The 55,908-nt window shown below is 67.1% G+C and carries 51 protein-coding genes (1 of these 51 running past the window's edge); 21 read left to right on the top strand and 30 right to left on the bottom strand.

Annotated features, from left to right (window positions below; all coding sequences use genetic code 11):
- Positions 1 to 275 carry the 5' portion of a hydrogenase maturation nickel metallochaperone HypA gene (hypA, locus tag A6A40_RS15335; RefSeq protein ID WP_108546800.1) on the bottom strand. It extends 67 nt beyond the left edge of the window, so 275 of the gene's 342 nt are visible here — the first part of the coding sequence; its start codon is at positions 273 to 275; its stop codon lies beyond the left edge, outside the window.
- A gap of 560 nt (positions 276 to 835) precedes the next feature.
- Here hypA and A6A40_RS15330 point away from each other — a divergent pair.
- The 10 genes from A6A40_RS15330 (at position 836) to A6A40_RS15285 (ending at position 10,043) form a co-directional block, all read left to right on the top strand.
- Positions 836 to 1,312: a 4Fe-4S dicluster domain-containing protein gene (locus A6A40_RS15330; protein ID WP_108546799.1), complete on the top strand. Its 477-nt coding sequence runs from the start codon at positions 836 to 838 to the stop codon at positions 1,310 to 1,312.
- Between the two features lie 2 nt (positions 1,313 to 1,314).
- Positions 1,315 to 3,120 (top strand): aldehyde ferredoxin oxidoreductase family protein, encoded by a 1,806-nt coding sequence (locus tag A6A40_RS15325; RefSeq protein ID WP_108546798.1) that lies wholly within the window; start codon positions 1,315 to 1,317, stop codon positions 3,118 to 3,120.
- 72 nt (positions 3,121 to 3,192) lie between these two features.
- Positions 3,193 to 3,465: a MoaD/ThiS family protein gene (locus A6A40_RS15320; protein ID WP_108546797.1), complete on the top strand. Its 273-nt coding sequence runs from the start codon at positions 3,193 to 3,195 to the stop codon at positions 3,463 to 3,465.
- 14 nt (positions 3,466 to 3,479) lie between these two features.
- Positions 3,480 to 5,330, top strand: a complete 1,851-nt coding sequence (locus A6A40_RS15315; protein WP_108546796.1) for an NADH-quinone oxidoreductase subunit 5 family protein — start codon at positions 3,480 to 3,482, stop codon at positions 5,328 to 5,330.
- A gap of 21 nt (positions 5,331 to 5,351) precedes the next feature.
- Positions 5,352 to 6,545 carry a proton-conducting transporter transmembrane domain-containing protein gene (locus A6A40_RS15310; protein WP_108546795.1) on the top strand — a complete coding sequence of 398 codons (1,194 nt, stop codon included), beginning with the start codon at positions 5,352 to 5,354 and terminating at the stop codon, positions 6,543 to 6,545.
- Positions 6,542 to 7,021: an NADH-quinone oxidoreductase subunit B family protein gene (locus A6A40_RS15305; RefSeq protein WP_108546794.1), complete on the top strand. Its 480-nt coding sequence runs from the start codon at positions 6,542 to 6,544 to the stop codon at positions 7,019 to 7,021. Before A6A40_RS15310 ends, A6A40_RS15305 begins: the two co-directional genes overlap by 4 nt.
- Positions 7,018 to 7,926: a respiratory chain complex I subunit 1 family protein gene (locus tag A6A40_RS15300; protein ID WP_108546793.1), complete on the top strand. Its 909-nt coding sequence runs from the start codon at positions 7,018 to 7,020 to the stop codon at positions 7,924 to 7,926. The genes A6A40_RS15305 and A6A40_RS15300 overlap by 4 nt, the downstream gene beginning before the upstream one ends.
- 13 nt (positions 7,927 to 7,939) lie before the next feature.
- Positions 7,940 to 8,464 (top strand): 4Fe-4S dicluster domain-containing protein, encoded by a 525-nt coding sequence (locus A6A40_RS15295; protein ID WP_108546792.1) that lies wholly within the window; start codon positions 7,940 to 7,942, stop codon positions 8,462 to 8,464.
- Entirely contained in the window at positions 8,454 to 8,951 is a 498-nt protein-coding gene (locus A6A40_RS15290; protein ID WP_108546791.1) for an NADH-quinone oxidoreductase subunit C, read from the top strand. The genes A6A40_RS15295 and A6A40_RS15290 overlap by 11 nt, the downstream gene beginning before the upstream one ends.
- Positions 8,952 to 8,963: 12 nt before the next feature.
- Positions 8,964 to 10,043: a hydrogenase large subunit gene (locus A6A40_RS15285; RefSeq protein ID WP_108546790.1), complete on the top strand. Its 1,080-nt coding sequence runs from the start codon at positions 8,964 to 8,966 to the stop codon at positions 10,041 to 10,043.
- A gap of 25 nt (positions 10,044 to 10,068) precedes the next feature.
- On the opposite strand, the gene A6A40_RS15280 is transcribed toward A6A40_RS15285, so the two are convergent.
- From A6A40_RS15280 to A6A40_RS31345, 3 genes are all read right to left on the bottom strand, one after another.
- Complete coding sequence (locus tag A6A40_RS15280; protein WP_108546789.1) at positions 10,069 to 11,565, bottom strand: aminotransferase-like domain-containing protein; 1,497 nt, start codon at positions 11,563 to 11,565, stop codon at positions 10,069 to 10,071.
- A 60-nt stretch (positions 11,566 to 11,625) separates the two neighbouring features.
- Positions 11,626 to 12,003: a FixG Ig-like domain-containing protein gene (locus A6A40_RS31350; RefSeq protein ID WP_236783864.1), complete on the bottom strand. Its 378-nt coding sequence runs from the start codon at positions 12,001 to 12,003 to the stop codon at positions 11,626 to 11,628.
- Positions 12,004 to 12,176: 173 nt separating this feature from the next.
- On the bottom strand, positions 12,177 to 12,723 hold a 547-nt coding region (locus A6A40_RS31345; protein WP_236783863.1), incomplete at its 3' end, for a 4Fe-4S dicluster domain-containing protein.
- A 642-nt stretch (positions 12,724 to 13,365) separates the two neighbouring features.
- Between A6A40_RS31345 and A6A40_RS15270 the strand changes: the two genes are divergently transcribed.
- Positions 13,366 to 13,692, top strand: a complete 327-nt coding sequence (locus tag A6A40_RS15270; RefSeq protein WP_236783815.1) for a DUF1289 domain-containing protein — start codon at positions 13,366 to 13,368, stop codon at positions 13,690 to 13,692.
- Positions 13,693 to 13,793: 101 nt separating this feature from the next.
- Here the strand turns inward: A6A40_RS15270 and A6A40_RS15265 are convergent, their stop codons facing one another.
- Entirely contained in the window at positions 13,794 to 14,648 is an 855-nt protein-coding gene (locus tag A6A40_RS15265; protein WP_108546787.1) for a transporter substrate-binding domain-containing protein, read from the bottom strand.
- Positions 14,649 to 14,826: 178 nt separating this feature from the next.
- Positions 14,827 to 15,264: an Lrp/AsnC family transcriptional regulator gene (locus tag A6A40_RS15260; RefSeq protein ID WP_108547245.1), complete on the bottom strand. Its 438-nt coding sequence runs from the start codon at positions 15,262 to 15,264 to the stop codon at positions 14,827 to 14,829.
- 144 nt (positions 15,265 to 15,408) lie between these two features.
- On the opposite strand from A6A40_RS15260, the gene rocF reads away from it, so the two are divergent.
- Positions 15,409 to 16,359 (top strand): arginase, encoded by a 951-nt coding sequence (gene rocF / locus A6A40_RS15255; protein WP_108546786.1) that lies wholly within the window; start codon positions 15,409 to 15,411, stop codon positions 16,357 to 16,359.
- A gap of 13 nt (positions 16,360 to 16,372) precedes the next feature.
- Complete coding sequence (locus A6A40_RS15250) at positions 16,373 to 17,443, top strand: ornithine cyclodeaminase (protein WP_236783814.1); 1,071 nt, start codon at positions 16,373 to 16,375, stop codon at positions 17,441 to 17,443.
- A gap of 92 nt (positions 17,444 to 17,535) precedes the next feature.
- Here A6A40_RS15250 and A6A40_RS15245 read toward each other — a convergent pair whose 3' ends face one another.
- The 7 genes from A6A40_RS15245 to A6A40_RS15215 all read right to left on the bottom strand — a co-directional run bounded on the left by A6A40_RS15245 (position 17,536) and on the right by A6A40_RS15215 (position 28,419).
- Positions 17,536 to 19,518: a BCCT family transporter gene (locus tag A6A40_RS15245; protein ID WP_108546784.1), complete on the bottom strand. Its 1,983-nt coding sequence runs from the start codon at positions 19,516 to 19,518 to the stop codon at positions 17,536 to 17,538.
- A gap of 265 nt (positions 19,519 to 19,783) precedes the next feature.
- Entirely contained in the window at positions 19,784 to 21,460 is a 1,677-nt protein-coding gene (locus A6A40_RS15240) for an ABC transporter ATP-binding protein (protein WP_108546783.1), read from the bottom strand.
- A gap of 56 nt (positions 21,461 to 21,516) precedes the next feature.
- A complete protein-coding gene (fhuB, locus tag A6A40_RS15235) occupies positions 21,517 to 23,511 on the bottom strand; it encodes a Fe(3+)-hydroxamate ABC transporter permease FhuB (RefSeq protein ID WP_236783813.1) in 1,995 nt (664 codons plus the stop codon).
- The gene (locus A6A40_RS15230; protein WP_108546781.1) at positions 23,504 to 24,394 is read right to left on the bottom strand and encodes an ABC transporter substrate-binding protein; all 891 of its coding nucleotides are present in this window, start codon (positions 24,392 to 24,394) and stop codon (positions 23,504 to 23,506) included. Before A6A40_RS15230 ends, fhuB begins: the two co-directional genes overlap by 8 nt.
- Positions 24,394 to 25,188, bottom strand: coding sequence for an ABC transporter ATP-binding protein (locus tag A6A40_RS15225; protein ID WP_108546780.1), 795 nt, complete (start codon positions 25,186 to 25,188; stop codon positions 24,394 to 24,396). Before A6A40_RS15225 ends, A6A40_RS15230 begins: the two co-directional genes overlap by 1 nt.
- 14 nt (positions 25,189 to 25,202) lie before the next feature.
- Positions 25,203 to 27,341, bottom strand: coding sequence for a TonB-dependent siderophore receptor (locus tag A6A40_RS15220; RefSeq protein ID WP_108547244.1), 2,139 nt, complete (start codon positions 27,339 to 27,341; stop codon positions 25,203 to 25,205).
- Positions 27,342 to 27,534: 193 nt separating this feature from the next.
- A complete protein-coding gene (locus tag A6A40_RS15215) occupies positions 27,535 to 28,419 on the bottom strand; it encodes an AraC family transcriptional regulator (protein WP_167562478.1) in 885 nt (294 codons plus the stop codon).
- Between the two features lie 142 nt (positions 28,420 to 28,561).
- On the opposite strand from A6A40_RS15215, the gene A6A40_RS15210 reads away from it, so the two are divergent.
- Complete coding sequence (locus A6A40_RS15210) at positions 28,562 to 29,299, top strand: siderophore-interacting protein (RefSeq protein ID WP_236783812.1); 738 nt, start codon at positions 28,562 to 28,564, stop codon at positions 29,297 to 29,299.
- A 29-nt stretch (positions 29,300 to 29,328) separates the two neighbouring features.
- Here the strand turns inward: A6A40_RS15210 and A6A40_RS15205 are convergent, their stop codons facing one another.
- From A6A40_RS15205 to A6A40_RS15160, 10 genes are all read right to left on the bottom strand, one after another.
- A complete protein-coding gene (locus tag A6A40_RS15205) occupies positions 29,329 to 30,036 on the bottom strand; it encodes an ABC transporter ATP-binding protein (RefSeq protein WP_108546778.1) in 708 nt (235 codons plus the stop codon).
- Positions 30,029 to 30,814, bottom strand: coding sequence for an ABC transporter ATP-binding protein (locus A6A40_RS15200; RefSeq protein ID WP_108546777.1), 786 nt, complete (start codon positions 30,812 to 30,814; stop codon positions 30,029 to 30,031). Before A6A40_RS15200 ends, A6A40_RS15205 begins: the two co-directional genes overlap by 8 nt.
- Positions 30,811 to 31,842 carry a branched-chain amino acid ABC transporter permease gene (locus A6A40_RS15195; RefSeq protein ID WP_108546776.1) on the bottom strand — a complete coding sequence of 344 codons (1,032 nt, stop codon included), beginning with the start codon at positions 31,840 to 31,842 and terminating at the stop codon, positions 30,811 to 30,813. Before A6A40_RS15195 ends, A6A40_RS15200 begins: the two co-directional genes overlap by 4 nt.
- Complete coding sequence (locus tag A6A40_RS15190) at positions 31,839 to 32,678, bottom strand: branched-chain amino acid ABC transporter permease (RefSeq protein ID WP_257792295.1); 840 nt, start codon at positions 32,676 to 32,678, stop codon at positions 31,839 to 31,841. Before A6A40_RS15190 ends, A6A40_RS15195 begins: the two co-directional genes overlap by 4 nt.
- A gap of 74 nt (positions 32,679 to 32,752) precedes the next feature.
- Positions 32,753 to 33,886 (bottom strand): ABC transporter substrate-binding protein, encoded by a 1,134-nt coding sequence (locus A6A40_RS15185; protein WP_108546774.1) that lies wholly within the window; start codon positions 33,884 to 33,886, stop codon positions 32,753 to 32,755.
- A 75-nt stretch (positions 33,887 to 33,961) separates the two neighbouring features.
- The gene (locus tag A6A40_RS15180) at positions 33,962 to 34,822 is read right to left on the bottom strand and encodes an isocitrate lyase/PEP mutase family protein (protein ID WP_236783811.1); all 861 of its coding nucleotides are present in this window, start codon (positions 34,820 to 34,822) and stop codon (positions 33,962 to 33,964) included.
- The gene (locus A6A40_RS15175) at positions 34,806 to 35,369 is read right to left on the bottom strand and encodes a 3-isopropylmalate dehydratase small subunit (protein WP_236783810.1); all 564 of its coding nucleotides are present in this window, start codon (positions 35,367 to 35,369) and stop codon (positions 34,806 to 34,808) included. The genes A6A40_RS15180 and A6A40_RS15175 overlap by 17 nt, the downstream gene beginning before the upstream one ends.
- An 8-nt stretch (positions 35,370 to 35,377) precedes the next feature.
- Positions 35,378 to 36,634 (bottom strand): 3-isopropylmalate dehydratase large subunit, encoded by a 1,257-nt coding sequence (locus A6A40_RS15170; RefSeq protein ID WP_108546772.1) that lies wholly within the window; start codon positions 36,632 to 36,634, stop codon positions 35,378 to 35,380.
- Positions 36,635 to 36,660: 26 nt separating this feature from the next.
- On the bottom strand, positions 36,661 to 38,250 hold the full coding sequence (locus tag A6A40_RS15165) for an FAD-binding oxidoreductase (protein ID WP_108546771.1): 1,590 nt from the start codon (positions 38,248 to 38,250) through the stop codon (positions 36,661 to 36,663).
- Between the two features lie 22 nt (positions 38,251 to 38,272).
- Positions 38,273 to 39,163: an MBL fold metallo-hydrolase gene (locus tag A6A40_RS15160; RefSeq protein WP_108546770.1), complete on the bottom strand. Its 891-nt coding sequence runs from the start codon at positions 39,161 to 39,163 to the stop codon at positions 38,273 to 38,275.
- 369 nt (positions 39,164 to 39,532) lie between these two features.
- On the opposite strand from A6A40_RS15160, the gene A6A40_RS15155 reads away from it, so the two are divergent.
- Complete coding sequence (locus A6A40_RS15155) at positions 39,533 to 40,381, top strand: IclR family transcriptional regulator (RefSeq protein ID WP_108546769.1); 849 nt, start codon at positions 39,533 to 39,535, stop codon at positions 40,379 to 40,381.
- An 18-nt stretch (positions 40,382 to 40,399) separates the two neighbouring features.
- Here the strand turns inward: A6A40_RS15155 and A6A40_RS15150 are convergent, their stop codons facing one another.
- Complete coding sequence (locus A6A40_RS15150) at positions 40,400 to 42,016, bottom strand: alpha/beta fold hydrolase (RefSeq protein ID WP_108546768.1); 1,617 nt, start codon at positions 42,014 to 42,016, stop codon at positions 40,400 to 40,402.
- 248 nt (positions 42,017 to 42,264) lie between these two features.
- Here A6A40_RS15150 and A6A40_RS15145 point away from each other — a divergent pair, with 248 nt between their 5' ends.
- Entirely contained in the window at positions 42,265 to 43,872 is a 1,608-nt protein-coding gene (locus A6A40_RS15145) for a class I adenylate-forming enzyme family protein (protein WP_108546767.1), read from the top strand.
- Between the two features lie 78 nt (positions 43,873 to 43,950).
- Here A6A40_RS15145 and A6A40_RS15140 read toward each other — a convergent pair whose 3' ends face one another.
- Positions 43,951 to 44,388, bottom strand: a complete 438-nt coding sequence (locus A6A40_RS15140; RefSeq protein ID WP_108546766.1) for an EamA family transporter — start codon at positions 44,386 to 44,388, stop codon at positions 43,951 to 43,953.
- Between the two features lie 328 nt (positions 44,389 to 44,716).
- Between A6A40_RS15140 and A6A40_RS15135 the strand changes: the two genes are divergently transcribed.
- Positions 44,717 to 45,670 (top strand): siderophore ABC transporter substrate-binding protein, encoded by a 954-nt coding sequence (locus A6A40_RS15135; protein WP_108546765.1) that lies wholly within the window; start codon positions 44,717 to 44,719, stop codon positions 45,668 to 45,670.
- Between the two features lie 124 nt (positions 45,671 to 45,794).
- On the opposite strand, the gene A6A40_RS15130 is transcribed toward A6A40_RS15135, so the two are convergent.
- Together A6A40_RS15130 and A6A40_RS15125 are read right to left on the bottom strand one after the other, a co-directional pair.
- Positions 45,795 to 46,373: a hypothetical protein gene (locus A6A40_RS15130; protein WP_108546764.1), complete on the bottom strand. Its 579-nt coding sequence runs from the start codon at positions 46,371 to 46,373 to the stop codon at positions 45,795 to 45,797.
- Positions 46,374 to 46,404: 31 nt separating this feature from the next.
- Positions 46,405 to 48,237, bottom strand: coding sequence for a hypothetical protein (locus A6A40_RS15125; protein WP_146191566.1), 1,833 nt, complete (start codon positions 48,235 to 48,237; stop codon positions 46,405 to 46,407).
- Between the two features lie 770 nt (positions 48,238 to 49,007).
- Between A6A40_RS15125 and A6A40_RS15115 the strand changes: the two genes are divergently transcribed.
- From A6A40_RS15115 to A6A40_RS15105, 3 genes are read left to right on the top strand one after another with little or no spacing between them, the layout of a single operon-like run.
- Complete coding sequence (locus A6A40_RS15115; RefSeq protein ID WP_108546761.1) at positions 49,008 to 49,967, top strand: ABC transporter permease; 960 nt, start codon at positions 49,008 to 49,010, stop codon at positions 49,965 to 49,967.
- Positions 49,957 to 50,925, top strand: coding sequence for an iron chelate uptake ABC transporter family permease subunit (locus A6A40_RS15110; protein ID WP_108546760.1), 969 nt, complete (start codon positions 49,957 to 49,959; stop codon positions 50,923 to 50,925). Before A6A40_RS15115 ends, A6A40_RS15110 begins: the two co-directional genes overlap by 11 nt.
- Entirely contained in the window at positions 50,922 to 51,680 is a 759-nt protein-coding gene (locus tag A6A40_RS15105; RefSeq protein WP_108546759.1) for an iron ABC transporter ATP-binding protein, read from the top strand. Before A6A40_RS15110 ends, A6A40_RS15105 begins: the two co-directional genes overlap by 4 nt.
- 53 nt (positions 51,681 to 51,733) lie before the next feature.
- On the opposite strand, the gene A6A40_RS15100 is transcribed toward A6A40_RS15105, so the two are convergent.
- Positions 51,734 to 52,285, bottom strand: a complete 552-nt coding sequence (locus tag A6A40_RS15100; protein WP_108547241.1) for a histidine phosphatase family protein — start codon at positions 52,283 to 52,285, stop codon at positions 51,734 to 51,736.
- Between the two features lie 159 nt (positions 52,286 to 52,444).
- Complete coding sequence (locus tag A6A40_RS15095; RefSeq protein WP_418208618.1) at positions 52,445 to 53,497, bottom strand: type II asparaginase; 1,053 nt, start codon at positions 53,495 to 53,497, stop codon at positions 52,445 to 52,447.
- A 363-nt stretch (positions 53,498 to 53,860) separates the two neighbouring features.
- Between A6A40_RS15095 and A6A40_RS15090 the strand changes: the two genes are divergently transcribed.
- Positions 53,861 to 55,429 carry a caspase family protein gene (locus A6A40_RS15090; protein ID WP_236783809.1) on the top strand — a complete coding sequence of 523 codons (1,569 nt, stop codon included), beginning with the start codon at positions 53,861 to 53,863 and terminating at the stop codon, positions 55,427 to 55,429.
- Between the two features lie 134 nt (positions 55,430 to 55,563).
- On the opposite strand, the gene A6A40_RS15085 is transcribed toward A6A40_RS15090, so the two are convergent.
- The gene (locus tag A6A40_RS15085) at positions 55,564 to 55,809 is read right to left on the bottom strand and encodes a hypothetical protein (protein WP_014189010.1); all 246 of its coding nucleotides are present in this window, start codon (positions 55,807 to 55,809) and stop codon (positions 55,564 to 55,566) included.
- Between the last annotated feature and the right edge of the window lie 99 nt (positions 55,810 to 55,908).

Raw genomic sequence — 55,908 nt, 5'->3', positions numbered from 1 at the left:
CAGGCGGGGCAGGGAGAGATCAGCGTTTCCGGCGAGAAGTCGGTGCCGCAGCCGGTGCAGCGTGCCTTCAACGCGATGCGGTTGACGATCAGGTCGGCCCCTGCCGCCGCCGTATCCTCCGTAACGATGGGAAAGCAGAACAGCAGGGCGTCCGGATCGATGGCGGAGGCAGCGCCGATGTCGACCGTCACGCGGGTGACCCGGTGCAATCCCTCACGGCGGGCGCTTTCCGCCACCATGGCGACGATGCTTTCGCACAGCGACAGTTCATGCATCGGCAATTTCCCTTTCAGAATCCTGAATTACTTCCGAATAATGACCAGCTGCCAATGGTATCAAGTCTTCACCGCAAACTCTGTGTGCGCTTTGATGTAAATCATATCGGAGCATGCAAGGCCGTGATAAAGCTGGCTCGTCTCTTCCAAGGATTGCCAGACCCGCCTTCCAGACCAAGTCTCCAGACGGGCCCTATGTTTTCCAGATCATAGCGGGCCAAGATTATGAACGACAAGACAGCGCAGAGTCTTCTCTTCTCCGCCCCCTCCCTCCGCGGGATGGGGCCGGTCGCCGCCGGTTACCACCCACCCTGAGCCGGACTCCGTCCTGAAGGACCGGCGTCGTCCCCGGACCGGTCCCCGACGGACTCCAATCGCGCATCCCGTTTGCCGCAAGCCGGCACCCTCCCTGTCGACGCGATAGGATCGCCCGTCTTCGGGGGGATCCGCATTGCGTGCGGGGTACGGGACCATCCGGGGTCATCCCAGAGCCGGACGCTCAAGAACGGCCGCCCATTGCAGGCGGCGCCCGCGTCACGGTATCGAGGAGGTCATCGACCATGAGCATGATGCTAATGATCCATCCGGACAAATGCACCGGATGCCGTAACTGCGAATTGGCCTGTTCCATGGAGCATGAGGGGAGCTTTCGCCCGAAGGCGTCCCGTGTCCATGTCTATACGTGGGAGCGCGAAGGCTTCTCCGTTCCCATGATGTGCCAGCAGTGCAAGGATCCCGCCTGCGTCGCCGTCTGCATGCCCAAGGCCATGCACCGCAACCCGGCGAACGGGCAGGTGGAGCTTGATGCAGACAAGTGCATCGGCTGCAAGATGTGCGTCCAGGCCTGTCCGTTCGGCTGCGCGTCGTGGGATTTCCAGGGCCTGCAGATCCTGAAATGCGACACCTGCGACGGTTCGCCGTCCTGCGCGGCAATCTGCCCCACCCATGCGCTCGAATGGGTCGAGGACACCGTTTCGGCGCAGGCGCGCAAGCGCTCCTTCGCCACCAAGCTCAAGAACGCGTTCTCGGAGGTCTGATCATGCATGGCTGGATTGGAAAAATCCTTCGGGTCGATCTCGGCACCGGCAAGATCACGACCGAAGCGCTGAAGCCGGAGCTTGCGCGCGATTATATCGGCGCCCGCGGGCTGGGCACGAAGTACATGTATGACGAGGTCGATCCCACCGTGGATCCGCTGTCGCCGGCGAACAAGCTGATCTTCGCGTCCGGCCCGATGACCGGCACCTTCGCGCCGTCGGCCGGGCGTTACGACGTCGTGACCAAGGGGCCGCTGACCGGCACCATCGCCGCCTCCAACTCTGGCGGCGCCTGGGGGCCGGAGCTGAAATATGCCGGCTACGACATGCTGATCCTGGAAGGCCGTGCGGAAAAGCCGGTCTACCTGTGGATCCAGGACGACAAGGTCGAAATCCGCGACGCCGCCCATCTTTGGGGTAAGGATGTGCCGGAGACCACCGAGGCGCTGAACGAGGAGACGGCGGTCGACGCCAAGATCGCCTGCATCGGACCGGCGGGTGAAAAGCTGTCCTACATCGCCGCCATCATGAACGACATGCAGCGCGCGGCCGGCCGCACCGGCGTCGGCGCGGTGATGGGGTCGAAGAACCTGAAGGCTGTGGTGGTGCGCGGCACCGGTTCCGTGACCGTTGCCGACAAGGAGGCCTTCCTGGCCGCGGTTGCCAAGGCCAGCACCATGATCAAGGAGCATCCGGTCGGCGGCACCGGCCTGCGCCTCTACGGCACCAACGTGCTCGTGAACATCCTGAACTCGATCGGCGGCCTGCCGACCAACAATTTCCAGGACGGCCACTTCCCGACCGCCGACAAGGTGGGCGGTGAGACGCTGGCGGCCAACCAGTTGCAGCGGCCCAAGGGCTGTTTCTCCTGCATCATCTCCTGCGGCCGGGCCACCAAGGTGACCAACCCCAAATACAAGGGCGAGGGCGAGGGGCCGGAGTACGAGACCGCCTGGGGCTTCGGCCCGGACTGCCAGATCGACGATCTGGATGCGGTGCTCAAGGCCAACTATTACTGCAACGAATACGGCCTCGACACCATTTCCATGGGCGGCACGGTCGCCTGCGCCATGGAGCTGTTCAATCGCGGCATCATCACGCTGGACGATACCGAAGGGCTGGAACTGGACTTCGGCAACGCCGAGGCGATGGTGGAGGCGGTGCGGCTGACCGGCCTGGGGCAAGGCTTCGGCAAGAAGCTGGCGCTGGGCTCCTACCGGCTGGCGAGCCTCTACGGTCATCCGGAACTGTCGATGACGGTCAAGAAGCAGGAAATGCCGGCCTACGATCCGCGCGCGGTGCAGGGCATCGGCCTGAACTATGCCACCAACAACCGCGGCGGCTGCCATGTCCGCGGCTATTCGATCAGCCCGGAGGTTTTGGGCGTGCCGTTCAAGGTCGACAAGGACAGCATCGACGGCAAGGCCGAACTGGTGGCCCTGTTCCAGAACCTGACGGCGGCGTTGGATTCCTCCGGCTCCTGCCTGTTCACCACCTTCGGCATCGGCGCGCCCGAATTCGGCGAGCTGATGACGGCGCTGACCGGCTTCGCCTATAGCGGCGACAGCTTCGTCGAGGCGGGCGAGCGGATCTGGAACCTGGAGCGGCTGTGGAACCTGAAGTCGGGGCTGACCGCCGCCGACGACACGTTGCCGCCGCGCCTGCTCAACGAGCCGATCGTGACCGGCGCATCGAAGGGGTCGGTCAGCCGCCTGCCGGAAATGCTGCCGCTCTACTACGGAGTCCGCGGCTGGGACGCCCAGGGCGTTCCGACCAAGGAGAAGCTGAGCGCCCTGGCGCTGGCCTGATCCCGCCGGGCCGCCGCCGCACCTTGTGGCGGCGGCCCAAGGCGGTGATTCGGGCAGGAAGGCAGCTGTGCCATGAAAGTCTCCTATTTCGCGCTTCTGCGCGAAGCCACAAAGAAACGCAGCGAGATCCGGGAGCGGCCGGCGGCCACCGTCCGCGATCTGCTGAACGATCTGGTCGCCGAATACGGTCCCAACTTCGCCCGTTGGATCATGAAGGACGGTGAACTGGCCGGCTTCGCCATCGTCCTGGTCAACGGCCAGGACATACGCGGCCTTCAGGGACTGGACACGCCGCTGACCCCGGATTCCGACGTCTTCATCTTTCCGCCGCTGGCTGGCGGCTGAGAAAGGGGCGGGCCATGACCCTGATAACGCTTCCCATTCTTCTTTTGCTTGGCGGCTTCGTCCTGCAACTGCTTTTTGCCCGGATGCTGACGCCGGTCGGCAAGGGCGTCCTTGCGACCGCAGCGGTCTTCGCCTCCTTCCTCGCCACGCTGCCGCTGGTGCCGGCCGGTATGGCCGGCATCGCGATGGAGGCGCCGCTGCTGCCGGTGTGGGACGGGCCGTTTTCCCTCGCTCTGCACATCGACGGGCTCGGCATCCTGTTCATGCTGATGGGCACCGGCATCGGCGCCGCCATCCTGCTGTTCTCCGTCCGCTACATGGAGCATGAGGAGCAGGGCACGACACGCTTCTATGCGATCATGCTGGTCTTCATCGCCGGGCTGCTGCTGCTGGCGAGTGCGGCCGACATGCTGGGCGCCTATATGGCGTGGGAGGTGATCGGGCTGTGCTCCTACAGTCTGGTCGGCTTCTGGTACCGGCAAAGGGCGGCGACCGACGGCGCCCGCAAGGTGCTGGTCATCACCCATCTGGCGGGTTACGGCTTCCTGATCGGGCTGGTGTTGGTCTATTCCCGCGCCGGCACGCTGGTCTGGACCGATCCGGCGGTTGGTTCGGCCTTCACCTCCGGCGTCGCAGCTCTGTTCATCGTCGCGGCGATGGCGAAGTCGGTGATGTTCCCCCTGCACACCTGGATCCCTGAGGCGATGAACGCCCCGACCCCGGTGTCGGCGCTGCTGCATTCGGCCTGCTACGTCAAGGCAGGCGTCTATCTGATCGCCCGCATGTATGTGATCGGCGACGGGCAATGGCAGGCCGCGCTGGAGGTGCCGCTGCTGGCGGTCGGCTGCGTCACCATCCTGGTCGGCGTCATCTTCGCCATGGCGCAGACCGACCTGAAGCGGCTGCTGGCCTTCCACACCGTCAGCCAGCTCGGCTACATCGTCGTCGGGCTTGCGCTCGGCACCGATCTCGGGCTGGCGGCCGGACTGTTCTATTGCCTCAGCCATGCGCTGTTCAAGGGCACGCTGTTCATGTGCGCCGGCGCCATCCAGCATGCCACCGGCACCCGCGACCTGCGGGAGTTGGGCGGGCTTGCCACCGCGATGCCGGGGACGGCGAAGGTGTGGATCGTCGCCGCCGCCTCCATCGCCGGCGTGCCGCTGACCAACGGTTTCGTCGCCAAATGGCTGCTGTTCGGCGCAGCACTCGACAAAGGGCTGGTGGTGGTGGTGCTGGTCGGCTGGATCGGCAGCATCCTGACCGCCTTCTCCTTCCTGAAGGCCACCGTCAACGCCTTCTATGGCGTGCCGTCCAAGGCGCTGCTCGGCAAGCACATCCACGAGGCCTCGCCCAGCATGCTGACCGGCATGGGCTCCATGGCCGGACTGTGCCTGCTGTTCGGGCTGGCGCCGCAATTGCTGATGGTGCCGGTGGTGGCGCCGGCCGTGCGGTCTCTGGGCTTCGACTGGGCGGTGCAGATGAGCTGGCTCGGCATCCTGACCGACCGCGGCAGCATCGCGATGACCGTCGGCGGTGCCGTGGTGTTGGCCTCGGCCATGCTGGGGCTGCTGGTCTACCGGCTGGCCCAGGCGCCGGCTCCCGGACTGGTCTCGGTCTATTCCGGCGGCGAGCCGCTGCCGGCCGGCGACCGGCCCGGCGCGGTCGACTTCGCCGAGATGGCCGAACACGCCTTCCATCCCGTCTATTCGCTCGATCCCGATCCCGCTTACCTGCGGATCTGGCGCAGCCTGACCCGTGTGGCCGGTGCGGCGCAGACCGCGGCAGGTGCCGTTCTCGAGGATCGTCCGCTCCTGGCCATCGGTCTCGTCGCGGTCGCGGCGCTGGCCGGCGTGTGGCTGGTCTGAGCGCAGCCGGAGGCATCCATCATGGATATGGTGCTGATACCCCTCTTTCTGGCGATCGCGCTCGGCGTGGCTCTCTATGCCCGCGCGATCCCGCAGGGAAACGGTGGATGGTGGCGATTTGCCGCCGCTGCCGTCGCCCTGGCGGTCGCCGCCCGGCTGGTCGGCCATGGTTGGGCCGCCACCCTGCTGGCGTCGGCCGCCGAATTCCTGGCGGTGGGCATGGTGTGGAGCGGCGGGACGGCGGAAGCCCGCGCCGCCGCCCGCAAATATCTGACCGCGGTCGCTCTCGCCGCCCTGTGCGGCTGGACGGCGCTGGCGTTGCTCCAACTCGGCGCGTCGCGCCCGGCCGCGCCGTGGGACAGGCTGGCGGTGGCGTTGCTGCTGGTCAGCGTGGCGCTGAAGCTCGGCCTGGTGCCGGTCTATTTCTGGCTGCCGGCGGTGGCCCGCGCCTCTTCGGCGATGACGACGGCTTTGATCGTTGCGGTGGTCGATGTCGGCGCCTTCTGCGAACTGCTGGCCCTGCGCGACGCGGCTCCGTGGATCTTCGTGGATTTCGCGCCGCTGTGGATCGGGCTGGCGGTGCTGTCGCTGTTGGGGGCGGCACTGCTGGCGCTGGCCCAGCGCGAACTGAAGCCGATGCTGGCCTTCTCATCGATCGACGACATGGGCTATCTGCTGCTTGGACTGGTGGCCGGCGGGGCCGACGGCATGGCCGGGGCGTGGTTCGGCATCCTCGGTCATGCGATGGGCAAGATCGTGCTGTTCGGTGCGGTCGGTGCGGCGGAGTGGCATCTCGGCCGGGCGGTGACGCTGAACGACCGCGGCCTGTCCACCCCGCTGCCGGTTGCCAGCGCCGCCTTCATGCTGGGGGCGCTGGGCTTCATCGGCATCCCGCCGACGTTGGGCTTCATCGGGCACTGGCGGCTTTATCTGGCGGGGGCGGAGCTGGGCGGGCCGCTGCTGCTGGCCGTGCTCTACGCGTCGTCCGCCATGGCCCTGCTCTGCTATATCCGCGCCATCCACCGGGTGTGGCTGGGGCCGGTGGAGTCTCCCGTCGCCGGTCGGCCGCTGCCGCGTGCAGCCGCCCTGGTGCTGTTGGCCTTTGCCATCGCTCCGGTGCTGTTCGGGCTGGCTCCCAACGGGCTTCGTCCTGCGGCCGAGCCGCATCCCCATGTTGCCGCACTGCCGACTGAAACGGCGGAAGGTGTGAAATGAACCTGATCGAACGGGTCATCGCGATCTCGCGCCGGCGGTCGCCCTGGATCTGCCGTCTGAATGCCGGATCCTGCAACGGCTGCGACATCGAGATCACGCCCCTGCTGAGTCCGCGCTACGACGCCGAACAGCTGGGGGTCGAACTGCACGGCACGCCAAAGCATGCGGACATCGTCCTGATCTCCGGCACGCTGACGCTGCGGTCGCGCCAGGCGATCCTCGACATCTACGCGCAGGTGCCCAATCCGAAGGCGGTGGTGGCGCTGGGGTCCTGCCCGGCATCCGGCAACGTCTTCGCCGGCAGTCCGCTGGTGCTGAGCGAGTCCTTGGACAGCATCGTTCCGGTCGACGTCTGGGTGCCCGGTTGCCCGCCGCGGCCGCAGGCCATCCTGGACGGTGTCGCCCGCGCCGCCAAGCTGCTGGAGGAGGGCGCCACCAAGAGCCAGCTGGAGAGCCGGCGGGGGAGGCTGTCATGAACGCCGTCTGGTCCTATCTGGTCGCCTTCGTCGTCTGGCCGGGGCTGCTGCTCGCCGCCCCGTTGGGATGGCTGGAGCTGTGGTTCATGCGCAAGCTGGTGGCCCGCCTGCAGGGACGCCAGGGTCCGCCCTTCTTCCAGCCCTTCTTCGATTTCATGAAGCTGCTGGGCAAGGAGACGGTGATCCCGCGCGGCGTCAACCGCGGCATCTTCCTGGCTCTGCCGGTGGTGTCGCTGGCTTCGGTAACGGCCGCGCTCGCCATCGTGCCGCTGCCCGGCAACCCGGCGCCGTCGCTGCCCGGCGACGTCGTGCTGCTGCTGTACCTGATGGAGGTGCCGATCCTGTGCGAGGTGCTGGCCGGCTATGTCAGCCGTTCCATCTACGGGCAGGTCGCGGCGATGCGCGAAGCACTGCTGTCGCTCGCCTACAATCTTCCCTTCCTGGTCGCCATCATCGCCATGGCGCAGGAGGCCGGAAGCTTCCAGATGAGCGCGCTGCAGGCCGCCCCCTATGGTGTTGTCCATCTGCTGGCGGCGCTGACCTTCCTGCTGGCGCTGCCGGCGCGGATGAAGCTGAACCCCTTCTCCATCGCCAATGCCGAGCATGAGATCGTCGCCGACAGTCACATCGAATACAGCGGCCCGCCACTGGCCCTGTTCAAGCTGTCGCATGCCGTCGAGCTGGTTTTGCTGACCGAGCTGTTCGCCGTGGTCTTCATTCCGGCCACACCCTGGCCGCTGGTGAATCTGCTGGTCTATCTGGCGGCGGGCGTCGCGGTGCTGGGCGGGGTGACGCTGCTTGCAACGGCCACGGCGCGGCTGCGGCTGACCCAGGCCTTCCGCTTCTACTGGGTCTGGGGTGGGCTGGCGTCGGCGGTCACCCTGGCCGCGACGCTGGTCCGCTGAGGAGGACTCCACCATGGCCATGCTGAAAACCATCCTCGGCAACCTGCTGCGCCCCCCGCGCACCCGGGGTCCTGCCGACATGCCGGACGTGCCGCCGGTCTACCGCGGCGCGCTGGCCCATGACGCCGCCCGCTGCACCGCCTGCGGGACCTGCGCCTTCGTCTGCGCGCCGAAGGCCATCACCTTCACCCAGGATCCCGGCGTGTCGGTGTCCTGGCATTTCTTCATCGGTCAATGCTCCTTCTGCGGGCTGTGTGCGCAGAACTGTCCGACGCAGGCCATCGGGCTGCAGGCCGACGCGCCCGGTGCGACGAACAGCGCGGCCGGCGATGGGCTGCGGCTGGAAAGCGTCGTCCGGCTGCAGCCCTGCACCCGCTGCGGTGCCGCCCATGTGCCGCTGCCGGATGCCGTCATGGAAGCGCTTTGGGGCGTGGGGGAGGCCGAGCGCGGCTATTGCCCGGAATGCCGGCGCCGGGCGGCGAGCGAGAAGCTGCGCGCCGCCTTCGTTCCGGTGCAGGAGGCCCATCATGACCGCTGACCGCACTCCCAACCGACTGGCCGATGCACTGCAGGCCATCCCCGGCGTCCGCAGCGTCGTCGAGCGCGACGGCGCCCTGTGGGCCGATGCCCCGCTGCTGGAGGTCGAGGCGATGGCCGAGGCTATGGCGGAGCTCGGCATCCGGCTCGGCACCGTCACCGCCATCCCGCATGCCGGGGACGCCGAATCGACGGTGATCTATCACTATATCGACGAGCATCGCGTCATCAACATCAAGACCTGCACCCGCAACGGCGCGCTCGCGTCGCTGGCGCCGACCGTGCGGGCGGCGTCCTGGGCGGAGCGGGAAATCCGCGACCTGTTCGCCGTGGAGTTTCCCGGCCATCCCAACCCGGTGCCGCTGATCCGGCCCGACGGCATCGACACCGCCACCCTGCGCGAAGCGATGTGCCGCCCGGCGGAGGTCGCGCGCAAGCCCGTTTCGCCGCTGGCCTCGCCTTTGGCTGCCAACCCGGCCCGTTCCTAGGAGTTTCCGGCCATGCCCTACAGCTTTCCGCTCGGTCCTTATCACCCGGCGCTGGAGGAACCCTTCAAGGTCAAGGTCCAGTGCCGCGGCGAAGTCATCGACAGCGCCACCGTCGAGGTCGGTTTCAGCTTCCGCGGCATCGAGTTGCTGGCGCAGAAGCGCAATTGGGTGGAGGTCATCACCCTGATCGAGCGTGTCTGCGGCATCTGTTCCAACACCCATGCCATGACCTTCTGCATGGCGGCGGAGACCATCGCCGGGATCGAGATACCCAAGCGCGCCACCCACATCCGCACCATCATTGCAGAGCTGGAGCGGTTGCACTCCCATCTGCTGTGGGCCGGGGTGGGGGCGGAGGACATCGGTTTCCATTCCCTGTTCATGGAGGTGTTCACGCTTCGCGAACTGGTGATGGACACGCTGGAGGCGATCAGCGGCAACCGTGTCAATTACGGCATGAACTGCATCGGCGGCGTCCTTCGCGACATCCCCGATCCGAAGCGGTATCTGCCGGCGCTCGACACGCTGTCGAAGGGGCTGGCGGAGATCGTCATCCCGACCTTCACCGAGAATCCGACGGCACTCGCCCGCACCCGCGGTGTCGGCCAGCTGACGCAGCAGCAAGCGGTGGAATGGGCGGTGGTCGGACCGGTCGCCCGCGCCTCCGGCCTCGACATCGACGTGCGCAAGGACCAGCCCTACCTGTCCTATGCCGATCTCGGGTTCGAAAGCGTCGTACGGCCGGAGGGCGACGTGCTGGCGCGGGTCGTGGTGCGGGCGCTGGAGATGGTCGAGAGCATCCGCCTGATCCGCGAGGCGCTGCTGTCCCTGCCCGTCGGGCCATTGCGGGCAACGGAGGGTTTGCCGGAGATTCCCATCGGCGAGGCCACCATCCGCACCGAGGCGCCGCGTGGCGAGGCCTTCTATTATGTTGCGTCGGAAGGCGGGGCCACCCCGGCGCGGGTGAAGATCCGCACGCCGTCCTTCGTCAACATCCCGGCCATCGAGGCGATGGTGGTTGGGCAGCCGCTGGCCGACCTGTCGATCATCCAGGCCTCCGTGGATCCTTGCATCTCCTGCACCGACAGATAGGGGATCTTTTCGCCCTCGCCACGGTTCAGATCACGATGCCTGCCAGGGCCGGGCTCTGCTCCAGCGTGTCGGCCAGAATGTCCAGCATGTGGCGGCAGTCCGCGCGGGCGATGGGAGCGCCCAGGCAGATGCGCAGGGCTTCCGGGGCGGGGCCGGCGGTCAGGAAGATGTCGCTGACGGCTGCGGCGATGCCGCGGCCGCGCAGATGGGCGGCGAATTCCCCGCGCGTCCAGACCGGCGGCAGGGCGAGCCACAGGTGGAAGCCCTGCGGGTGGGCGGTCATCGCGGAGGACGGCAGCAGGTCGCGCGCCATGCGCTGGCGGATCGTCGCCTCTGCCCGAATGGCGGCGAGAAGCGCGTCGGCGGTGCCGTCGCCGATCCACCGGGTGGCGACGGCGGCGGGGATCGGCGGGGTGCCGAGCATGGTCGCCCGCTGGGCGGCGGCCAGCCGCATCGCCTGACGGGCATCCGGCGCCGCGACATAGGCGATGCGCAGGCCAGGCGCGACGCATTTGGCCAGACCGGTGACATGAAAGGTCAGGTCAGGCGCCAGCGTTGCGATGGGCGGCGGCGCATCCTGCGGCAGCACGCCGTAGATGTCGTCCTCGACGATGGGGATGCCGTGCTCGCGGGCGATGGCGGCGATGGCGGCGCGGCGCTCCACCGGCAAGGTCGCCGTCGTCGGGTTGTGCAGGGTGGGGGTGCAGTAGAGCGCCTTCGGCGCATGGGTCGCGACGGCGGCGCGCAGGGCGTCGGGGTCGATACCGTCGCCGTCCATCGCCACGCCGACCACCCGCAACCCCAACTGGCCGGCGATGGTCCTGAAGCCGGGATAGGTCAGCGCCTCGGTACAGACGGTGTCGCCGGGGCGGGCCAGCATGCAGAGCAGGGCCAGCAGGGCGCTTTGCGTGCCGGGACAGACGACGATCCGGCCGGGATCCGGGGCGGCGTCACGGAAACCCAGCCGCCGGGACAGCCAGTGCGCGCCCGCGATGCGGTCCTCCTCCAACCCGCCGGCCGCGGTTGCGGCGTCGGGATAGCGCAGCAGGGATTGCGGATCAATCCGGTGCATCGCCTGGGCCAGACCCTGGCACACGCGGTCCAGCAGCTCCGGCGCGTCGGGCAGGGGCGGCTGATTCATCGTCATGTCGATGATCGCGGACGGTGCCATGGTCGCGCGGCGGGCGGTGGCGGGGAGAGGAGCGGGCGGGGTGTTGCCGGCCCCGGCACTGATGAAGGTGCCCTGGCCGACGCGGGCGTCGAGCAGCCCCCGGCGGCGCGCCTCGCCATAGGCCCGGCTGACCGTGGTCAGGTCCAGCCCCAACCGGTCGGCAAGCGCGCGCTGCGGCGGCATCCGGTATCCTGCCGCAAGCCGGCCGCCGCGAACATCGTCGGCGATGGCGTCGGCGATGGCGAGATAGACCGGCTTGTTCCGGTTCGCCAGATCGGGCTGCCAGATGCCGGTGCCGGACTGCTCGGCCGGGACGGAGCCTTCGGCATAGGCCGGGATATCGGATTGCATGGACTGTCCTGACCGTTCTCTTCGCCCGCACCCTGCGGCGTCGTCCGCATCATAAGCGGGTCACGGGGCGAGGAACACGCTGTCGTGGCGGACCGGCTCGCCGGCCGGATCGGGCGTCAGCGTGAAGGCGAGCGGGGTGGAGGCGCCGGCCAGGGTGGATTGCGGCACGCGGACCTGGATGCGGTAGGTGTCCACCGCGTTGGCGCGGGCCGACAACGCCAACTCGCCGGACTCGCCGTTCTCGCCCGACAGGCCGAGGCTGGCCTGCGGCAGGCCGGACAGGGTCAGGCGGTACTGCCGGTCGGTCAGCGACATGTTGGCGATCTTGATGGTGTAGGCGTTCTGGATGCGTCCGTCGCTGAGCGTCACGAACAGCGGCGCCCGGTCGCGCAGGACGGCGATGTCGTTGCTGGGCTTCAGCGCCAGGGCGATGGCCATGGCGCCGCCGACCACCACAAGCATCAGGCCGTAGACGATGGTTCGCGGGCGCAGCAGGCGGAAGCGGGGCGGCGGTGCGGCCGTGGCCTTCGCCGCCTGCGCGGTGAGGGTGTCGAAGCGGATCAGGTCGCCGGGTCGGCCGATGCGCGCCATCACGTCGTTGCAGGCGTCGNGGCCGCAATCGATGCAGTCGCCCAAGCCCTTGTGGGCGCGGGTGTCCCACCCCTCGCTCTTGCGCAGGGGCGCGCGTCCCTCGCCGCGCCAGTCCTGATAGGTGACGACCAGGCTGTCCTCGTCCAGCATGGCGGCCTGGATGCGCGGCCAGGGACAGACATAGAAGCACATCTGCTCGCGCATGAAGCCGGCCATCAGATAGGTGCAGGCGGCCATGAACAGGACGGAGCCGGCGGCGAGCGCGGGGGCGTCGAAGCGCAGCAGATCGACCGCCAGCGTCGGCGCATCCGTCAGGTAGGCGACGCTGAGAAAGCCGGTGACGGCGGAAATCGCCAGCCACGCCGCATGCTTGACCGCCTTCTTCGTCAGCCAGCCCGCTGTCCAGGGCTGCTTGTCCAGCCGGATGCGGTCCGTGCGGTCGCCCTCCACCCGGCGTTCCACCCAGACGAACAGGTCGGTCCATACCGTCTGCGGGCAGGTGAAGCCGCACCAGACCCGGCCGCCCAGCGCCGTCGCCAGGAACAGACCGATGGCGGCGATGATCATCACCCCGGTGATGTAATAGACATGCTGCGGCCACAGCTGGACCGCGAAGATGTAAAAGCGCTGGCTGCCGAGATCGAACAGCACCGCCTGGTCTGGGACGCCCGGACCGCGGTCCCAGCGCAGGAAAGGCAGCAGGGCGAACAGCGCCAGCAGCAGCGCGCCGATCCCGGTCTTCATCCGCCGGTATCGCCCGCGCACCGACTTGGGATGGATCTTGCGGTGGGAGGCGTAGGCCGACTGCGCTTCTTGCGTGTCGGGAGCGTGGTTGGGGCGGCGGGTGAGGATCGGCGCATCGCTGGGCATGGGGCACCTGGCACGAAGGAACCGTCAGGCCGCCGCCGTCCAGTAAAGCGTATGGAGCGGCGGCCTCTCGGCGATGCCAGTTTGTATGGAATATTGATCGGATTGCTTCAAGTGGATTGCAGGGTTGTCGCGCGCCAAACCGTGCATCTGCGGTGGTTTGTCGCAGATGAAGGCAAGGTCAGCCGCCAGAAATCCGTACAATATCGAGTGTGGTGCGGTTGGAGGCTGGAATTGCATGGATTTGTGGAGTCATGCCTGCCCATTGCCGAACCGGCGTTCCGATGCACATTCTGCTTCCGGGAAAGCGATCACGCGACAGGTTCGATGAGAAGCATCACGGTGAGCGGCAGGACATCGAAGGACGGCGCGGCGGCCAAGGACAGCAGGAATCCCTGCATCGGGCTTTGCCGTTTCGGCGGACAGGGGGCCTGTCTCGGCTGCCACCGCACCAAGGCCGAGGTGAAGGGCTGGAAACGGTTGAGCGCTGCTGCCAAGGCGGCCATCAACGAGCGGATCAGGCAGGGGACGCAGGAGGTGCCGGTGGCGGCAAGGAACGGCAAGGCGCCGCGCAAGCGCCTGCGCAAGCTGGAACGGAAGATCGGCAAGCTCGAAGCGAAGCTCGCCGCCCTGCGGGCCGAGCGCGACGCGATGGCGGACCCGGACTGAGGCGGTGTCATTGGACGCTACCGCAGCCGCACAGGTTGCACGTCACTCGGCCGGGGGCAGCGGCTCCCGACCAAGCGACAGGCGGGTGAACGGCTGCCCCGTCACTTCACCGAGACGTCGTAGCCGAAATGCTGCTGGCTCAGCTTGGCGATGGTGCCGTCCTTGCCGGCTTCGGCGATGGCCTTGTCGAAGCGGGCCTTCAGGTCGGCATCGGCCTTGCGCAGGCCCACGCCCATGCCATCGCCCAGCACACCGCGCGTCAAGCTCGGACCGACCAGCGTCATGCTGTCCTTGCCCATGCTGCGGATGATCGCCTCGATGGGGGAGCGGTCGCCGAAGATCGCGTCCACCCGGCCGGAGGACAGGTCGATGGCGGCGTTGTCGATCTTGTCGTAGCTGCGCACCGTCACGTCCGGCAGATGCTTCTCCAGGAATTCAGCCTGGATGGTGGAGGTCTGCACGCCCACCGCCTTGCCCTTCAGCAGCTCCGCCAGCTTGGCCAGCGCCGCCTTGCTGCCGGCCTCGTCGGCGAGGTCGATGTTGTCGGCACCGAAGGCGGCGCCGTTCAGCTTGGAGGACTTCATCACGGCGAAGGTGGATTGTTCGGTGCCGTAGGGGCCGGCGAAGGCGATGACCTTCTTGCGTTCCTCGGTAATGGTCATGCCGGCCATGATGGCGTCGATCTTGCCCTGCTGCAGCGACGGGATCATGCCGTCCCAGTCCTGGGCGATCAGCTCGCACTCCGCCGCCATGCGCTTGCACAGGTCCCAGGCGAGGTCGATCTCGAAGCCGACCAGCTTGCCCGACGAATCCATGCCGTTCCAGGGGGCGAAGGAGCCTTCCGAGGCGATGCGGATCTTCTTGGCATCCTTGGCGGCGGCGGGGTGGTCCATGGTGACGCCGGCGGTCCCGGTCGCCAGCGCACCCAGCACCAGCGCCATGAGGATCTTCTTCATCGGCTTGTTCCTTCCATTCATGGTGCAGCCGGCGCCGGCTTGCGTTCCCTTGCCGTCTGCGAAGCGTCCGGACTTTGGCACAGGCCTCCACCGCCCGTCACCCCCGCGATGGCGGGGGGCCCTGCGTTGCCGTGGCGCAGCCCGTTGGAAACGCTGACTGTCCGTGATCGGGACCGGCCTACAGACGGGCGCGCGTGCTGCGCGGGGTGTTCAGCAGGAGGTTGGTCTCGCTGGTGGTGATGCCGGGGGTCAGGCGGATGCGGCGCAGCACCGAGTCGAACTCCGGCAGGCTGGAGGAGGACAGCTCGACGATCAGGTCCCAGCGGCCGTTTGTGCTGTGGATCTCCATGATTTCGGGGAAGCCGCTGAGCGTCCGCACCACCCGGTCGGCCGCCTGCCCCTCGACCTCGATCAGCATGATGCCGCGAACCGGCGCCTCCACCGTGTCGGCGCGCAGGATGACGGTGTAGCCGATGATGATGCCGGACGCCTCCAGCCGCTCCATCCGCGCGCGCACCGTCGCCCGTGACACGCCCAGCTCGATGGCAAGGTCGGAAATGCTGCGGCGGCCGTCATGACGCAGCAGGGTGATCAGCTTCTCGTCGAGCTGGTCCAGGGTCATGTGCACCGCTCTCCGCCAATTCGACAAGCCTTGCTGTCCAGTTTGCTAAGCCGGATGGCGTGTTTTGTCAATTTGCCCTGTCCGTTCCGCCATGCGCCTGTGATTTGCTGGTGGGGGGAACAGGCGAGAGACCGAACAATGTCCTACCAGAAGACAAAGACGAAACACTGCCGTCTGGTCGGCGTGCCGGTGCAGGACGGGGCGGGGCGCCTCGGCTGCGAGATGGGGCCGAGCGCCTACCGCACAGCCGGGATCGCGCGGGCCTTGTCCGAGCTAGGGCACGGCGTCACCGATCTCGGCAATGTCGCGCCGGTGCCGCAGCAGCCGATGGCGCATGGCAACGCGGCGCTGAAGCTGCTGCCGGAGGTGGCGGGCTGGACCGCCGCGCTGTGCAAGGTGGCCTACGAGGCGAGCGCCGGGCAGGACGCCATGCCGATCTTCATGGGCGGCGACCACTGCCTCGCCGCCGGCACCCTGACCGGGCTGGCGCAGCGGGCGGCCGAGATGGGGCGCCCGCTGTTCGTCCTGTGGCTGGACGCGCATCCGGATTTCCACACGCTGGAGACGACGGAGAGCGGCAACCTGCATGGCGTGCCGATGGCCTACGCCACCGGCCGCACCGGCTTCGACGGCTATTTCCCGCCGCCGCCGGCCCGGCTCGACCCGCACAAAGTCTGCATGATGGGCATCCGCAGCGTCGATCCGGCCGAACGGCGGGCGCTGGAGACCTCGGGCATCACCGTCCATGACATGCGCAAGATCGACGAGCACGGCATCGTCACCCTGCTGCGTCCGTTCCTGGAGCGGGTGGTCGAGGCGGACGGGCTGCTGCATGTCAGCCTGGACGTCGATTTCCTCGATCCCGGCATCGCCCCCGGTGTCGGCACCACGGTCCCCGGCGGCGCCACCTTCCGCGAGGCGCATCTGGTGATGGAGATGCTGCACGACACCGGCATGGTCAGCAGCGTCGATCTGGTCGAGCTGAACCCCTTCCTGGACGAGCGCGGGCGCACCGCGATCCTGATGGTGGAACTGCTGGCCAGCCTGATGGGGCGCCGCGTTCTCGATTACCCGACCCGCAGCTTCTGAGCGATTGGAGCGTATGACAATGATCCCGAACCTGAACCTCGTTCCCTTCGTCAGCGTCGACCACATGATGAAGCTGGTGCTGCACATCGGCGTGGAGCGCTTTCTGACCGAGCTGTCGGCCTATGTGGAGGAGGATTTCCGCCGCTGGGAGAGATTCGACAAGACGCCGCGCGTCGCCTCCCACAGCGCAGAGGGCGTGATCGAGCTGATGCCGACCAGCGACGGCCGCACCTATGGCTTCAAATATGTGAACGGCCATCCGAAGAACACGCGGGAGGGACGCCAGACCGTCACCGCCTTCGGTGTGCTGGCCGATGTCGGCACCGGCTATCCGATGCTGATGACGGAGATGACCATCCTGACGGCGCTGCGCACCGCCGCCACCTCCGCCGTCGCGGCGAAGCATCTGGCGCCGAAGGATGCAAGCTGCATGGCGATCATCGGCAACGGCGCCCAGGCGGAGTTCCAGGCGATGGCCTTCAAGGCGCTGCTGGGGATCCGCAAACTGCGGCTCTACGACATCGACCCGGCGGCGACGCGGAAATGCATGCGCAACCTGAGCGACCAGGGCTTCGAGATCGCCGCCTGCGGCTCGACCGAAGAGGCGGTGGAGGGGGCGCAGATCATCACCACCGTCACGGCGGACAAGCAGTACGCGACCATCCTGACCGACAACATGGTCGGGGCCGGCGTGCACATCAATGCGGTCGGCGGCGACTGCCCCGGCAAGACGGAGCTGCACCGCGACATCCTGCTGCGCTCCGACATCTTCGTGGAATATCCGCCGCAGACCCGGATCGAGGGCGAGATCCAGCAGCTGGCCCCCGACCATCCGGTGACGGAGCTGTGGACGGTGATGACGGGGCAGGCCACCGGCCGGCGCGATGCGCGGCAGATCACCCTGTTCGATTCGGTCGGCTTTGCGACGGAGGACTTCTCCGCCCTGCGCTATGTGCGCGACAAGGTGGCGGGGACGGGCTTCTACGAGACTCTGGACATGCTGGCCGACCCGGACGAGCCGCGCGACCTGTTTGGCATGATCCTGCGCGCCGCCAAGCCGGCCCCGGTGGACGAGGCGGCGTGACCTCTCCCCGGTCCCCCGCCCGCAGGCGGTGGCGCTCCGCGATCAGGCGGAAGAGTTCCTCCGCCATGTGAGGACAGCCTGAACGGTCGTCCTCACCAGCCTATCCATTTGCCGTATTCGCGGACGAAGTCATGCCGGATGGCGTTGCGGTTCATCCGCTCCTGCGCAAGCGGCTTGTGCAGGCCGCCGCGCAGGATGACCTCGGCCCGCGTCTGCCAGGGCTCCTCATCCTTCTCGATGCCAGAGAAGGCGAAGCTCATGGGATGATGGGCGCGGGCGCGGATCGCGTAGGAGAATTCCTCCTGGCCGTCCCGTAGCACGGCGATTCCGGCGCTGAAGGAACTGGCGTCGAGTTCCACGACGCGGCCGTTGCGCTCCAACTCCTCCGCGACGTCGCGCAGGGCCGGCACCAAGTCGTCGGCGATGAAGCGCGCCACGTTCCGCCTTGCGGCCCCGGCGCCCGGCGGAACCGCCGCCTGTCCGCTTTTGCGGCCCAGCATCGCGGAAAGCCCCAGCCGCCAATCCCCGTCGTCCACCGCTTCCGCCGCCGCAGCGGTGGCGCCTGCCGCGAGGCGGGTCGCGCGCCGGCCGGGATCGACCGTCCGCTCGCTCTGCAGGCTGACGACGAGGCCGACGCACATCATCACCATGACGAACGCGAAGGGCAGCGCCGTGGTGACCGCCGCGGTCTGCAGGGCCTGGAGCCCGCCGACCAGCAGGAGCACCGCCGCCACCACCCCGGACAGGAGCGCCCAGAAGATGCGCGTGGCGACCGGCGGATCCTGGTTTCCGCCGGAGCCGATGATGTCGATGACCATCGCGCCGGAATCGGCGGAGGTGACGAAGAAGGTGACGACCATCAGCGTGGCGATGGCGGAGGTGACGGTGCTGAGCGGCAACCGGTCCAGCATGACGAACAGCGCGGTCGGCACGCTTTCGGCAACCGCCGCGGCCATGCCGCCGCCCTCGAACATCTCCATGTGGATCGCCGTTTCGCCGAAGACGATGAACCACAGCATGGTCAGGGCGACCGGCGCGAACAGCACGCCGCCGATGAATTCACGGATGGTCCGCCCGCGCGACACGCGGGCGATGAACATGCCGACGAAGGGCGCCCAGGAGATCCACCAGCCCCAATAGAACATCGTCCAGCTCGCCTGCCACTCCGCCCCGGCATAGGGCAGGGTGCGGAAGCTGGTGTAGGGCAGAGTCCACAGGTAGCGGCCGATGCTTTCCACCAGCGTCGACAGCAGGAACACCGTCGGACCCAGCAGAAAGACGAAGGTCAGCAGCAGCACGCCGGCCAGCATGTTCAGTTCGCTCAAACGGCGGATTCCCCGCCCGACGCCGCTGGCCGCGGACAGCGTGGCCACCACCGTGATGACGGCGATCAGCACGATCTGCTGCGTCAGCCCCACGTCGAGCAGGCCGAGATAGGCGAAGCCGGCGTTGATCTGCATGACGCCGAGCCCCAGCGAGGTCGCAATTCCGAACAGCGTGCCGAAGATGGCGATGATGTCGACGGCATGGCCGGGCCAGCCGCGGATGCGGTCGCCCAGCAGCGGATAGAGCGCCGACCGGATGGTCAGGGGCAGGTCGTGGCGGTAGGCGAAGTAGCCGAGCGAGAGCCCGACGACGATGTAGATCGCCCAGGCGTGCAGGCCCCAATGGAGGAAGGCGAGGTTCATCGCCTCGCGCGCGGCGTCGGGAGTTCCCGCTTTGCCCACGCGCGGATTGGAGAAATGCAGCATCGGCTCGGCAACGCCGTAGAACAGCAGACCGATGCCCATCCCGGCGCTGAACAGCATTGCGAACCAGGACGGGTAGCTGAACTCCGGCTCGTCATCGTCATGCCCCAGCCTGACCGCGCCATATGGGCTGAAAAAGAGCCACAGCACGAACAGCAGGAAACTTGCGACGGCAAGCACGTAGAACCAGCCGAAATTGCCGACGACAAATGCCTGCATCTCCGACACGCGGGAGCCGAAAGGCTGGGTGAACAACGCAGCCAGGGCAACGAACAGCAGAATCAGGCCGCCGGCTGTGAAGGAAACAGTCTTGTTTATCTGTTGCATGAAAACCCATCGTCATCGCCAGAACCGGCCGATGATACGAAGACTTCCCAATGGCGATAAAGGGTTGCGTTGGTATAAACCCGAGAGAATTCGGATGAAGAGACTATGCGGATCGCCGGTCTGGTTATACCGATATCTGGCGGGTCATTGGGCCGGATAAGGCGGACGTTTGATGCCTGTTGCGCCGGAATGCAGCTTTCTTGGTCGCCATTCCCGCGAAGCCGGGGGCGGCGCACGGCAGCCGCCCCCATGCATTCGCACCCTTTCAGCCGTGGGCGGCCAGTTCCTCGTGGGTGATGCGCTGGATGCCGCCTTCGGCACCGACGACATAGACCTCGTCGGCGCTGCGGATGGTCGCCAGACGGTGGGCAATGATCAGCGTCGTCCGCCCTTCCGCAAGCTCCATCAGGGATTTCTGGATTTCCCGCTCCGTCCGGGTGTCGAGCGCCGAGGTCGCCTCGTCCAGGATCAGGATCGGGGGATTCTTCAGGAACATGCGGGCGATGGTCAGGCGCTGCTTCTGGCCGCCCGACAGCTTCACGCCGCGTTCGCCGATGATGGTGTCCAGACCGTCCGGCAGCGAGGCGATCAGCCCGTCGAGATGGGCGCGCCGCGCCGCCTCGGCGATCTCGGCGTCTGACGCGCCCAGCCGGCCATAGGCGATGTTCTCGCGGATGGTGCCGCCGAACAGGAAGACGTCCTGCTGGACGATGCCGATCTGCCGGCGCAGCGAGGCCAGCGTCATGCTGCGGATGTCGAAGCCGTCGATGGTGATGCGGCCACCGGCGATCTCGTAGAAGCGCGGCAGCAGCGAGCAGATCGTCGTCTTGCCGGCGCCGGACGGGCCGATGAAGGCGACGGTGGACCCCGCCTTGATGCCGAGATCGACGCCCTTCAGCACCGGGCGGGCAGGGTCATAGCCGAAGGACACGCCTTCGAAGCGGATGTCGCCCTTCAGCGGCGGCGCCGGGACGGCGTCGGGGGCGTCCGCGATGTCGGGCTGGGTGTCGAGCAGGGCGGTGTAGCGGCGGAAGCCGGCGATGCCGCGCGGGTAGGTCTCGATGACCGCGTTAATCTTCTCGATGGGTCGGAAGAAGGTGTTGACCAGCAGCAGGAAGGCGAAGAAGCCGCCCTGGGTCAGTTCCCCCACCAGGACGAAATGGGCGCCGGTCAGCATGACGACGATCAGGATCAGCCGCATGCTCATGTAGCTGAGCGTTGTCGACGCCGCCATGATCTTGTAGGCGTCGAGCTTGGTCTTGCGGTAGCGGTCGTTGTCCTCGGCGAACAGCTTGCGCTCGTGGTCCTCGTTGGTGAAGGCCTGGACGACGCGCATGCCGCCGACATTCTCCTCGATGCGGACGTTGAAGTCGCCGACGCGGGAATAGAGCGACTGCCAGTTGCGGGTCATGCGTCCGCCATAGCGGCTGGTCAGCCAGGCGATGACCGGCACGATGGCGGCGGTGATCAGCGCCAGCGGCAGATGCACCACTGCCATCAGGGCGAAGGCACCGACGAAGGTCATCACCGCGATCAGCAGGTCTTCGGGGCCGTGGTGCGCGACCTCGCCGATCTCGTCGAGGTCGCGGGTGACGCGGCCGACGAGATGGCCGGTCTTGTTGTTGTCGTAGAAACTGAAGGAGAGCTTCTGCAGATGGTCGAAGCTCTTACGCCGCATCTCCGTCTCGATGTTGACGCCCAGCTTGTGGCCCCAATAGGTCACGATGGCCATCAGCCCGCCATTCGCCATGTAGACCGCCAGCAGCACCGCCGTGGCGGCGACGATCAGCGGCCAGTCCTGGGTGGGCAGCAGCCGGTCCACGAAGGCGCGCACCGCCATGGGGAAGCCCAGTTCCAGCAGTCCCGACAGGATCGCGCAGGCGATGTCGAGAAGCAGCAGGCCCTTGTAGGGACGGTAGTAGGCGAGGAAGCGGCGGAGCATGGCTCTTCTCATTCCGGAACTGAAAATGGGAATAGGCACGGGAGGACCAGGACGGCCTAGCCGGCGCGCGGGCCGGCCCGGCTGAGCAACCAGATCAGATAGGGGCCGGCGAGCAGCGCGGCGAACAATCCCAACGGCAGTTGATAGGGGAAGGCGACCGTCCGCGCCAGCCAATCCGACACCACCATCAGGCCGGCGCCGATCAGAATGGCGCCGATGCCCTGTTCCAGCGGGCGGCCGAGGCCGGCGAGCCGGGCGAGATGCGGGGCGATCAGGCCGACGAAGCTCAAGGGGCCGACGAAAAGCGCCGCCGCCGCCGTCAGCAGGCCGGCGAACAGCACCAGAATGACGCGGCAGCGCTGCACCGGCAACCCGAGCGCGCGGGCGGTGACATCGCCGAGTGGCAGGATCTCCAGCCAGCGCGATGCCAGCGGCAGGGCCGCCAGCAGCAGCACCGCGGCACCCGCGCAGAACCAGGCGTCGGCGGGACCGGCCTCGTTGGTCGATCCGCTCAGCCAGCGCAGCAGGGTGAAGGCTTGCGGCGTGCCGGTGGCGATGACGGCGGTCAGCACGGCGCTGCACAGCGCGCTCATGGCGATGCCGGCCAGCAGCAGCCGTTCCGGCCCCAAGCCGGCGCGCAGCGACAGGGCCAGCATGGCGGCCAGCACCAGCACCGCACCCGCCGCCGAGGCGGCGATCTGGATGCCGATGCCGGGGGCGGCGACCAGGAACAGCGCGGCAGTCAGCCCGACGCCCGAGCCGGTGCCGACGCCGAGGATCTCCGGGCTGGCCAGGGGGTTGGCGGTGATGCGCTGCAACAGCATTCCGGCCGCCGCCAGCATCGCACCCGCCGCCGCCGCGACCGCCACGCGCGGGCCGCGCCATGCCAGCAGCCGGTCGAGGAGGGGGCCGCTCGCCACGGACCAGCCGTCCGGACCATGGCCGACGGTCAGCGCGAGGGCCACGGCGGCAAGGCCCAGCAAGGCGATCAGGCCGATCAGCAGGCGGGGACGTGGGTTGCGGCGCGACGGGGCGGGACGGGTGTTCAGCGACGGCCATTCGACCATGCGCAAGCGCGGCAGCAGCCACAGCAGCAGCGGGCCGCCCAGCAGGGCGGTGGCGGCGCCGGTCGGCACCCGTTCGCCGTTGGCGCCGGCCAGAAGCTGCACCAGCCCGTCGGTGACCCAGAGCAGGATTGCGCCGATCAGCGGTGCGGCGATCAGTTTCTGCGTCTGGGTCCGTGCGCCGCTGAGATGTGCCAGCGCCGGGGCGGCCAGACCGACGAAGCCGATCACGCCGACCTCCGCCGTCACGCTGGCCGCCAACCAGACCGCGACACCGATGACCGCGAAGCGCGTGGCGTTCAGGGCGACGCCCAGGCTGCGGGCGCTGGAATCGTCCAGCCCGAGGATCGCCAGCGGGCGCGTCAGCAGGATGGCCGCGGCGAGGCCGACCAGCAGGCGCAGCGCGATGGTCAGGGTCGGCCCCCAGCTTTGCTGCGCCAGCGCGCCGCCGCCCCAGATGAAGATCGAAAACAGATAGTCGCCGTTGGCGAGGATCAGCGCGGCACTGGTCATGGTGGCTGTCAGCGCCACCATCATGCCGGCCAGGATCACCGCGACCGGCTCCAGCCCGCGCCGCCATGTCATGGCGAGGATCAGCCCGACCACCGCCAGCCCGCCTGCCAGCGCCACGCCCTCGCGCGCCTGTTCCATCAGAGTCGGCGCATAGAGCAGCCCCACCGTCATGGCGAGTTGGGCGCCGGCCGACACGCCCAGCGTCGAAGGCTCGGCCAGCGGGTTGCGCAGCACGCGCTGGAGCAAAAGCCCCGACAGTCCCAGCGCCGCACCGGCGACCAGCGAAACGGTGATGCGCGGCAGGACGCTGTGATGGAGGATGATGGCGTCGAGCCAGCCGGGGCCTGTGGTGGTGCCGCCGACCGCGGCCGGCGCAGCGAGATGTCCGGCGACCTGGACGGCCGACAGGCAGGCGGCGACCAGGGCCAGCCCGCCCCACAGCAGGATGCGGTTCATCGGTGCGCGCTCAGCCATTGCCTGCCCCCCGTTGGAGCAGGGCTGCGGTGGCGAGGCGGGCGAAGCGCAGGGCGGCCGGCAGACCGCCGAAATGGTTGACCGGCTCGATCACCGTCACGCGCTTTTCCCGCACCATCGGCAGGGCCTGCCAAAGGGCGCTGTCGGCCAGCGTCCGCATGGCGTCGGCGGGAACCGGCGGAACGACGATGACGGTGGCGTCGGGGAAGCGGGCCAGAGCCTCGATGCCGACCGGTGCGGTTGCGCTGTAGCTGGTCTGCGCCGCCCAGCCATTCTCGATCTCCAGCCGCCGCAGCACCTCGCCGAACATGCTGTCGGTGCCGAAGGCGCGGAAATGGCGGGCGTCGCCGAAATTGATCGCCAGGACCGGCCGGCGGCCGATGCCGCTCACCGTCCGGCGCAGGCGGGCGATTTCCGCCTCCGTGCCGGCGACGACGGATTGCGCCTGCGCCTCGCGGCCGAGCAGCCGGCCAAGGGCGAGCGTTGCCTCTGCCGCGGCGGCATAGGGCGGCACGCCCGGCGCGTAGATCGACAGCGACAGGGTTTCCGCGACCCGCTCCAGGCTGGCGCGCTGCCCTTCGTAGTAATTCGAAGTGAGGATCAGGTCCGGTTCCGCGAGGTTCAGAGCCTCGTAGTTCGGCGTGCCGCGCAGGCCGATGTCGGCGACGGAAGCGGGCACCGAGGGCTCCATGACGGTCTTGCTGAACTGTAGAAGTTCGGTGGCGGCGACCGGAACAACCCCCAGCGCCAGCACCGTTTCCAGCAGCGCCCAGTCGATGACCGCCACCCGGCGCGGCACTGCGGCGGGCACCGGAAAGGGCAGCGATGCCAACCCCGCCGCCAGACCCAGCGCGTGCCGCCGCGATATCGTCCTCGCCGCCATCACAGGACGTAGCCGATGGGGTCGCCGGTGACCGGATGCGGGACGATGCCCATGGTGAGGCGATAGATCGCGCCCAGGGTCTCGCCGGTCATGATGGCGTCCGGCGTTCCCTGGGCGATCAGCGCCCCGCCGCGCATCGCCAGAATCTCGTCGCAGACGCGGGCGGCCATGTTGATGTCGTGCAGCACGATGACCGCGCCGATGCCGCGGGCGCGGCTGAGGCGGCGCACCAGCCCCAGCATCTCCACCTGGCTGGCGATGTCGAGCGCCGAGGTCGGTTCGTCCAGCAGCAGGCAGCGCGTGTCCTGCGCCAGCATCATGGCGAGCCAGACACGCTGCCGCTCGCCACCGGACAAGCTGTCCACCAGCCGGTCGGCGAAAGCGTCCAGGTTGGTCTCGGCGATCGCCTCCGCCACCTTGGCGGCGTCCTCCGTCCCGAAGCGGCCGAGCGCGCCGTGCCAGGGAAAGCGGCCGAGCGCCACCAGCTCGCGCACGGTCATGCCCTCCGCCGGCGGGGTGAATTGCGGCATGTAGGCGACGGTGCGGGCGAAGTCGCGCTCGCCGATCCGCGCGATCTCGGTGCCGAGGCAGCGGATGCGCCCGCTCCCAGGCGGCTGCTGGCGGGCAAGCATGCGGATCAGCGTGCTCTTGCCGGAGCCGTTGGGGCCGACCAGCCCATAGATGCGCCCCTGCTCCAGCCGAAGCGACAGGTCCGACAGGATCGGCCGGCCGGCCGCCGAAAATCCGACGGCCTCCAGGTCGTACAGGGCAGGGGTCTTGTCCGGGCCTGGCATCGCTCTCTCGTGACTCACCAGCTCATGTTGAGGGTCAGCAGGGCGGTCCGCCCCTCCGCATAGCCGCAGGAATATTGGGTCTGGCAGCTGGCGACGTACTTCTTGTCCAGCAGGTTGGTGACGGACAGGTTGGCGCCCCAGTTGTCGCGCTTGTAGCCGACCCGCGCGTCGAAGACGGTCGCCGCCGGGACCTTCAGCGTGTTCTCGTTGTCGGCCCAGGACGACCCGACATAGCGCACGCCGCCGCCGACCGACACCCCGTTCAGCACGCTTTCACGGAAGCTGTAGTCGAGGAAGGCGGAGCCCTGGACCTGCGGCACGATGTAGGGCGTCTTGCCGATCAGGGCCGGGTTGGCGTCCTTCTTGATGTCGAGGTCGAGTGCGGTGAAGGAGGCGGTGGCCTTCAGGCCGGGGGTGATGTTGGCCTTGGCCTCAAGCTCGACGCCGCGGGAGTTGACCTCGCCCAGTTGGGTCTCGGCGTTGAAGGCGCCGGTCACCACGTTGGTGCGCGTCAGGTCGAACAGGGCGGCGGTGAAGAGCGCGTCCATCCAGGCCGGGCGGTACTTGACGCCGACCTCGTACTGACGGCCGCTTTCCGGCTTGAAGACGCCGACGGCGGCCGAGGAGCCCAGCACCGGGTTGAAGAAGGTCGAGGCGCTGACATAGGGCGTCAGGCCGTTGGCGAACTCATAGGCCAGACCGGCGCGGCCGCTGAACTTGCCGGTCTTGCCGTCATAGGCGGGCGTGCCCTCGGCGTCGGTCGAGGCGATGTCGTAGCGGCCGCTCAACGTCACCAGGAAGCCCTGGCCGAAGCGCATCTGGTCCTGCAGATAGACGCCGAGCTGACGCATCGTCAGCTTCTGGTCGATGTAGGCGAAGCGCCGGCCCTGGGCTGCGCCATAGACCGGGCTGGTGGCGCTGATCGTCGTGGCCGAGCCGGACGCCTGCACCTGATCCATGGCGAAATACTTGTAGTCGATGCCGGCCAGCGCCGTGTGCTCGACCGGGCCGGTGCGCAGCTTGCCTTCCAGCTGGTTGTCGATCAGGACGCTGTTGACCTCGGTCGTGTGCTCGAAATTGATGCGCGACAGCAGGTTGTTGGGATCGGTCGGCGTGGCCGAGAAGCCGCCGTAGCCGTAGGGATAGACCGTGACCTCGTGAACCTTGCTGTAGTTGTAGCGCGCGTTCTGGCGGAAGATCAGGTCATTGTCGAAGCGGTGTTCGAACTCGTAGCCGATGGAGGCCTGACGGCGGCGGTAGGTGTCGATGCCGGGCTCGGTGAAGTTGGCCTTGCGGTCGATCCGGCCGAAGGGGGCATCCACCACCGTGCCGACATAGGGCAGGAAGGCGCCGCCGTTGTGCGTCTCGTCGATGTCGGTGTAGTTGGTCAGAATCGTCAGGCTGTTGGCATCGTTCGGCGACCATTTGAAGCTGGGCGAGACGGTGCCGCGGAAGCCGTCCGCGAAGTCGGTGTAGGTGTCGCCGCCGGCGATGCGGCCGGTCAGCCGGTAGCTCAACGTCGGATCCAGCGCGCCGCCGACATCCAGCCCGAGATGGGCGGTGCCGTGCTGGTCCATGCCGACCTCGACCGAGCGCACCGGCGTGCCGCCCGGACGCTTGGTGACGTAGTTCAGCAGGCCGCCGGGGTTGCTGCCGCCGTAGAGCACCGAGGAGGCGCCGCGCAGCACCTCGATCCGCTCCAGGTTGTAGCTGTCGACGAACTGGCCGCCGAAGCCGTAGGCGTAGAGCTGCAGCCCGTCCTGATAGACGCCCGACTGCGTCGCCTGGAAGCCGCGGATGAAGACCCAGTCGGTGTCGCTGTCACGGCCGAAAGGCTGGCTGAAGACGCCGGGGGTGTAGCGCAGCGCCTCGTCCACCTTCTGCGCGCCGCGGTCGTCCATCTCCGCGCGGCCGATCACCGACACCGATTGCGGGATTTCCTCCAGCGGCGTGTCGGTCTTGGATCCGGTCGCCGAGCGCGTCGGCACATAGCCCTTGACCGGGCTGGTCGCCGTGTCGGCGGCCCTGCTGCCCTCCACGGTCACCGGACCGAGGATGGCGGGCGTGCCGGTGTCACCCTGGGATTGCGCCTGTGCCAATGCCGGCATCAGCAGGGCGGCGAATGCCGTGCCGCTCAGGAGGAAACGGGTCATCTGCTTGATCGAAAAGTGAACCATCGCAATCGGCCTCGGACTGTCTGCACCACCCGCGAAACGCCACCGGACCATCCTGTCCCAAGGTGGAGCTGTTGTTGCGAATGATTAGCAGATGCATGGAGGGCCGGATTGAACCGTCTTTGGACGGGTTGGACGTTCTTTCGACAATCTTCGCCGACGCCGCATCGGCTCAGGCCGACTGGTCGCGCAGCCAGGCGGCGGGCGTGGACCCGACGATCTGGCGGAAGACGCGCGTCAAATGCGCCTGATCGGAGAATCCGGCCATCGCCGCGGCTGCCGCCAGCGTCACGTCCGCCGCGGTGAGGAGCGCCTTGGCGCGCTCCACCCGCGCCCGCATCTGCCATTTGTGCGGCGGCACGCCGGTCGATGCCTTGAAGGCGGAGCAGAAATGGGCGGGCGACAGGCCGGTGAGGTCGGCCAGTTCCTGCAGGCGGATCGGCCGGCTGCAATGGTCCTCGATAAAGTCGATCACGCGCCTCAGCTGGCGCGGCGGCAGCTGGCCGCGCTTGCGGTCGGCCGCCGGCTGGGTCTGCGCGAGACCGATGAAGAGGGCCGCCATCAGGCTTTCGCCGTAGAGATCGTTCAGGACGCCCGAAGGCCGGCATTCCGCCGCGATCAGCCGGGCCAGGGACAGCAGCCGGTCATCGGAGAAATTCAGCCGCGGCCGGTCCATTTCGCGGATGTCCAGCCCATCGCTGAAGCGGCTTTCCAGCACGGACATGTCGAAATGCAGGTCGAGATGGGTGAGCCGGCGCAGGCTGTCGGTGCGGGACCAGACCTTGAGGCCGGCCGGGACGAAGCTCATGGGCTGGCGCCGGCTCGCGCGGTGGGACTTGCCGCGGTCGGGAGAGTCCATGACATGCAGGGCGCCGTCACCGAGCTGGTCGAGGACCACGACGAGGCGCGGAGCCTCCGACACATATTCGCCGCCGGCATTCCGGTCGCAGGCGACGGTCCAGATATCGGCGATCATCCCGTTCCAGGCGCGCCATTGCAGGTCGCCGAGAATGGTGATTCCTTCGGTGCTGCTCTGCATTCTCGGGTGGAACGGCATCGTTCGACTTTCCGGCCCCAAATCGCGCGGCCTCCGGCATCCGTCTTCTGGCGACCACCTCCTATAGGACAAAGCACTATTGCGAACAAGTCGCATTCTTATTTAGCATGCGGCCCCCGGTGCCGGCGCGGAGTGGCCTGTCTTGAGCAGCAGATATCCCTGTGATCTTCGGTGGGCGGAGGTGGCCGCCGTCTCCACCCTGACTCCGCGCATGCGCCGCATCGTCCTTGGCGGTCCGGGGCTGGAGGGGTTCACGCTGAAGCCGGGCGTGCTGGCTCCGCATGTCGGGCTGGTGGTTCCGGCGGCGGACGGCGGCGGATCGCCGCTGCGCATCTACTCGGTGCGGCGCTTCGATGCGGCGTCCGGCACGCTGGAGGTGAATTTCGTGCTTCACGGTGCCGGCGTGGCGTCGGGATGGGCCGCCCGTGCAAAGCCTGGGGAGAGGGTCGGGATTTCTGTCTCGGGCGGGATCGCGATGAAGCCGGCCCGACGCTATGTGGTGGCCGGCGATCATGCCGCGCTGCCGGCCATCGCCCATCTGCTGGAAAACCTGCCGGCCGATGCCTCGGCGGAGGTGTTCGTCGAGGTGCCGGGACCGGTCGAGCAGCAGGAACTGACATCGAGAGCCGCAACCTCGATCACATGGTTCAACCGCGACCGTGGTTCGGCGCCCGGCCCCTCCCCCCTGCCGGAGGCGGTGATGGCGGCGGCACCGGCCGGAACGCAAGGACTGGCGGTGTGGAGCGGGACGGAGCATGGCACCGCCCAGCGCATCCGCGGCCATGTCCGTCAGACGCTCCGCCTTCCCGCCGATTCCTGTTCGGTCGTCGCCTATTGGAAGGCGAGCGTCGCCCAGGGCGGCTTCGAGCATTATGGCTGAGCCGGTTCATGCATCGCCGGTCGCCGCGCTCACAGCCCCAGATAGGCGGTCTTGATGCGCGGGTCGGCAAGCAGGGTCTGGGCCGCATCCTCCATCACCACCCGGCCGGTCTCCAGCACATAGGCCCGGTCGGCCAGACGCAGAGCCAGATCGACCCGCTGTTCGACCAGCAGGACGGTGATGCCGGACTTGTGCAGGCTTCTGATCGTGTCGGCCAATGTGTCGACGATGATCGGCGCCAGACCCAGCGTCGGTTCGTCCAGCATCAGGCATTTCGGGTTGGCCATCAGGCCGCGGCCGAAGGCGACCAGCTGCTGCTGTCCGCCGCTCATGGTGCCGGCCCGCTGGGTGCGGCGTTCGGCCAGGATGGGGAACAGCTCATAGACCCAGCGCAGCCGCTCGGCGAATCCCGTGCTGCCGGGCCGGCCGCGGAGCGCGCCCAGTTCCAGATGCTCCAGCACCGTCATGTCGGGGAAAAGCTGGCGGCCTTCCGGCACATGGACCAGCCCGCGCTCGATCACCTGATGCGGCGCCAGCCGGTCGATGCGCTCGCCGTCGAAGGTGATGGTCCCGCCGCTCGTCCGCAGCAAGGCGGAGATCGCCTTCAGCGTCGTCGTCTTGCCGGCGCCGTTGGAGCCGACAAGCGTCACCAACTCCCCCTCCTCGACGGTCAGGGAGACGTCGTGGACCGCCTCGCGGTGGCCGTAGCTGACCTTCAGACCTTCGACCTTAAGCATCGACCGGCTCCCGTCCCAGATACACCCGGATCACTTCCGCGTCGTTCAGCACCTGGGCCGGTGGCCCCTCGGCGATCTTCACCCCATGGTCCAGCACCACCAGCCGGTCGCAGACGCTGGCGACCACGCGCATGTGATGTTCCACCAACAGCACGGTGACGCCACGGGCGCGGATGCGGCGGATCATCTCGACCAGCCGCTGGCCTTCCTCCGGGTTCATGCCGGCGGCGGGCTCGTCGAGCAGAAGCAGGCGCGGTTCGGCGGCCAGCGCGATGGCGATCTCCAGCCGGCGCTGTTCGCCGTAGGACATGCCGTCGGCCAACGTGTCGGCGCGGTGGTCGAGGTCGCAGAAGGACAGGATCTCCAGCGCCTTGCGCCGCAGCTCCGCCTCTTCCAGGCGGTAGGCGGCGCTGCGCAGGATCGACGCGCCCCAGCCGGCCCGCGTGGTGCGGTAGGTGGCGCTTCGCACATTGTCGAGCGCGGTCAGGCTGGGGAACAGGCTGGTGATCTGGAAGGTGCGCGACACGCCGCGCTGGCCCATGACGTGCGACGGCGCGCCGGTGCAGTCGGTGCCGTCGAAGCGGATGCTGCCCGACGACGGCGGCAGCGAGCCGCCCAGCATGTTGAACAGCGTCGTCTTGCCCGCACCGTTCGGCCCGATCAGCCCGACCACCTCGCCCGCCTGAACCGTCATGGTGACGTCGCGCACCGCGGTCAGGCCGCCGAAGATGCGGGTCAGGTTGCTGACGGACAGGATCTCTTGAGCGGTGGCGTTCATTTCGCACCTCCCTCTGCGCTGGGAAAACCGGTGGGGGGCAAACCGGCGGGGGTGGCCGGCTGGGCGGTCTCCGACCTGTGGCTGTTGCGCCAGCGCTGCCACAGGCTGACGAGGCCGCCCGGCAGGAAGACGACGGTGCCGGTGAGCAGGGCCGCGAAGATGACCATGCGCAGCGGACCGGCGACGCGCAGCGATTCCAGCAGGCCGATATAGACCAGCGCGCCCAGGATCGGCCCCAGGATGGTGCCGCGCCCGCCGATGATGACGACGATGATGAGGGCGGCGACATTGTGGACGCCCATGATGTCGGGGGTGATGACCCGGATATAGTGGGCATAGATGGCGCCGCCGATGCCGGCGATGGCGGTGGCGGCGACGAAGCCAAGCAGCTTGGTGTGGAAGACGTTGATGCCGAGCGAGGCGGCGAGCGGCGCATTCTCCCGCACCGCCAGGAAGGCGCGGCCGGTGCGGCTGGTGACGAGCGCGTGGCAGAGCCAGGCGGTCGCCAGCACCAGCGCCAGAACCAGATAATAGGTCGGGCGGGCGCTGTCGAAGGCCAGCGGGCCGATGGCCATCGGCGGGATGTCGGTGATGCCCATCGGACCGCGCGTCAGGTCCACCCAATGGTTGGTGATGGTGAACAGGATGGCGCCGAAACCCAGTGTCAGGATGGCGAACTGCGGCCCGACCACCCGCAGGGCGGCATAGCCGATCACCAGACCGAAGGCCGCGGCCACCAGCCCGGCCAGCGGCAGGCCCAGCAGCGGCGGCAATCCCAGCTGCGTCGAGAGAATGGCGGAGGTGTAGGCGCCGACGCCGACGAAGGCGGCATGGCCGAAGGTGAGCTCGCCGAGATAGCCGATGACGATGTTGAGGCTGAGCGCCAGCAGCGCATACAGCATCCACAGCACCAGCAGATGTTCCAGATAGGCGTTGCCGGCCAGGAAGGGCAGGACCGCCAGCGCCGCGATACCGCCGGCAACCGCCAGGGGTTGGCCCAGGGATTGCACGTGAGAGTTGGTGTTCATCGCAGACCCCGCGCCGTACTGAACAGGCCGTTGGGGCGCCACAGCAGGACCGCGATGATCATCGCGTAGCCGATGGCCTCCATGAAGCCGAGGGAGATGTAGCCGCCGCCCAGCGATTCGATGACGCCCAGCAGCAGGCCGGCGAAGAGGGCGCCGGTGACGCTGCCCAGACCGCCCATGATGACGACGATGAAGCCCTTCAGCACCGCCCAGTTGCCGATGGTCGGGAAGATCATCACGGTCGGGCCGACCAGCGCGCCCGACAGCGCCGCGAGCCCGCAGGCCAGCGCGAAGGTGTAGGCGTGGACCAGCTTGATGTTGATGCCGGTCAGCGCGGCCCCGTCCGGATTCTGCGCCGTCGCCCGCATCATCTTGCCGAAGCGCGAATAGCGGATGAACAGATAGACCGCGATCAGCGCCACAACGGCGGCGGCGAAGACCAGCACGCGCTGCTGGGTCAGCGTAACCGTGCCGATGTCCAGAATCTCGTCGGCGAATGGGCTCTCGACATATTTCGGATCGGCGCCGAACAGCAGCTCGCCGCCGTTGGCGATCAGCAGGGCAAGCCCCAGGCTTGACAGCAGGATGGTGAATTCATGGTCGCGGCGGAGCGGCCAGAAGATCAGCCGGTTGGCGGCGATGCCGAGCCCCGCCACCACCACCGCCGAGATCGCCGCCGCCGCGATGTAATCGAGCCCGAGCATGGTGCCGATGAAATAGGTGATGTAGGCGCCCAGCATGTAGAACTCGCCATGGGCGAAATTCACGATGCGCAGCACCCCGAAGACCAGCGTCAGCCCGGTGGCGATGAGCACATAGGCCATCCCGTTGACCAGGCCGTTCGCGATCTGCTGGGCGAAGACGGNCCTCCCTCTCCCGGGACGGGAGAGGGCTTCTTGCCAGCCGCCGCTCAGTCCCGGACGCTGACGATCTGCTTCTTCTGGACCTGCACCAGATGGATCGACTGGCTCGCCTGGCCCTTGTCGGAGAAGCGCAGTTCCCCCATCACGGTCGGGACCGCCTGCGACTTCAGGGCTGCGGCGATCTTGTCGTAGGCGCGCGGGTCGCCGCCGGCGGTGTCGATGCCGAAGGCCAGGGTCTGGACCGCCTGGGCGCCCAGTGCCGCGATGAAGGACGGCTCGTTCTTGTAGGATTTGCGGTACTGCTCCAGCCACGGCTTCAGCGACGGGGCGGCGCCGTCCTCGGTGAAGGGCGAGGCGGAATAGACCTGCTCCAGCGAGTTGCCGGACAGCTCCACCAGCTTCGGGTTCATGTTGCCGGCCGACGCGATGACCTTGCCGCGATAGCCGGTCTGCTTGATCTGCCGGTAGATGGTGGCACCCTGCGAGGTGTTGATCGCCGCGACATAGATGGCGTCGGCGTTCAGCGACTTCAGCTTGGTCAGGGCGGTGGTGAAGTCGGTGTCGGTGCGGTTGTAGAACTCGTGCCCCTTCACCTCGATGCCGCAGCCGGTCAGCAGCTTGGTGTAGTTGTCCAGCTCCAGCCGGCCCCAGTCGTCGTTGACGTTCATGAAGGCGATGGACTTGGGCTTGATCCGCTCGCAGATCGCCTTCGAATAGAACTCCGACATCATCGCCGAGGTGGCGTTGAGGCGGAACAGGTACTTGTGCCCCTCCTCCGTCACCTTGGGATGCTGGGAGCTGGTCATGACGGTGATGATCTTGTCGCGCGTCACTTCCTTCATCGACAGGGCGACGGCGCTGAACCAGCCGCCGATGATCATGTCGACGTTGTCCTGCTCCATCGCCCGTTTGGCGGCGCTGACGCCATCCTCGGGGGAACCCTTGTCGTCGTAGGTCAGCAGCTCGATCTTGCGGCCGCCGGCCACACCGCCCTTGGCGTTGATCACCGCGGCCATCGCCTGCGCGCCTTCCAGGCCGAGCTGGCCTTCGAAGGCGCCGGTGCCGCTCATCGGGCCGATGAGGGCGATGCGGACCGGGGGCTGCTGCGCCTGTGCGCCGAAGGTAGGAAGCGTCAGGGCCAGGGCCGCCGCGGCGGCAAGGAGAGTGCGCCTACCGAACATGGGGTTCCTCCGTGGATTGGTCGTCTTTTGCGTTGCCCTTGGCCCCGGCGGGCGGTGCCCGCCGGCAAAGGATCGTCAGGCGGTCTTCAGGTAGCGCTTCTGCAATTCCTCGATCTGCGGGAAGCCGATGAAGTCGATGAAGCTGTTGTGGTCGGTCACCGGGCGCGGCAGGTCGCGGGTGGAGCGGCGTTCCGCCAGTGCGGCCAGATTCTCTTTCAGCGCCGAGGCGACGGTCATCAGCGGCACCAGCGCGTAGGTCGCCATGCCGGCCACCTCCTCGACCTCGTCGGCCGACAGCTTCTCCAGCCAGCCGAGCAGCTGCAGCGACAGCGGCACGCCGACCGCCTCGCGCATGGCGCGCAGTCCGTCGATGTCCTTGAAGCATTTGCTGATCGGCTGGATCATGTCGGCGCCGGCGGCGACATAGGCGCGCCCGCGCTCCATCGCGGCGGCCGGATCGACCACGTCGGTGCGGGCGATGATCAGCATGTTGGGATCGCGCCGGGCCTCGACCGCCGCCTGGATCTTGGCGACGCCTTCGTCCATCGGGATCACCTCGACCCCGCCGACGCAGATCGGGCAGCGCTTGGGCGCCACCTGGTCCTCCATGATGACGGCGGACACGCCCGACGCCTCGAACTCGCGGATCGTGCGCATCACGTTGATGGCGTTGCCGTATCCGGTGTCGATGTCGGCGATGACCGGGACATTGACCGCCGACACCACGTTGCGGACCACCGTCAGGTTTTCCGACATGGTGTAGAGCTCGGCATCCGGCTGGCCGAGGAAGGAGGCCGAGACGCCGAAGCCCGAGGTCATCAGCGCGTCGAAGCCGGCCGCCTCGATGAAGCGGGCGGACAGGGCGTCATAGGCGCCGGCCGACCAGACGGTCTTCTGCGCCAGCACACGGTTGCGGAATTCAGATCCCCGGGACATGCGCATGATCCTTTTGTTCGCGTTGCTGGGCCGCCTGCCGCTTCAGGAAGGGGACGAGGCCGCCGGCCTCGATCATCTCGGCATCCGCCTGCGGCAGCGGCTCGAAGGGAATTTCGGTGCCTTGGGTGTGGTTGCGGACCACGCCCGCCGCCCAGTCCACCTCGATTTCGTCCCAGCGCCGGACGAAGCCGAGGATCCCGGGGCAGCTGACCTGCGGGAAGCCCATGCTGACCTCGCCGCGCCAGTAGCCGGGCGAGAAGGACTCTGCGATCACCCCGGTGACGCCAAGATGACGCATCGCCTTCATCGGCGGGTAATGCGGGTGGCCGTAGCCGAAATTGTCGGCGCCGACCAGCAGGTCGCCCGGCCGTACCGACTTGGCGAAGTCCGGGTCGTAGGCCTGCATGGCGACCTGCGCCAGCTCGGCCACGTCGGTGATCTTGATATTCTTGACGCCGACGATCTGGTCGACGTCGAAATTCACCTCGTCGAAGATGAAGGCGACGCGGCCCTTCATCGCCGGCATGTTGAGCGTGGTTTCGGTCATGCCCGGCCTCACAGGTACGGGCGCGGATCGGCGATCCGGCCCTCGATGGCGGAGGCGGCGACCACCGCGGCGTTGCAGAGGTAAATCTCCGAATCCGGGCTGCCCATCCGGCCGCGGACGTTCAGGGTGCCGGTGGAGACCGCGCGCTGTCCCGCCGTCATCGTCGCGATGCGGCCGAAGCAATAGTCGCAGCTGGGGGAGGAGACGAAGGCCCCTGCTTCCACCAGGGTTGAGACCAGCCCCTCGCGCGCCGCCGCCGCCATCAGCTCCTGGCTGGTCGGCACGATGTGCAGCGAGACGCCGGTCTTGACCCGCCGGCCTTCCAGCACCTTGGCCGCCGCCCGCAGATCCTCCAGCCGGCCCGACGCGCAGGAACCGAGATAGCCGGCGTTGATCTCCAGCCCCAGGAACTCGGTCAGGTCGCGGGTGTCCGCCGGGGTCGGCGGTGCGACGACGATGGGTTCCAGATCCGACAGGTCGATGTCGTGGACGGCGGAATAGTGCGCGTCCGGATCGCTCGACACCGGCTCCAGCGTTTTGCGGGCGCGCGGCAGGGCGTAGTCGAGCCGCACCGGGTCGGGGTTGACGATGGCGGTCAGGGCGCCGGTGAACATCGCGAGTCCGGTGATGGTCTGCAGCCCCTCCGTCGACATCGCCGCCACCGACGGGCCGCCCAGCTCCAGCACCTGGAAGCGGCAGGAACTCGGCCCCAACCGGCGCACCAGATGGTGGAACACGTCGCGCGCCATCACGCCGGGCCGCAAAGACCCGCGCAAATTCACCCGCACCGTATCCGGCACGCGGATCGACACGGTGTCGCTGACGAAGGCTTCCATCACGTTGCGGCGCAGCCCGATGGCGAGCGTGCCGAAGGTGCCGAGCTGGCTGACATGGCCGTCGAAATGGACGACGAAGGCGCCCGGCGTTGCATAGCCGACCTCGGCAGCCACCTGATGGCCGATGCCGTGCCGTTCGAACAGAGGCACATTGTTCTCCGCGCACCAGCTGCGCGTGTTGATGTGCAGCTCCTCTTCCTTGGCGGTGGCGGTCGGCACCATGTGGTCGATGAAGATGCCGAAGCGTTCCGGCTCGGCCACCCGCTCGATGCCGAAATCCTCCTTCATCGTCTTGAAATAGACATCGGTGTAGCCGGGGAAGTCGTAGGCCAGCACGAAGTCCGGCTTCGCCTTGATGTCCTGTCCGGCGCGCACCGCGGGCAGCCCCGCCGCGCGTGCCAGGATCTTCTCGGTGATGGTGTAGCCCATGGCGTGGATGTCTCCGCTCCCGGTCCTCAGCGGCCGAGGCCGAGGGAACCGGGATTCATCAGCCCCTGCGGATCGACGGCGCGCTTGACGCCTTCCAGCAGCGACCAGGTTTCGGGTGTCACGATCTCGCGGAACGGATAGTCGCGGGCGACCTGCCAGCTGACGCCGCCCAGGCTGCAATACAGTTCCTGCGTCGCACGGCGCAGTTCCGCCACCGCGTTGCGCGCCGCCGGGTTGGCCGGTCGGTCGCGCCAGGGCTTCACGACGTCCTCGCCCAGGCTGGCGGCATGCAGCGGCGTGATCTCGTCGGTCCAGTAGAAGGCCGGCTCCAGGAAGAAGTCGTTGCCGACCGTCATGGTCATCACCGAATAGATGATGCCGTGCTGCTCCATGAAGCCGCGCTTTTCCGCGAAGAAAGCGTCGTTGGCGGCGACCACTTTGTCGGCGTCGCCCAGCGGGAAGATGGCGTGGATCGGGACCCAGCGCTGGCCCTCGCGCCCCAGCATGCCGCGCACCGGCCCGAAGGGCTTGGAGCGCATGACCTTGGGCACGCTGTTCTCGATCTCCTTGCCGTGGCGGGCGCCGATCTCGCGCACAATCTGCATCGTCTCGCGCAGCTGGGTCTCGCTGCGCCCCTCCACCACCAGATGGAGGGTGAAGTTGTGGTCCTTGAGGAAGGCAGTGCCGGCGGTGGCGACGCTCAACGCCTCCTTGGCGCCCTGGAACAGCGACTTGCCGGCCTTCGCCACGTTGCCCAGCGTCTTCAGCCCGTCGGACAGCTTGTTGACGCTGGCCGAATGCTCGACCTTGGTGCGGTCGATGCCAAAGCCTTCCGAGACGCAGCGCGCCCGCGCCATTTCCACTTGCGCCGCGGCCATCGCCTGCATGGTGGCGAAGCCGAAGGACAGGAAATCGGTGTGCTCCGGCCGGCGGTGCAGCCGCAGCGTCGCCGCCACCTTGAAGCCCATGGCGCCGTTGTCGCCCAGGAACAGGCCGGTCAGGTCGGGACCACCCGAGCGGGTGAAGGGCTTGGTGCCGACCCGCCCGCCCGACCCGGTGGTGACGGTGCGTCCGTCGGCCAGCACCACGGTGACGCCCAGCACGCTCTCCGCCACGGTGCCGTGCAGGGCTGAGCCGAAGAAGGCGCTGTTCTGCGACAGGGCGCCGCCGATGGTGGCGTTGATGCCCGACAGCGGCCCCCAATAGCCGGTGCGCAAGCCCGTACCCTCCAGCGCCTCGTTCAGCGCCGCCCAGGTGCAGCCGGTCTCAACCGTCACATAGAGGCTGTCGGTGTTCAGCTCGACGATCCGGTTCAGCCGGCGGCTGTCGATGACGACCGAATTCGGGCCTTCGGGCAGATAGCCCTTGGTGTAGGACATGCCGCCGCCGCGCGGCACCACCGCCGCGCCGGCGTCATGGGCGGCGCGCACGGTGGCGGCGACCGCGTCGCGGTCGCGCGGCAGGGCGATGGCGAGCGGCGCGATGCCCGGCTGCCAGAAGACGTCGTTGGCGTAGAAGTTGCGGCTCTTTTCGTCATCCAGCAGGCCGTCGGGGCCGAGTACGGCGCGCAGGGCGTCAAGCAGGGTGGCCGTGCCTTCGAGGGCGGCGATGCTCATGGAATGTCCCTCTCGGGTAAGGTCAGGCCGCGAGCGGCTCGAACCGGAAAGTCTCGGCCGTCCGGCGGACAAAGCCGGTATGGGGAGCGCCGAAATGGGCGGGGAAGACCAGGGCGCCGCGGTCGGCGGCATTGTCCAGCAGCCGGCGGCGCGTCGCCACCGCCTGCGCCTGATCCTCGCAGAAGCGGCTGTTCCAGTCGGGGCGCGCCACCTGCATCGGCTGGTGCAGGCAGTCGCCGGTGAAGTAGGCGGCGTGCCGGTCCGATTCCAGCCGGACGAACATCTGGCCGGCGGTGTGGCCGGGGGCCAGCTCCACCGACAGCCCGTCGAGGATCCGGTCGCCGTCCTCGATCAGCTCCACCTGTCCGGCTTCCCAGACCGGCAGGACGCTGTCCTCCATCACCGGGCCGTTGCCCGGCATGCCGATCAGCCCGCCGTCGGGGCTGCGCCAGTGCTTGAACTCCTGCGCGCCGTAGATGTAGCGGGCATTGGGGAAGGTCGGAACCCAGCGCCCGTCGACCAGTTGGGTGTTCCAGCCGACATGGTCGATGTGCAGATGGGTGTTGATGACCAGCGTCACGTCCTCCGGCTGCACGCCCGCCGCCGCGAGGTTGCGCAGATAGGGCTTGTCCAGCATGTGGAAGCGTTCGAAGCCGGGCGTGTGGCGTTCCTTGTGGTTGCCGCATCCGGTGTCGACCAGGATCACATGGCGGTCGGTGCGGATCAGCCAGGAATGCATGCTCGACATCAGGCGCCGTGACGCCGGGTCGAGGAAATTCGGTTCGGCCAGTTCGGGGTTCCGGGTCAGGATCGCATCGTCGTAGGCCGGAAACAGGAAGCCGGGGTCGAAGCCCGGCGTCAGCATTTCCTCGATCCGCGTGACCGTGAACGCACCAAGGGCGATGGTGTGCATAGTCCTCCCCTCGTGCAGGGTGCCGGCGACCGCTCTCGAAGAATTGGGAGAGTACGGCGAGCCGGAGCATGGGGCGCCGGCCATCTGCCGGGGCGATGGCGGCGGGCATGTTCTGTTTGTTGACCAAGGAAACCATTTGCGCTCTACGGTGTCAACAGGCAAAAATTGTGTCACTCTTTGACACGAAGGGCGAGCTGCGTCGGCGTTGGCGGAAAGGGGTTGCGCAACCTTGCGGGCGCCTTCAATGCTACCGGCGCACTGCACCTGTGACGGGATCAGCGCGACCGCGCCGCCATCCGCCGGCTGTGCCGGACACCGGGGCTTCCGCCTGGCAACGGGGCACGCGATATCCATAAGGGGCTTGAACGTATGGACACCGAACAGGATGACAACCAGGGCGCGGAAAAGAACGGCCTCAGCGTCCGCGCCGTGTCGCGCGCTCTGGCCGTGCTGCGCAGCTTCTATCTGGAGGGGCCGACGCTGACCCTGACGGAGGTCGCGACCGCCGCGAAGCTCGACAAGGGGACGGCCCGGCGCATCCTTCTGACGCTGGTGCAGGACGGCTTCGTCGCCTTCGACGCGCAGAGTCAGAAATACAGCCTGGGGCTGGAGATCCTGAAACTGGCGGGGGCGGTGCCGGAACGCCGCGACCTGCGCCAGATCGCTTCCACCATACTGTCGCGGCTGGCGAAATCCACCGGCAGCACCGTGTTCCTGTCGGTCTATCATGACGGATCGGCCGTGTGCCTGGACCAGTTCCACAGCGACCGCTCGGTCGAGGTGCGCTGGTGGATTGTCGGCGGGCAGCTGCCGATGAACTGCGGTGCGGCACCGCGCGTGCTGCTGGCCTACCTGCCGGAGGCGGAGGTGGAGCGCGTGCTGTCGCGCGGGACCACGCGCCTCACCCCCCACACCACCACCGACCCCCGCCAGCTGGCGAAGGAGCTGGAGGAGGTGCGGGAGCGTGGCTGGTCGGTGGCAATCGACGACGTGATCGAGGGGCTGGCCGCCATCGCCATGCCGCTGTTCGACCCGGACGGACGGCTGATCGCGGCGGTCAGCCTGACGGGCCTGACCCCCCACATCGTCCGCAACGGCCAGCCCAATTTCCTCGACGAGATGCGCGGCGCGGTGCGGGAGATCTCGTCCAACCTCTATTCGCTGTCGGCCCCGCCGCTGCATCGCGCCGCCCGTGCCCAGTCGGTGCTCGGGGGGTAGGAACGCCGCTGTGTCGCTCTATGCCACGCGGTGCGAATCGGCGGCGCTGTCGCCGCGCAGGAAGGCGGCGTAGCGGGCGATGGTCGCCTCGACAGCGGAGGCTTCCTGGCCGGGATACCAGACGGTGGCCGGGGTCGACGCGACCTCCGTTCCCGCTGGCGCCAACCGCTCCGCCTCCGCCAGCCCTTCCACCAGCATGTCGGCAGGCCCGGCGCAGATCAGCGCCGGCCGTGTCAGGCGCGGCAGGCGGGCGCGGGTGTCGTAGTGGAAGGCGGCGCGGTAGGAGCGGTCGTAATGCGCGCCGCTCGCCAGCAGGCCCATGGTCCAGTCATGCAGCACCGCGGCGTCGGGAATGCCGATGGCGCGGGCGGCGGCGCGTTCTTGCCTGTACCACGGCCAGAACATGAACATGTCGCGCCGCATGTTCCAGGCCTGGAGCAGGTGCAGGCCCCAGCGGTCGGCGACCAGCGGCGGGAAATAGTTGGTCAGGATGTCGGCGCTGAAGTCGGGCGGGATCAGCACCGGCGCCTCCAGCACCGCGCGTCCGACACGCTCGGGATGGCGGACCGTCAGTTCCAGCGCCACCAGCGCGCCCGTGTGGGTGCCCCAAAGGTCGAAACGGTCGAGGCCGAGCGCATCGGCGACCGCCAGCACATCCTCGGCCAGCGTGCCGATATCGACGGCGCGGTCGGGCTTGTCGGATTCGCCGTTGCCGAGATAGTCGGGGGCGATGACCTCCCATCCCGGCGCCAGCCCGTGCAGCAGCGGCAGCAACGGTGCGGAGGAGCCGGGGGCCGATTGCAGGGCCAGCAGCGGCCGGCCGCGCCCGGCCCGGCGCAGATGGACGCGGCCCCGTGGCGTGTTGGCATAGTCGTGCCAGACCCGCAGCGGATCGGCGAAAGGCTGCGTCGGCGGCAGCGGTCCGGCATCGGGCTGCTTGGATATCATGGCCGACAGCGTTTTGGCGGCTGCGTCGAGAGTCTCGACACGGACGATGCCCGCCGGGTCGGCGAGGCTCGGCATCGCATCGAGGCACAGGCTCCACAGCGCCTCGTAACGGTGCGGCGCAGCCGAGGCGGTGCACAGCATCGCATCCTGGGCGGCGGGGTCGGGCAGGGGGGCGCCCCGTACGGCCGGATGCCGGGCGTCGCGCGGCTCCAACACATGGGCATCGCGCAGATGGGCCCACAGCACGGCCAGATGGGTGCCGTCGTCGCGCGGGGCCAGCGGGGCGGGGGCGAGGTGGCGCGCCGCCCAACCTTCCGCCGCTGCCGCGTCGGCCAACAGGACGGCTTCGGGTTGCCAACCTGTCCTGCTGTCCTGCAATGCGGTCGCCAGCGGTGCCGCAAGGTCGAAGACCAGCAGCGGACAGGGGGGAAGGCCCAATGCGCTGGCGCCGTCCGCGATGATGCGGGCCAAGCCGGCGATGTCCTCCGCCCATGCGCCGCTCGACCTGCCGATTCCCGGGAGATCGACCGCGGTGACGGTCCAGCCCGGCAGGTCGCGGGCCAACTGGTCGGCACGGGTGGAGGCGGCGGCGATCAGGCCGGGCAGCACCAGCAGGTCGGGACCGTACCCGCTGCGCCAGACGCGCAACTGCCCCTGTCCGATGGTCACGTAATGGGGTGTCGACATGGATGTCCTCCCGGTCGGCAGGCGGCGATTGCCTGCATTTCCTTGTGCGAAGGGGGTGTCGAGTGCCGCGGGGGCCGTTGCGGCCATTTTGTTAATGTCGCGGACTGTGCCGCTGTTTGACACTCGGTTCATAGAATGACATAGTTCGACGGAGATCGACAAGGGCAGTGCCGGTTCATGCGCGGAGTTCTGCGGCTGTGGTGCCTGCCCGGGCATGGAATCCAACGAAATCGTCAGGGAGGACGGGCATGGCCTGGCCGGAAGGAACGGGCGTTCCCAAACGGCGCGAGCTGCTTTTCGGCACGCGTCTCGTACCATGCTACAGCGAGCGTCCGGCGACCGTCGACGCCATGTTCCGCGCAGCGGTGGCCCGCCGGCCCGACGGCGAGGCGCTGGTGGATGGCGAGCGGCGCTACAGCTATGCGCAACTGGACGGGTTGGTGACGCGCGCCGCCGCCGGGCTGATCGCAGGAGGCGCCAAACCGGGCACGCGCATGGCCTTGGTGCTGAGCAACCGGTCGGAGTTCCTGATCGCGCTGCTGGCGGCGGCACGGGCGGGCGTCGTCGCGGTGCCGATCAGCGCGCGCGAACAGCGGCCGGGCATCGCCGGTATCCTGAATGACTGCGGCGCCTCCATCCTGATCCATGACGCCGCGCTTGCCGACCGCATGCCCGACGCGGCGGAGGTGCCGTCATTGGCGCTGCGGCTGTCGGCCGGCGGCGCGGTGGAGGGCTGCCGGCCGTTCGAGGAACTGCTGGTGAGCGATCCCGCCCTACCGGCCCCGGCGGTGGAGCAGGGGGAGGAGGACACCGCCGTCATCCTCTACACCTCCGGCACCACGGGGAAGCCGAAGGGCGCGCTGCTGGCCCATGTGAACATCATCCACTCCGCGATGCATTTCGAGGAATGCTGGGACTATCGCGAGGGGGAGCGGGCGGTGCTGGCGGTGCCGGCCTCCCATGTCACCGGGCTGGTCGCCGTGGTGATGGCGATGATCCGGGTCGCCGGCTGCACGGTGATGATGCCGGCCTTCGACGTCGCCGGCTTCCTGGAACTGGCGAGCCGGGAGCGGATGACCACCACGGTGCTGGTCCCGGCGATGTACAATCTCTGCCTGCTTCGCGCCGATTTCAGCCGCTACGACCTGTCGTCCTGGCGGATCGGCGGCTTCGGCGGCGCGCCGATGCCGGAAGCGACGGTGGAGGCGATGGCGGAGCGGTTGCCCGAGCTGCATCTGCTGAACGCCTATGGTTCCACCGAATGCGCCACCATCATCAGCGTCGTCCCCATCGGCAGCACCCGAGCCTGCCTGGATTCGGTCGGGATGTGCGTGCCCTGCGGCGACCTGCGGATCGTCGACGACCAGGGCCGCGAATGCCCGCCGGGGGTGAGCGGGGAGGTGTGGATCCGCGGGCCGATGACCATCCGCGGCTATTGGAACCGCGAGGACGCCACCCGCGACAGCTTCGTCGACGGCTATTGGCGGTCCGGCGATATCGGGGCGCTGGATGAGCGGGGCCATCTGCGGCTCTACGACCGCAAGAACGACGTCATCAACCGCGGCGGCCACAAGATCTATAGTGTGGAGGTCGAAAACCTGCTGGTCCGCCATGCCGACGTGGTGGAGGCGGCGGCGGTGGCCCATCCCGATCCGGTGCTGGGCGAGAAGATCCACGTCTTCGTCATCTCCAAGTCCGGCAGTTTGACCGAAGACGACGTGCGCGACTTCTGCCGGGCCAGCCTCGCCGACTACAAGGTGCCCGACTATGTGACCCTGCTGGGCGACGCGCTGCCGCGCAACGCCAACGGCAAGGTGACGAAGCGCGTGCTGCGCGATCAGGTTTCCGCCGGGTGAACCGGTCCCAGGGGACGCTCCGCCATCGACGGCGCGACGGCCTGCGGCCGCGCGTTGTCGTAGACGCCGTCGCCGTGCCTATTTGAAGGCCAGCAGGATCACCCCGGCAGCGATCAGGACGACGCCGAGCCAGTTCGGCGCCGAAAGCTGTTCACCGAGGAACAGCACGCCGAACAGGGCGACCAGCACGACGCTGAGCTTGTCGACGGGGGCGACCTGCGAGGCGGGACCGAGCTTCAACGCACGGAAATAGCACAGCCAGGACGCCCCGGTGGCCAGGCCGGACAGAACCAGGAACAGCCAGGTCTTGCCCGATATGGCGGACGGCGCCAGCGGCCGGCCCGACGAGACGACGATGCCGATCAGCAGCGGGAAGATGACAGCCGTGCGGATCAGCGTGGCCAAGTCGGAGTCGATTCCCTCCACCCCGACCTTGGCGAAGATGGCGGTCAGCGCCGCGAAACAGGCCGACAACAGGGCCCACAGCATCCAGGACGGAAACAGGCCATCGGTCATTTTCTTGATTTCCTTTATTTTTCCGGCTGCGGCGGCAAGGTTGCCGGTAACATGCGAAGACATCGATTCTGCATTGAAGCGGGGTGATGCGGGAAGCCTGCTCGCCGCCGCCCTGCCGGGCGGACGGGGGCAAGCGGGGGCGTGCCGGTCATCCGCAGTGCGTCGCATTGCCCCAATCGGAAGTTTTTGCAAGTGAGAATTAGAGTCGTTAGCATGCGGCTGCGGACCGGGTCCGGAGGCGCACCGGTCCTTGCTGCCCGTCCTGGCCTGTTCTGCGCCCATCGGTGTCTGCAGGTTCGGTGCAAACCGGATAATTTTGGGAGTTGTGATGACCATCGTGACGCGCCGCAGGGATCTGTTGACGGCAGGTCTGGCGATCGGGGTTTCCGGCCTGGCGCCCGTCCTGATGCCGCGGGCCGCCTTCAGCCAGACCGCAGCCCCCGGCACCATCCGCCATTCCCAGGGCGAGACGACGCTGTCCAAGACGGTGAACAAGGTCCTGTGCTTCGACATGGCGTCGCTCGACACGCTGGATGCGCTGGGCATTCCGGTGGCTGGCGTGCCGACCCAGTCGAAGCCGCCCTATCTCGCCAAGTATGACGGCCCCGGCTATGCCAGGATCGGCACATTGTTCGAGCCGGATTACGAGGTGGTGAACGCCGCCCAGCCCGACCTGATCGTCGTCGGCGGCCGGTCCGGCCCGAAATATGCCGAGCTGTCGGCCATCGCTCCCACCATCGACCTGACGGTGAAACCGGAGCACTTCTTCGACAGCGCGCTGGAGAATGCCGCCATCCTGGGCCGCATCTTCGGCAGGAGCGCCGAGGTGAAGGCCCGCGCCGACAAGCTGCGCGCGACGGTGGCCGAGGTGAAGTCGGTCGCGGCGGGGGCCGGCAAGGGCCTGCTGATCCTGACCACCGGCGGCAAGATCAGCGCCTATGGTCCGGGATCGCGCTTCGGCGTGCTGCACACCGAATATGGCGTCGTGCCGGCCGCCGAGAAGCTCGACGCCTCCAATCACGGGCAGGCGGTCAATTTCGAGTTCATCTTGCAGACCAACCCGGACTGGCTGTTCGTGCTCGACCGCGATTCCGCCATCGGCCGGGAAGGGCAGTCGGCCAAACAACTGCTGGACAACGACATCATGCGCCGGACCACCGCATGGCGGAAGGGGCAGGTGGTCTATCTGAACGCGGCGAACTGGTATCTGATCGGCGGTGGTCTGCAAGCCATGCAGCAGGATGCCGACGACATCAAGGCGGCCCTGACGGGAAAGGCGTGACGATGCCTGTCTGAGCGACATTGCTCATGGCTGGTCCGATGCCGCCCTGTGCAGAACGGCAGGCTGGCGGAACGGATGATTGCCGTTCCGCCAGCCGGAACGCGGCAGGATGCCCTGCCTGACGCTAGATCGACTTGATCTCGCATTGAATCTGGATCGAATTTTCCTCCACGATCGGTACGATCGATAAATGGAAGCCGGGATTGGCGGTAAAGCTCTTGGTCAGCGGTGCCGTCGCAACTTCAGGCGTGATCCAGGTCACCGGCTGGTCGGGCGCACAGTCCATCATGTAGGTCCAACTCACATCCGGAGTTGGCGCCGGTAGGGAGAGTCCCATAACGCCGGCGTCATTGGCGTAGCTTGCGCCGATGGCTTCAAGCCGCGTCGCATCGATCACCGCGGAAATGCCGAAGCGGAGTTTAAGCGGATAGCAGGTCCAGACAACGGAGGTCGAAACCCGTCCGCTCGGGTTTGCTACCGCCGCCGCGAGCGGGATGTTGTTCTTGATGGAGTCGACGAAGGTGTCGACCTCTTCGACTGCCAAGGTCTGACTGTCACCACCCGACAGTGGGGATGAGACTGTCTGCGTGAAGCGCATGTCTTGGGAGAGTACAGGGTTGGAGAAACCCTCGTTGAGATTTCCGAGAGTGAATTCTGTATCCAGAGAATTTTTGAAGGTGATGTACAGGCTGTTGTTGGCCATAATATTTGCTCTCCCTTCGGGGCGATGCTGATTAAATTTCTTCAATTCCCACATGCGGCTTTACAGCAGGTTCTTCTTCTCTTGGTCCGGCCAAGCCAGACTTACCTTCTTCGCCGGGCCTGCCTTCAGGACTGGCCTCCTCGCTGCCCCCTTCCCCTTCCTCTTTCTCGAGAATTTCCTTTGCAGCGTTTGCGTGGGTGGTGCTTTCGTTCTCGATCGTCTCCATGGTTGATTCATTGATCGATTTAACCGTGTTGGTCACGGCTTTCTCCTGCGCAACCACGTCCTGTTGCACGCTGCCCACGGTGGCCTTTGCCTGATCCAGGGTGGCAGGATTACTCGATGTCTGCGCGCTCTGCATCGCGGTCTTGATCGAGGCCGCATCCGTGCGAAGGTTGCTTTCGATGGATTCGATCTGGCTGTTCTGTACCCCGCCGGTGTTGTCATTCAACTGGGTGATCGTCTTCTTGATCGAGTCCAGTTCGGCGTTGGCGGCCTCTTGGATGGCCTGGTCCTCGTTGACGGTCTTCACCTTCTGCGACAACTGGCTCTGCGTATTGCTCAGGGCGCTTGGCGGCGTCAGACCGTCCTTGTAGATCAGCTCCTCGTCGGCATTCTTGAGTTCGGACTGAACGGCCGAATCAACCTGAGATTGCGTCGGTGGCTTCGGATCGGGATCGGACGTGCCGTCCTTGGGCTTTGGTGCGCCGAAGAGTTTTCCATAAACCCATGACACGACTTTGGCCCCGATTTCTATGCTCTGCATGAAATTGGCGGCCGAATTGAAGAGTTGGACGCCACTGCTGTTGAGGAAGCTTTGGATCGTTGTCAGGAGGGCATCTTTGATAGGCTGGCTGGCGTCGATACCCAACACATCCTGACCTTTGATTGTTCCGGTCAGCGCCGGAACAATGTTTCCAAAATCCGCCGGATCGCCAGAGAATGTGCTCATGTTCATGAAGTTGCACACCAGCACAATGTCGGGACTGTCCGCATTGAGATCGGAGACGAGCTGGCCACGTTTGAAGTACAGCGGCACGGAAGCGGGTGTGTTGAGGATGCTGCTTTGGAAGATGTTGTCTTCGTTGAGCTTGCTCGGGGCGTAAGTGATGGTATAGCCGCCGGTGGTGTCCGTGAGTTGCGGGTTCGAGTCTGGCCGGTTGAAGGTGATGCTGCCCAGGAGTACAGACTCCGTTCCCTGCTGGTCGGCCACATACACGTTGTATGCATAAGACGTCTGAAAGTTGGCCCAGGCGAACGGGAAGGTGTTCAGATAAGTGGATACTGCTGTGTAGAGGTTATAGGTGACATTCTTGTACTGCTCCGTAGCGGCAAAAAATTTATCTGCGGCGCTGCTTGCTGCGGTCAGCGCATCGATATTCGCCGTCGCGTTCTGCGTCGCCGTAGCAAATGTCTTTGCCAATGCCGAGCCCGATTGAGCGTTGATCGATTTATAGAATGCGAGTGCATTGGCAATCGCTTGCGCGTCCGCATCCTGCAACGTCTGGTCGGGATATGTCTGTGGACCCAGCAATGGTGGATCCTCATTGAGAATCAGCTTTACCGGAAAGAAATTATCCGGCTGAGCGAGGATCATCTTGATGTTCTGGCCGCTATTCGCGCCGCTTGCCGCACCGAGTTGCAAGCTGTCCTTTTCTCCCATCGGCAGTGGAACGCCGTTCGCGAAGGGAAGCGGTACGAGATTTGACGAAGCATACCATTGCAGCATGCTGTCCGGTTCCGTGTTGGAGAAGGTAAACGCGAAAATGCTACCGTTCCAGCCGGCAGTCGGCATTGATGCCGCACCGGAATTTGTGATGGAATTCGTGATGACGCAGCTCGGCTTGACACTGGCGTTATCCATTATCGCCTCCAGATTGAGCAATGAGAAAGAATTTATCATTTACAGAGCAAACATGATTGACTCACTTTGAAATATTAGAAATTTCAATATTGAAATACACGTTGATTCAGATCGTTGAATGTGTCAAGCGAGACAGGCCCACTGCGATGGAGTGTTTGGAAATATTTTCTGAATATATTTGTAATAATATCTTGCAATAGAGAGATATTTCCAGAAAATTGCTATGTTGTTTTTATGTATTGTTCAAAAATTTTTTAGGGATGCGATTGAGTTTCACTCTGGATTATTGATGCATTTTGATGGGAGAAGGTTGTTCCGTGAAGGCTGCTGTCGAAATCAAGCCAGGGAAAGAGTGCCGCTCAGTGCCCTCAAGCGTGAGCGCCGGATAAAATTTTGCAAGTAAGAATTATTTGCGTTAATGTAAGCTCTCTGGATCGGCGACGGCCGACGGGCCTGCCCGTCCAATTCGGTGTGGGCCGATCCCGTGCCATGATTCCGACGACACCAGCGGCTCATCGGGGCCGTGCCTGTCGGCGGGGTCCGGATCGTTTCTGGAGTTGCGATGATCATAGAGCGGCTGGACAATAACATCATTCGCAAGTTCGCTGCACCGCAGGAGGGGCTTGTCCATTCGCTTCGGTCGTGCCTGTGCCCGATCGGGCGCTCGCTCGCCGTCGCACGAACGGATGACGGCAGTTCCCAGGCGATGCTGACGGGAAAAGCGTGACGATGCCTGCCTTGGTGATCATTGCCGCTGGCGGACCTCCGGCATGAGGGGGCTCGTTCCGGCCGCCGTCTGCGTTCTGGCGCTGGCGGTGGCCAGCCTGTTCGTCGGCGTCAGCGACGTGACGATCGGCACCATCCTGAGCGGCGCCTCCGACGAGGCGGCGCAGGTGCTGCTGGTCAGCCGCATCCCGCGCACGCTGGCGCTGGTGCTGGCCGGGGCCGGAATGGCGGTGTCGGGCCTGATCCTGCAAATGCTCGCCCGCAACAAGTTCGTGGAGCCGTCGACCGCCGGAACCGCCGAATCGGCGGTGCTCGGCATGCTGATGGTGACGCTGCTGGCGCCGGAAACCCCGATGCTGACCCGGATGCTGGTGGCGGGCGCCTGCGCATTGGCCGGAACCGCGCTGTTCCTGGGGATCCTGCGGCGGATGCCGCTGCGCTCGCCGCTGATCGTGCCGCTGGTCGGCATCATGCTGGGGGCGGTGATCTCCGCCTCGACCGAGTTCGTCGCCTACCGCTTCGACATGCTGCAGTCGGTGCGGGCGTGGGAAACCGGCGACTTTTCCGGCGTCCTGCGCGGACGCTACGAACTGCTGTGGATCGGCGCCGTGCTGACGGCCGTCGCCTATGCCGCGGCCGACCGCTTCACCGTCGCCGGGTTGGGAGAGGATTTCACCACCAACCTGGGCCTGAACCACCGGCGCGTGGTGTCGCTCGGGCTGGTCATCGTGTCGCTGGTGACGGCGGCGGTGATCGCCACCTGCGGCATGATCCCGTTCCTCGGCCTGATCGTGCCCAACCTGATCAGCCTGATCCGGGGCGACAACATGCGCCGCTCGCTGCCCTGGGTGGCGCTGCTCGGCGCCGGGCTGGTGCTGGCCTGCGACATCGCCGGCCGGCTGGTGATCCGCCCCTACGAGATCCCGATCGGCACGACCATGGGCATCGTCGGCAGCGCGATCTTCCTTTACCTGCTGCTGCGGAAGAACCGCCATGCCGCCTGACCGCCGTTCGCTGCCTCCAGCCGTCCTGATCGCGGGGCTGGGCGGGCTGGCCGCCGCGTCCATCGTCCTGTTCCTGACCGTCGGCGCGAAGGGAAGCTGGAGCTTCATCCTGACCTTCCGCGGCACCAAGGTGGCGGCGATGGTGCTGGTCGGCTGGGCCATCGCCATGTCCACCGTTCTGTTCCAGACCATCACCAACAACCGGATCCTGACCCCGTCGATCATGGGGTTCGACGCTCTCTACCGGCTGATCCAGACGGTGCTGGTGTTCCAGCTTGGCTCCGCCGCGGTGGCGGCCTTCGACCCGCGCCTGCGCTTCGGGGTCGAGGTCGCGGCGATGGTTGCCTTTTCCTGGCTGCTCTACCGCTGGCTGTTTTCGGGAAGCCTGCGCGGGCTTCACCTGCTGATGCTGGTCGGCATCGTCTTCGGCGTGCTGTTCCGCAGCCTGTCCGGCTTCCTGCAGCGGGTGATCGACCCCAACGAATTCCTGGTGGTGCAGGACCGGCTGTTCGCCAGCTTCAACCGGGTGGACGGGCAGCTCCTGGCCGTCTCCGCGCTGGTCGTGCTGGCGGTGTCGGTGGCGGTGTGGCGCAAGGCCGGCGTGCTGGACGTGCTGGCTCTGGGACGCGACGCCGCCATCAATCTGGGCGTCGATCACCGGCGCGAGGTGATGCGGGTGCTGGTGATGGTGTCGGTGCTGGTCGCCGTCTCCACCGCCCTGGTCGGTCCGGTCACCTTCTTCGGCCTGCTGGTCGCCAACCTGGCCTATCTGCTGGTGGATACGCACCGGCACCGGCTGATCCTGCCGGTCGCGGCCCTGGTCGCCATCCTGGTGCTGATGGGCGGTCAGCTCGTCCTGGAACGGCTGCTGGGCTTCAACGGCGCGCTCAGCATCGTCATCGAGTTCCTGGGCGGAATCGTCTTCCTGACCATCCTTGTGCGGAGAGCGGCCCGATGATCGAGGTCCGGAATGCCAGTAAGTCCTATGGCGAGACCGTCGTCGTCGACGACGTGTCGGTTACGCTGCCGGCCGGCGGCGTCATCTCGCTGATCGGGGCGAACGGGGCCGGCAAATCGACCCTGCTGTCGATGATCAGCCGCCTGCTGCCGGTGCCCGCCGGCACGGTGACGGTGGAGGGCATGGACGTCACGACGACGCCCGGCGACGTGCTGGCGCGTCACCTGTCGATCCTGCGCCAGGACAACCAGATGACGGCGCGCCTGACCGTGCGCGACCTGATCGCCTTCGGCCGCTATCCCCACAGCAAGGGCCGGCTGACGGTGGAGGACCAGGGCCATATCGAGCGGGTCATCCGCTATCTGGAGCTGGAGGCGGTCGCCCACCGCTTCCTCGACGAGCTGTCGGGCGGCCAGCGCCAGCGCGCCTTCATCGCCATGGTGCTGTGCCAGGACACCGAGTACGTCCTGCTCGACGAGCCGCTGAACAATCTGGACGTCAAGCATGCGGTGGCGATGATGAAGCTGTTCCGCCGCACCGCCGACGAGTTCCGCAAGACCATCATCCTGGTGCTGCACGACATCAACTTCGCCTCCTGCTATTCCGACCGGATCGTCGCGATGCGCAACGGCCGCATCGCGCACCAGGGCCCGCCGGAGGACATCATCACCCCCTGCATCATCCGAGACGTCTATGGCGTGGAGGCCGACATCCACGAGATCGACGGCAAGCGCGTGGCTGTGTACTTCCGTTGATCGGGCGCCGATGCGATTCGAACGGGTCGGTTCGGCGCCAAGAAGGTTAGCCCTCAGCGGGTCGGCAGACGGTCGAGGCGGTCGGGGTCGGGGGTGCCGTTCACCCGCAGCAGGACCGCCTCGCCCGAAGCCGGAAAGATGCCGGTCAGTTCGGTGACGGTGACCTGATGCGTCACCAGCACCACCGGCTGGCCGTCGCGCGGCAGGTCGGCCAGGAACTGGCGCAGTTCGGTCAGCTTGTCCTTTGCCTCCTCCTGCCGGCCGAAGAAGGAGTTGAGGGCGGGCATCTCCGTCACCGGACCGAGGTCCAGCAGCCGCGCCGTCTCCAGGCAGCGGCACCACTGGCTGGACAGCACGCGCGCCTTGGCGATGCCGAGCTGGCGCAGTCGCTCGCCGATCCGCTTGGCCTGGGCGCGGCCATCGTCGCTGAGAGTGCGCTGGGTCGCGCAGTTGTCCAGTGTGAATCCCGGCGGGTCGCCGGTACCGGGAGCCTCTGCGTGGCGCATCAGCACGACGAGACCGGCGGTCTCCATCGCCGCGGCCGGGAACGCAAGCAATGCGGCGGCGGTGAAAGCCATAAGGCTGCGGCGGTGCAGGATGGGCATCGGCATCTCCGGTGATGGCGCAGGCCCGCCAGCCCTTGTCAGGGTTGACGGACCTCCCTCAATGTACCTGAGAGTGCCTCATGGAGAGACGAAGGTCACCAGGACTGCCGCCGCGCCGGGAGCGGCTTTTGCCGCCGCCCCCATGGTGACCGGCAAGGATCAGTAGGTGTAGAACATCTTCTGGATGGCCTTGGCGTCGGTCGTCTTGGTGAGGGCCAGCATCAGCAGGATGCGCGCCTTCTGCGGATTGAGGCTGTCGCTGGCGACGAAATCCAGCTCGTCGTCGTTGGCTTCGCCGTTACGGGCGACGATGCCGTTGCCGACACGCGAGGAGCGGACGATGAGCACCCCCTGCTTGCGGGCTTCGATCAGGCCCGGCTTCATCGCGTTGGACAGGCTGCCATTGCCGACGCCGGCATGGACGATGCCCTTGGCACCCGCCTTCACCAGAGCGTCGAGCGCCGTGCGGTTGTTGTTGGCATAGCCATACACGATGTCGACCTGCGGCAGGCTGTCGAGGGCCGAGATGTCGAATTCAGCCTCGGCGGTGTGTTTGCGCACGACCTGACGGTAGAAGTGCGGCCGGTTGTCCTGCATGTAGCCGAGGAAGCCGAGCTCCGGCGTGCGGAAGGTATCGGCGGTGGAGGTGTTGGTCTTGCTGACGTCGCGGCCGGCATTGATCTGGTCGTTCAGGGCGACCAGCACGCCCTTGCCGACGGCGTCCTTGGACCCGGCCAGCGTCACCGCGTTGTAGAGGTTGACGGGGCCGTCGGCGCTGATGGCCGTCGAGGGACGCATGGCTCCGACGATCACCACCGGCTTGGTGCTCTTGACCGTCAGGTTCAGGAAATAGGCCGTTTCCTCGATGGTATCGGTGCCATGGGTGATGACGATGCCGTCGACGTCCTTCTGTGCAAGCAGTTCGTTCACCCGCTTGGCCAGCTTCAGCCAATGGTCGTTGGTCATGTTCTCGCTGGCGATCTGGAAGACCTGTTCGCCCTTGACGTTGGCGACCTTCTTCAGTTCCGGCACCGCTTCGATCAGCTTCTCGACGCCGACCTTGGCGGCGGTGTAGCCGACGGTGGTGGTGCTGGTGGCGCCGGTGCCGGCGATGGTTCCGCCGGTCGCCAGGATGGTCACGTTGGGCAGCCCGTCGGCGGCAAAGGCCATGGTTGCGGACAGTGTCAGGGCGGCGGCCATCCCGGCGGCCATCAGGGTGCGGGCGGTGGTCTTCAACACGGTGTTCCTCTCCCATTTCGATTTTCTTGGCCGGCACCTGCCAACCCTTGGGAATGGGCAGTCTGTACAACTCCATTGAATATCCTTGCTCAGAACCATGAACGGATTGTGCAATGAATGTGAACGGCCGTTCGCAACCCTGCGGCAGTGCCGCTTCGAAGCCGGTGCTGCAAGCGCCGGCCTTGCAAGCGTGGGCGTTGCCTGGGCAGAGTGGCCGCGACGCTTCCGATCCGAAGGAAAATGGCTGTGAGTATCCTGGGACGCACCCTTGCCTTTGCCTTGGCACTGTTGGCTTTCGCGTCCGGGCCATGCTGGGCGGCGGGAAATGAGCGGCGGGTGGCTCTGATCCTGGGCAACAGCGCCTATCGGCATGCGCCGTCGCTGCCCAACCCGGCGAACGACGCCAGGGCGATGGCCGACTCCCTGCGCGCGGCCGGGTTCGAACTGGTTGGCGGGGCGCCGCAGATCGATCTGGACCGGGCGGCGACCGAGCGGGCGATCCGCAGCTTCGGCGCCAAGCTGGCCGGGGCGGATGTCGGGCTGTTCTTCTACGCCGGTCACGGCATGCAGGCGCGCGGCACCAATTACCTGCTGCCGGTCTCCGCCAACCTGGAGAAGGAGTCGGACGTCCGCTATGAGCTGATCGACATCGCCATGGTGCTGGACGAGATGGCGCTGGCCGAAAGCCGGATGAACATCGTCATCCTGGACGCCTGCCGCAACAATCCCTTCGGCGGCCGCGGCCTGCGCGCGGCGTCGCCCGGACTGGCGCAGATGCAGGCGCCGGCCGGCACGATCATCGCCTATGCGACCCAGCCGGGCGCGGTGGCGGCCGACGGAGCCGGATCGAACAGTCCCTATACGGAAGCCTTGTCGAAAGCCCTGCTGAAGCCGGGGGAGACGGTGTTCGACGTCTTCAACGACGTCGGCATCACGGTCAAGCGCAACACCGGCGGCGTCCAGCAGCCCTGGGTGTCGGCATCCCCCATCGAGGGGCGCTTCTATTTCCTGGGGCCGACCACGGTGGTCAACCAGCCGCCGCCCGAAGCGCCTGCGACCGCCGCAGCCGCAGCCGCCCCAGCAGCAGCCGCGGACAAGGAGCTGCTCTTTTGGGACAGCATCAAGGGCAGTTCCAACCGCGGGCTGTTCGAAGCCTATCTGAAGCAGTTTCCGCAAGGCACCTTCACGGCGATCGCCGAGGCGCGGGTCGCCGAGCTTGGCGGGACGGCGAATGCTGCCGGCACGGGAGAACGGGCGCCGGTGTCGGTCGCTGCCCTTGCCGCTCCGCCGGTTCCCGCACCTGGCCCGGCCGCCCCACCCACGCCGTCCGCCCGGCCGCTCGATGTCGAGGCGATCCCCTATCTCAGCGCCAAGGCGCGCGCCGCACTGGCAATCTATCCCGGCCTGCCGTCACCCAAGGCTCTGGCGATCTCGGCCAAGGGGAACTACGCCTATTTCTCCAACAAGTCGAACAGCCGGACCGCGGACGACGTCAGGCGCAGCGCCCTGCAATATTGCCAGTACAGGGCGGAGGAGCCCTGCACCCTCTATGCGGTCGACGACGGCGTGGTGATGGACGGCAAGCGCTTCGTTCCGATGCCGGTGGAGATTCTGGGTTCCGGCCCCTTCGATCCGGCGCGCGTCCCCTTCGTCAGCGAGCACACGCGCAAGGTCGGCATGGTCAACTACCAGCGCAACCCCGGACACAAGGCCGTGGCCCTGACGCTGACCGGCCGCTGGGCGTCGGTGTGGGACCGCGACAGCGAGGAGGAGGCCGGCACGGCGGCGCTGGAGCGGTGCGGGCAGGCCGGCGGCAAGGAGGACTGCATGCTCTACGCCGTGAATGACAAGATCGTACTCGACGAACCGGCCGAGGAGGAGGCGACGGACGAGGAGGAGGAGTGATCCGGGACCGGCCGGGTGCTGCCGGAGGGCGGCCTCTGGGACTTCTCTGCGGCGAAGACGCCGTTGCAAAAGAAAGCGGGCCGGCACCTCAGGGATGCCGGCCCGCTTCGTTCGACCGTCTCGCTCCCGATCCGTCAGCGGTCGCCCAGATCGTGCTCGATCTCGGTGACCAGCCGTTCGGCGCATTGCACGGCGCGCCGGCGGTCCTCATCGGTCATGCCCTGCATGGGATCGGATTGCGCCGGGAAGGAGTCCGACCGGCAGAGCCGGCGGCCCGATGCGCAGACCATCACTTCATACTGGCGGCTGTCCTCATTGAACAGACACTCGGACTCGAAGCCCTTGGCGTCGGTTTCGGCCCACATGATCGTCTTGCTCATCGTCCGGCTCCTTTGGACTGGGTCGGTTTTCTTGGTTCGGCGAGGCTTACTTGGCAGTCGCCATGGCGACCGCGGTGTCGGCCATGCGGTTGGAGAAGC

Origin of the sequence: Azospirillum humicireducens (assembly GCF_001639105.2) — a bacterium.
GTDB classification, from domain to species: Bacteria; Pseudomonadota; Alphaproteobacteria; order Azospirillales; family Azospirillaceae; genus Azospirillum; species Azospirillum humicireducens.
This window is presented reverse-complemented; position numbering and strand designations above follow the sequence as displayed.

Excerpts from the sequence above, each read along its gene's own strand:
- A6A40_RS15300 (WP_108546793.1), top strand. The coding sequence starts at position 7,018 with ATGAACGCCGTCTGGTCCTATCTGGTCGCCTTCGTCGTCTGGCCGGGG.
- A6A40_RS15150 (WP_108546768.1), bottom strand. The coding sequence starts at position 42,016 with ATGTCGACACCCCATTACGTGACCATCGGACAGGGGCAGTTGCGCGTC.
- A6A40_RS15085 (WP_014189010.1), bottom strand. The coding sequence starts at position 55,809 with ATGAGCAAGACGATCATGTGGGCCGAAACCGACGCCAAGGGCTTCGAG.
- A6A40_RS15195 (WP_108546776.1), bottom strand. The coding sequence starts at position 31,842 with ATGAACACCAACTCTCACGTGCAATCCCTGGGCCAACCCCTGGCGGTT.
- fhuB (WP_236783813.1), bottom strand. The coding sequence starts at position 23,511 with ATGGCTGAGCGCGCACCGATGAACCGCATCCTGCTGTGGGGCGGGCTG.
- A6A40_RS15145 (WP_108546767.1), top strand. The coding sequence starts at position 42,265 with ATGGCCTGGCCGGAAGGAACGGGCGTTCCCAAACGGCGCGAGCTGCTT.
- A6A40_RS15280 (WP_108546789.1), bottom strand. The coding sequence starts at position 11,565 with ATGCAATCCGATATCCCGGCCTATGCCGAAGGCTCCGTCCCGGCCGAG.
- A6A40_RS15230 (WP_108546781.1), bottom strand. The coding sequence starts at position 24,394 with ATGGCGGCGAGGACGATATCGCGGCGGCACGCGCTGGGTCTGGCGGCG.
- A6A40_RS15315 (WP_108546796.1), top strand. The coding sequence starts at position 3,480 with ATGACCCTGATAACGCTTCCCATTCTTCTTTTGCTTGGCGGCTTCGTC.
- A6A40_RS15265 (WP_108546787.1), bottom strand. The coding sequence starts at position 14,648 with ATGAAGAAGATCCTCATGGCGCTGGTGCTGGGTGCGCTGGCGACCGGG.
- A6A40_RS15160 (WP_108546770.1), bottom strand. The coding sequence starts at position 39,163 with ATGCACACCATCGCCCTTGGTGCGTTCACGGTCACGCGGATCGAGGAA.
- A6A40_RS15175 (WP_236783810.1), bottom strand. The coding sequence starts at position 35,369 with ATGACCGAAACCACGCTCAACATGCCGGCGATGAAGGGCCGCGTCGCC.
- A6A40_RS15125 (WP_146191566.1), bottom strand. The coding sequence starts at position 48,237 with ATGGATAACGCCAGTGTCAAGCCGAGCTGCGTCATCACGAATTCCATC.
- A6A40_RS15320 (WP_108546797.1), top strand. The coding sequence starts at position 3,193 with ATGAAAGTCTCCTATTTCGCGCTTCTGCGCGAAGCCACAAAGAAACGC.
- A6A40_RS15295 (WP_108546792.1), top strand. The coding sequence starts at position 7,940 with ATGGCCATGCTGAAAACCATCCTCGGCAACCTGCTGCGCCCCCCGCGC.
- A6A40_RS15105 (WP_108546759.1), top strand. The coding sequence starts at position 50,922 with ATGATCGAGGTCCGGAATGCCAGTAAGTCCTATGGCGAGACCGTCGTC.
- A6A40_RS15095 (WP_418208618.1), bottom strand. The coding sequence starts at position 53,497 with ATGGCCGCCGGGATGGCCGCCGCCCTGACACTGTCCGCAACCATGGCC.
- A6A40_RS15185 (WP_108546774.1), bottom strand. The coding sequence starts at position 33,886 with ATGTTCGGTAGGCGCACTCTCCTTGCCGCCGCGGCGGCCCTGGCCCTG.
- A6A40_RS15170 (WP_108546772.1), bottom strand. The coding sequence starts at position 36,634 with ATGGGCTACACCATCACCGAGAAGATCCTGGCACGCGCGGCGGGGCTG.
- A6A40_RS15100 (WP_108547241.1), bottom strand. The coding sequence starts at position 52,285 with ATGCCCATCCTGCACCGCCGCAGCCTTATGGCTTTCACCGCCGCCGCA.
- A6A40_RS15215 (WP_167562478.1), bottom strand. The coding sequence starts at position 28,419 with ATGCCGTTCCACCCGAGAATGCAGAGCAGCACCGAAGGAATCACCATT.
- A6A40_RS31350 (WP_236783864.1), bottom strand. The coding sequence starts at position 12,003 with ATGGCCATCGCCCTGGCGCTGAAGCCCAGCAACGACATCGCCGTCCTG.
- A6A40_RS15165 (WP_108546771.1), bottom strand. The coding sequence starts at position 38,250 with ATGAGCATCGCCGCCCTCGAAGGCACGGCCACCCTGCTTGACGCCCTG.
- A6A40_RS15310 (WP_108546795.1), top strand. The coding sequence starts at position 5,352 with ATGGATATGGTGCTGATACCCCTCTTTCTGGCGATCGCGCTCGGCGTG.
- A6A40_RS15325 (WP_108546798.1), top strand. The coding sequence starts at position 1,315 with ATGCATGGCTGGATTGGAAAAATCCTTCGGGTCGATCTCGGCACCGGC.
- A6A40_RS15200 (WP_108546777.1), bottom strand. The coding sequence starts at position 30,814 with ATGAACGCCACCGCTCAAGAGATCCTGTCCGTCAGCAACCTGACCCGC.
- A6A40_RS15220 (WP_108547244.1), bottom strand. The coding sequence starts at position 27,341 with ATGACCCGTTTCCTCCTGAGCGGCACGGCATTCGCCGCCCTGCTGATG.
- A6A40_RS15330 (WP_108546799.1), top strand. The coding sequence starts at position 836 with ATGAGCATGATGCTAATGATCCATCCGGACAAATGCACCGGATGCCGT.
- A6A40_RS15240 (WP_108546783.1), bottom strand. The coding sequence starts at position 21,460 with ATGCTCCGCCGCTTCCTCGCCTACTACCGTCCCTACAAGGGCCTGCTG.
- A6A40_RS15115 (WP_108546761.1), top strand. The coding sequence starts at position 49,008 with ATGAGGGGGCTCGTTCCGGCCGCCGTCTGCGTTCTGGCGCTGGCGGTG.
- rocF (WP_108546786.1), top strand. The coding sequence starts at position 15,409 with ATGTCCTACCAGAAGACAAAGACGAAACACTGCCGTCTGGTCGGCGTG.
- A6A40_RS15180 (WP_236783811.1), bottom strand. The coding sequence starts at position 34,822 with ATGTCCCGGGGATCTGAATTCCGCAACCGTGTGCTGGCGCAGAAGACC.
- A6A40_RS15290 (WP_108546791.1), top strand. The coding sequence starts at position 8,454 with ATGACCGCTGACCGCACTCCCAACCGACTGGCCGATGCACTGCAGGCC.
- A6A40_RS15135 (WP_108546765.1), top strand. The coding sequence starts at position 44,717 with ATGACCATCGTGACGCGCCGCAGGGATCTGTTGACGGCAGGTCTGGCG.
- A6A40_RS15130 (WP_108546764.1), bottom strand. The coding sequence starts at position 46,373 with ATGGCCAACAACAGCCTGTACATCACCTTCAAAAATTCTCTGGATACA.
- A6A40_RS15155 (WP_108546769.1), top strand. The coding sequence starts at position 39,533 with ATGGACACCGAACAGGATGACAACCAGGGCGCGGAAAAGAACGGCCTC.
- A6A40_RS15140 (WP_108546766.1), bottom strand. The coding sequence starts at position 44,388 with ATGACCGATGGCCTGTTTCCGTCCTGGATGCTGTGGGCCCTGTTGTCG.
- A6A40_RS15205 (WP_108546778.1), bottom strand. The coding sequence starts at position 30,036 with ATGCTTAAGGTCGAAGGTCTGAAGGTCAGCTACGGCCACCGCGAGGCG.
- A6A40_RS15225 (WP_108546780.1), bottom strand. The coding sequence starts at position 25,188 with ATGCCAGGCCCGGACAAGACCCCTGCCCTGTACGACCTGGAGGCCGTC.
- A6A40_RS15250 (WP_236783814.1), top strand. The coding sequence starts at position 16,373 with ATGACAATGATCCCGAACCTGAACCTCGTTCCCTTCGTCAGCGTCGAC.
- A6A40_RS15110 (WP_108546760.1), top strand. The coding sequence starts at position 49,957 with ATGCCGCCTGACCGCCGTTCGCTGCCTCCAGCCGTCCTGATCGCGGGG.
- A6A40_RS15305 (WP_108546794.1), top strand. The coding sequence starts at position 6,542 with ATGAACCTGATCGAACGGGTCATCGCGATCTCGCGCCGGCGGTCGCCC.
- A6A40_RS15245 (WP_108546784.1), bottom strand. The coding sequence starts at position 19,518 with ATGCAACAGATAAACAAGACTGTTTCCTTCACAGCCGGCGGCCTGATT.
- A6A40_RS15285 (WP_108546790.1), top strand. The coding sequence starts at position 8,964 with ATGCCCTACAGCTTTCCGCTCGGTCCTTATCACCCGGCGCTGGAGGAA.